Annotated in this window: 36 protein-coding genes and 1 pseudogene (1 of these 37 running past the window's edge); 31 read left to right on the top strand and 6 right to left on the bottom strand. The window is 30.1% G+C overall.

Going from position 1 to position 41,038, the window contains the following annotated elements; all coding sequences use genetic code 11:
- The first annotated feature begins 128 nt into the window (after positions 1-128).
- The 5 genes and pseudogenes from HGI79_RS06275 to HGI79_RS06255 all read left to right on the top strand — a co-directional run bounded on the left by HGI79_RS06275 (position 129) and on the right by HGI79_RS06255 (position 4,553).
- The gene (locus HGI79_RS06275; RefSeq protein ID WP_185649809.1) at positions 129-395 is read left to right on the top strand and encodes a GIY-YIG nuclease family protein; all 267 of its coding nucleotides are present in this window, start codon (positions 129-131) and stop codon (positions 393-395) included.
- Between the two features lie 307 nt (positions 396-702).
- The gene (locus HGI79_RS06270; RefSeq protein WP_185649808.1) at positions 703-870 is read left to right on the top strand and encodes a hypothetical protein; all 168 of its coding nucleotides are present in this window, start codon (positions 703-705) and stop codon (positions 868-870) included.
- 4 nt (positions 871-874) lie between these two features.
- On the top strand, positions 875-2,428 hold the full coding sequence (locus HGI79_RS06265) for a recombinase family protein (RefSeq protein ID WP_185649807.1): 1,554 nt from the start codon (positions 875-877) through the stop codon (positions 2,426-2,428).
- Positions 2,400-3,254 (top strand): annotated as a pseudogene (locus HGI79_RS06260) (mannose-1-phosphate guanylyltransferase); the annotation flags it as partial. The gene HGI79_RS06265 and the pseudogene HGI79_RS06260, both read left to right, overlap by 29 nt.
- A 153-nt stretch (positions 3,255-3,407) precedes the next feature.
- Complete coding sequence (locus tag HGI79_RS06255; protein ID WP_185649806.1) at positions 3,408-4,553, top strand: universal stress protein; 1,146 nt, start codon at positions 3,408-3,410, stop codon at positions 4,551-4,553.
- A gap of 49 nt (positions 4,554-4,602) precedes the next feature.
- Here HGI79_RS06255 and HGI79_RS06250 read toward each other — a convergent pair whose 3' ends face one another.
- A complete protein-coding gene (locus HGI79_RS06250; RefSeq protein WP_185649805.1) occupies positions 4,603-5,046 on the bottom strand; it encodes a hypothetical protein in 444 nt (147 codons plus the stop codon).
- 629 nt (positions 5,047-5,675) lie between these two features.
- Here HGI79_RS06250 and kdpF point away from each other — a divergent pair.
- The 7 genes from kdpF (at position 5,676) to HGI79_RS06215 (ending at position 13,084) form a co-directional block, all read left to right on the top strand.
- Positions 5,676-5,753: a K(+)-transporting ATPase subunit F gene (gene kdpF, locus HGI79_RS23640; RefSeq protein ID WP_185649812.1), complete on the top strand. Its 78-nt coding sequence runs from the start codon at positions 5,676-5,678 to the stop codon at positions 5,751-5,753.
- Between the two features lie 28 nt (positions 5,754-5,781).
- Positions 5,782-7,464 (top strand): potassium-transporting ATPase subunit KdpA, encoded by a 1,683-nt coding sequence (gene kdpA / locus HGI79_RS06240; RefSeq protein WP_185649804.1) that lies wholly within the window; start codon positions 5,782-5,784, stop codon positions 7,462-7,464.
- Positions 7,465-7,501: 37 nt separating this feature from the next.
- Positions 7,502-9,565, top strand: a complete 2,064-nt coding sequence (gene kdpB / locus HGI79_RS06235) for a potassium-transporting ATPase subunit KdpB (RefSeq protein ID WP_185649803.1) — start codon at positions 7,502-7,504, stop codon at positions 9,563-9,565.
- A gap of 80 nt (positions 9,566-9,645) precedes the next feature.
- Complete coding sequence (locus HGI79_RS06230; RefSeq protein WP_185649802.1) at positions 9,646-10,272, top strand: K(+)-transporting ATPase subunit C; 627 nt, start codon at positions 9,646-9,648, stop codon at positions 10,270-10,272.
- A 68-nt stretch (positions 10,273-10,340) separates the two neighbouring features.
- Positions 10,341-12,176 (top strand): ATP-binding protein, encoded by a 1,836-nt coding sequence (locus tag HGI79_RS06225; protein ID WP_185649801.1) that lies wholly within the window; start codon positions 10,341-10,343, stop codon positions 12,174-12,176.
- Positions 12,177-12,267: 91 nt separating this feature from the next.
- Positions 12,268-12,864: a response regulator gene (locus HGI79_RS06220; protein WP_185649800.1), complete on the top strand. Its 597-nt coding sequence runs from the start codon at positions 12,268-12,270 to the stop codon at positions 12,862-12,864.
- A 76-nt stretch (positions 12,865-12,940) separates the two neighbouring features.
- The gene (locus tag HGI79_RS06215; protein WP_185649813.1) at positions 12,941-13,084 is read left to right on the top strand and encodes a hypothetical protein; all 144 of its coding nucleotides are present in this window, start codon (positions 12,941-12,943) and stop codon (positions 13,082-13,084) included.
- 108 nt (positions 13,085-13,192) lie between these two features.
- On the opposite strand, the gene HGI79_RS06210 is transcribed toward HGI79_RS06215, so the two are convergent.
- On the bottom strand, positions 13,193-14,746 hold the full coding sequence (locus tag HGI79_RS06210; protein WP_185649799.1) for a methyl-accepting chemotaxis protein: 1,554 nt from the start codon (positions 14,744-14,746) through the stop codon (positions 13,193-13,195).
- 355 nt (positions 14,747-15,101) lie between these two features.
- Here HGI79_RS06210 and larC point away from each other — a divergent pair, with 355 nt between their 5' ends.
- The 3 genes from larC to HGI79_RS06195 all read left to right on the top strand — a co-directional run bounded on the left by larC (position 15,102) and on the right by HGI79_RS06195 (position 18,505).
- Positions 15,102-16,385 (top strand): nickel pincer cofactor biosynthesis protein LarC, encoded by a 1,284-nt coding sequence (gene larC, locus HGI79_RS06205; protein ID WP_185649798.1) that lies wholly within the window; start codon positions 15,102-15,104, stop codon positions 16,383-16,385.
- Between the two features lie 39 nt (positions 16,386-16,424).
- Positions 16,425-17,171 (top strand): nickel pincer cofactor biosynthesis protein LarB, encoded by a 747-nt coding sequence (gene larB, locus HGI79_RS06200; protein WP_185649797.1) that lies wholly within the window; start codon positions 16,425-16,427, stop codon positions 17,169-17,171.
- Between the two features lie 62 nt (positions 17,172-17,233).
- Positions 17,234-18,505: an ABC transporter substrate-binding protein gene (locus HGI79_RS06195; protein ID WP_185649796.1), complete on the top strand. Its 1,272-nt coding sequence runs from the start codon at positions 17,234-17,236 to the stop codon at positions 18,503-18,505.
- Positions 18,506-18,699: 194 nt separating this feature from the next.
- On the opposite strand, the gene HGI79_RS06190 is transcribed toward HGI79_RS06195, so the two are convergent.
- Positions 18,700-19,821, bottom strand: coding sequence for a glycosyltransferase family 1 protein (locus HGI79_RS06190; protein WP_185649795.1), 1,122 nt, complete (start codon positions 19,819-19,821; stop codon positions 18,700-18,702).
- 188 nt (positions 19,822-20,009) lie between these two features.
- Between HGI79_RS06190 and HGI79_RS06185 the strand changes: the two genes are divergently transcribed.
- From HGI79_RS06185 to HGI79_RS06170, 4 genes are read left to right on the top strand one after another with little or no spacing between them, the layout of a single operon-like run.
- Positions 20,010-21,017 carry a CotS family spore coat protein gene (locus HGI79_RS06185; RefSeq protein ID WP_185649794.1) on the top strand — a complete coding sequence of 336 codons (1,008 nt, stop codon included), beginning with the start codon at positions 20,010-20,012 and terminating at the stop codon, positions 21,015-21,017.
- A gap of 25 nt (positions 21,018-21,042) precedes the next feature.
- Complete coding sequence (locus tag HGI79_RS06180) at positions 21,043-21,240, top strand: hypothetical protein (protein ID WP_185649793.1); 198 nt, start codon at positions 21,043-21,045, stop codon at positions 21,238-21,240.
- 21 nt (positions 21,241-21,261) lie between these two features.
- Positions 21,262-22,023: a spore coat protein gene (locus tag HGI79_RS06175; RefSeq protein WP_185649792.1), complete on the top strand. Its 762-nt coding sequence runs from the start codon at positions 21,262-21,264 to the stop codon at positions 22,021-22,023.
- A 12-nt stretch (positions 22,024-22,035) separates the two neighbouring features.
- Entirely contained in the window at positions 22,036-23,055 is a 1,020-nt protein-coding gene (locus HGI79_RS06170) for a CotS family spore coat protein (RefSeq protein ID WP_185649791.1), read from the top strand.
- Between the two features lie 488 nt (positions 23,056-23,543).
- Here the strand turns inward: HGI79_RS06170 and HGI79_RS06165 are convergent, their stop codons facing one another.
- Together HGI79_RS06165 and HGI79_RS06160 are read right to left on the bottom strand one after the other, a co-directional pair.
- Positions 23,544-24,035 carry a YajQ family cyclic di-GMP-binding protein gene (locus HGI79_RS06165; protein ID WP_185649790.1) on the bottom strand — a complete coding sequence of 164 codons (492 nt, stop codon included), beginning with the start codon at positions 24,033-24,035 and terminating at the stop codon, positions 23,544-23,546.
- Positions 24,036-24,176: 141 nt separating this feature from the next.
- Positions 24,177-25,301: a glycosyltransferase family 1 protein gene (locus HGI79_RS06160; RefSeq protein WP_185649789.1), complete on the bottom strand. Its 1,125-nt coding sequence runs from the start codon at positions 25,299-25,301 to the stop codon at positions 24,177-24,179.
- A gap of 114 nt (positions 25,302-25,415) precedes the next feature.
- On the opposite strand from HGI79_RS06160, the gene HGI79_RS06155 reads away from it, so the two are divergent.
- The 12 genes from HGI79_RS06155 (at position 25,416) to spoIIR (ending at position 39,989) form a co-directional block, all read left to right on the top strand.
- Entirely contained in the window at positions 25,416-26,432 is a 1,017-nt protein-coding gene (locus HGI79_RS06155; RefSeq protein ID WP_185649788.1) for a CotS family spore coat protein, read from the top strand.
- 580 nt (positions 26,433-27,012) lie between these two features.
- Positions 27,013-27,897 carry a sporulation peptidase YabG gene (gene yabG, locus HGI79_RS06150; RefSeq protein WP_185649787.1) on the top strand — a complete coding sequence of 295 codons (885 nt, stop codon included), beginning with the start codon at positions 27,013-27,015 and terminating at the stop codon, positions 27,895-27,897.
- A 199-nt stretch (positions 27,898-28,096) separates the two neighbouring features.
- Complete coding sequence (locus HGI79_RS06145; RefSeq protein ID WP_185649811.1) at positions 28,097-28,333, top strand: Veg family protein; 237 nt, start codon at positions 28,097-28,099, stop codon at positions 28,331-28,333.
- Positions 28,334-28,682: 349 nt separating this feature from the next.
- Complete coding sequence (locus HGI79_RS06140) at positions 28,683-30,245, top strand: SPOCS domain-containing protein (RefSeq protein WP_185649786.1); 1,563 nt, start codon at positions 28,683-28,685, stop codon at positions 30,243-30,245.
- Positions 30,246-30,419: 174 nt separating this feature from the next.
- Positions 30,420-31,274 (top strand): cyanophycinase, encoded by an 855-nt coding sequence (locus HGI79_RS06135; protein ID WP_185649785.1) that lies wholly within the window; start codon positions 30,420-30,422, stop codon positions 31,272-31,274.
- Positions 31,275-31,302: 28 nt separating this feature from the next.
- Positions 31,303-33,933: a cyanophycin synthetase gene (cphA, locus tag HGI79_RS06130; RefSeq protein WP_185649784.1), complete on the top strand. Its 2,631-nt coding sequence runs from the start codon at positions 31,303-31,305 to the stop codon at positions 33,931-33,933.
- 147 nt (positions 33,934-34,080) lie between these two features.
- Complete coding sequence (ispE, locus tag HGI79_RS06125; protein WP_185649783.1) at positions 34,081-34,923, top strand: 4-(cytidine 5'-diphospho)-2-C-methyl-D-erythritol kinase; 843 nt, start codon at positions 34,081-34,083, stop codon at positions 34,921-34,923.
- A 345-nt stretch (positions 34,924-35,268) separates the two neighbouring features.
- Entirely contained in the window at positions 35,269-35,463 is a 195-nt protein-coding gene (locus tag HGI79_RS06120) for a CLC_0170 family protein (RefSeq protein WP_185649782.1), read from the top strand.
- Between the two features lie 42 nt (positions 35,464-35,505).
- Positions 35,506-36,966 (top strand): spore germination protein, encoded by a 1,461-nt coding sequence (locus tag HGI79_RS06115; RefSeq protein ID WP_185649781.1) that lies wholly within the window; start codon positions 35,506-35,508, stop codon positions 36,964-36,966.
- A gap of 16 nt (positions 36,967-36,982) precedes the next feature.
- Positions 36,983-38,089: an endospore germination permease gene (locus HGI79_RS22695; RefSeq protein ID WP_241428154.1), complete on the top strand. Its 1,107-nt coding sequence runs from the start codon at positions 36,983-36,985 to the stop codon at positions 38,087-38,089.
- Positions 38,086-39,261: a Ger(x)C family spore germination protein gene (locus HGI79_RS22690; protein WP_241428153.1), complete on the top strand. Its 1,176-nt coding sequence runs from the start codon at positions 38,086-38,088 to the stop codon at positions 39,259-39,261. Before HGI79_RS22695 ends, HGI79_RS22690 begins: the two co-directional genes overlap by 4 nt.
- An 80-nt stretch (positions 39,262-39,341) precedes the next feature.
- Positions 39,342-39,989, top strand: coding sequence for a stage II sporulation protein R (gene spoIIR / locus HGI79_RS06105; protein WP_185649780.1), 648 nt, complete (start codon positions 39,342-39,344; stop codon positions 39,987-39,989).
- Between the two features lie 11 nt (positions 39,990-40,000).
- Here spoIIR and HGI79_RS06100 read toward each other — a convergent pair whose 3' ends face one another.
- Positions 40,001-41,038, bottom strand: partial view of an MGDG synthase family glycosyltransferase gene (locus HGI79_RS06100; RefSeq protein WP_185649779.1) — the 3' portion only. Its footprint extends 207 nt past the window's final position; the window shows 1,038 of its 1,245 coding nt (coding positions 208-1,245); its start codon lies off the right edge, out of view — the gene reads right to left on this strand; it ends in the stop codon at positions 40,001-40,003.

Genomic DNA, 41,038 nt, shown 5'->3' with positions numbered 1-41,038 from the left:
GATTTTTTATCAAATTTTCGCTAAGACTAATAAAAAATATTTAAATGTGACTTCAGCATTGGTAATATATCCCTACGTATAAGTTAAATTTAAGCTATGGGTTCTACAATAATAGGGATGGGGTAGTAGTGAATTACGTTTATATTGTAAAATGTAGTGATGGAACTTTATATACTGGATATACTAATGATCTAGATAGGAGAATAGCAACTCACAATAATGGAAAAGGTGCTAAATATACTAGGAACAGATTACCAGTAGAATTAGTTTATTATGAGGAATATAGTACCAAAAGTGAAGCTATGAAGAGAGAATATTATATAAAAAAGCTAAGAAGAATGGATAAAATAAAGTTAATTTATTGTAATGAGCTTAGAAAAGAAGTAACCATATAGACAAACATGTCCCAAATTTAACTTATACTACGATATATATCAACATGTTTCGTCACGTTAAATATTTTAATTAGGCTAAAGTTCAAATTTGAGAAAAATCTAAGAACTTTGATAAACTCGTACCTCAAACATATCTAAAGTTCTAAGGTTTTTCTCAAATTTTCACTAAGACTAATAAAAAAATATTTAAATGTGACTTCAACATGGTGATATATACCTACGTATAAGTTAAATTTAAGTTGAGGTTATTTATATATAGGAGGCTTCCAGCATATTAATTAAGTAGATTATTATGTTGGAGGTTTTTATGTTTAGTAAAGAAATAGAGGTAGAATTTCAATATGGTAGTGAGAGCATAGAGGAAATTATAAGGTACTTAGTTGATCTAAAGATTACTGAATGTGAAAGGCAAATAAGAGATTGGTATACTTCTAGTAAAAACATAGAAACATTAATGGAAGAAGGAAGGGATTGATTTAATGTATATATGGAATATTGCTATATATGCAAGAGTCTCAACTGACAAGAAAGATCAACAAGAATCTATACCCGCTCAAATACAAAGCTTAAAACAATGGATAGAAGACAAAAAAGTTCAGGATAAAAACGGTATATATAATTTAATTAATATTTATAAAGATGAAGGAGTCTCAGGATCGAGTTTTGACAGAGAAAGTTTTCTCAGATTAAAAGAGGATATAGAAAAAAAGAAGATAAATATGGTAGTTATAAGGGACTTGTCTAGACTAGGAAGAAACTATATCATTGCAGGCTATTATATTGAGAATTACTTTAAAGCTAATGAAGTGAGGTTGGTATCAATTTTAGATAATGTAGATACCTTAGAGGAAGATAGCGATATAGTTCCGTTTAAAAATATACTAAACGAAATGTATATAAAGGATTGCTCAAAAAAGATAAAAGATGGGTTAAAGCAAAGAATGCTTAGAGGATCCTCTATTGCCAGCAAACCTCCCTATGGCTATAGGTTTCAGGAATTCTATGATAACAACGTTAGACAAATAGGGCTTATTCCAAGAAATGATGAAACTACAGAAATAGTTAAAGAAATATATAATTTATATCTGCAAGGATGGGGAATGGGGCGAATTGCCACATATCTAAACAGTAAAAATATAAAATCTCCAGCTGCTTTGGTCAGAAATTTTTCTAAAATGACCAAGGGACTATGGACTAGTAATACTATAAAAAGTATACTAACTAATCCTAAATATGGAGGTGTAATGCTTCAAGGAAGATGGAGAAAGGTTAGTTATAAGGTTAAAAAAGTAAGAGTTGTGCCTAAAGATCAGTGGATTATGGGAGGAGAGTTTGAAGGAATTATTTCTAAGGAAACTTTTTATAAGGTACAATGCATTATAAAAAGTAGGAGCAAGAGTTTTAGACAAAAGAGAGGAAACATACATCTTTTTTCAGGAATATTAAAGTGTAAGGAATGCGGAGGAAGTCTAGTTTACAGGGCAGAATATAAAGGATATAAATGCTCTAACAGTCAAGTGGGTGGTAAACGCTGCACACCACATTCTATTAAAGAGCAGTACTTAAGAGAGATAATTTCAAAAAGCTTAAAGAAGCATATTGAGGAACATATAGATAAGAATGAAATAGATAAAGTAACTAAGTTTAAATTTTATAATATAATTCAAAATACAGATAAATATGAACAAATTAAAAATCAACTTAGTAATTTAGATATTCATATTGAACAGATTTATATGGATAAATTAAATAAGGTTATAAGCGAAAAAAACTTTCAAAATATATTAGTAAAACTTCAAGATAAACAGCAATATTTACTAAAAATAAAAGAAACAATGGAAGAACAGAAAAAAATAATCAATAATAACCATGAATTATATAAATACTTCAAAAATAAAATAGATGAAGCTGTAAATTTTACGAAGTTAGACAGAACTATGGTTGAGTTCCTAATAGATAAAATTGTAGTAGCTCAAGATAAAAACACCTTAAGGACCAAAGCCCATATCTATTATAAATTTAATAACCAATAAGTTTAATAAAGCAACTGCTACGTGCATAGGGCTTTCGGCAGTAAAACTTTTGAAAAAGGACAATGATGCTACTATGATAGTTTTACCATCGGATCACTATATAGAAAATGAAAAATTATTTATAGATACCTTACTTCAAGCTAAGGAAATTGCAGAAAAAAGAAGAGGACTTGTAACAATAGGAGTAAAGCCTACAAGACCAGAAACAGGTTATGGATATATTGAGATGGGTGAAAGAATAAATGGCGATATTGCCACCTTTAAAGTTGAGAGATTTCTAGAAAAACCAAACTTAGAAGTTGCAAAAGACTTGATTTTAAAAGGAACTTATCTTTGGAATAGCGGTATGTTTGTATGGAGAGCAGATGTATACTTGAGAGAAATGCAGAAATATTTACCTAAAATGTATAAGTGCATGATGAATATATATCTAAGTTTAGGAACAGATCAAGAACAAGAAATAACAAAGCAGCAATATGAGTTAATAGATGGTATATCAGTAGATTTTGGAATAATGCAAAAAACAAGAAAAGCTTATGTTATAAAGTGTGAGTTCTTATGGGATGATATTGGCACTTTTGCGGCCTTGGGTAGATTCTTAAAGTCTTCTCAAGGAAATAACGTAATGGGTAATGTTTTTTTGGAATCAAGTGAAAATTGTATCATATTTGGAAGAGAAAAGTTAATTATTCTTTTTGGTGTTAAGGATTTAATTGTAGTAGACTCGGGCGACGCACTGTTAGTTATGGATAAAAACCGAGATCAGGAAACAAAATATCTTGTAAATTTATTAAGACACCAAGAGAATATGGAGGACTATTTATAATAGAGAAAAACTATTGGTAGGTATTTACCAGTAGTTTTTTGTATTATATACTTTTAATTAGAATGAGAGTATCTTATAATTAAACATGGTTTACTAAATATTTTATATTGGATATAATAAAGTATTATATATATATTTAAGAGGTTAATATAAATGAATAGTGATTATAAAAGAACTACTCCTGAAGAAGCATTAAAAAAGTTAAGATATGAACAAAGAGGACGTTTAAGAATATACATAGGTTATGCACCTGGTGTAGGAAAAACTTATGCTATGCTTAATGATGCTAACAGTAGGTTGGAAAAAGGGGAAGATATAGTAGTTGGTTATTTAGAATCTCATCAAAGAAAAGAAACAGAAGCTCAAATAGGAAAACTTGAAACCGTACCTAGGAATAATATTGAGTATAATGGTGTGGTAATGGAAGAAATGGATACAGAAGCTATTATAGCAAGAAGACCAAGAACTGTTCTTATTGATGAATTAGCACATACAAATGTTCCAGGTTCCAAAAACAAGAAGAGATATGAAGATGTTGAGGAAATCTTGGATCAGGGTATAAATGTTGTATCTACATTAAATATACAGCATTTAGAAAGTCTTAATGATGTGATAAGGCAAATTACAGGAATTACAGTAAGGGAAACTATACCCGATAAAATTGTTGAAGATGCTGATGAGGTTTTGGTAATTGATATTACACCAACTGCTCTTCAAAATAGGCTTGAGGGTGGGTACATATATAAATATGAAAATGTTGGTAGAGCACTAAAGAATTTTTTTAGAAAGGGAAACTTAAATGCACTGAGAGAAATTGCTCTTAGACAAACTGCTGAAGAAGTTGATGAGGAGTTAGAAGAATATAAAAAAGAACATGGAATAAAAGAGCCTTGGCATGTTATGGAGAGGGTAATGGTATGTATTAGTTCTAGTCCATCATCTAAAAAACTAATCAGAAGAGGAGCTAGAATAGCTAGAAGATTTAAATGTGAATGGACCGTTGTTTACATAAATAGTACAAAAATGTTTATGCCTAAAATCACTGACAAAGACCGTCAAAGACTTGAAAGCCACTTTAAGTTGGCAAGACAGCTAGGTGCGGAAGTTGTAACACTCACTGGAAAGAGTATATCTAGAGAGTTAGTTGAGTTAGCAATCCAAAAGAATGCAACACAAATTATTATAGGACATAGTACGAGAACAAAGTTGCAAACTATTTTAGTGGGATCAACTGTAATAAAGCTGCTAAAGCTTGCAAAAAATATAGAGGTTCATATAATACCTAATGATTTGAGTTAAGGAAATATTAAAACCCAGCATCTTTATAGGTACTGGGTTTTAGTCTGTATTAAGATATTCTTGTTTTACTTGAATCAACTATACTAAGCATTCTGCTAATAAATGATTCCTCGTGTTTTTTGGTAATTTTAATTTTAAGCCAATTACTAACAACCTTTGTCCCACTTGTAACTGAACTAAAATCTTTACTTGAATCTTTTATAACAGGTACAGATTCCCCAGTTATAGCAGATTCATCTATAAATGCTAGACCTTCAATAATTTCTCCATCCCTTGGAATAATATCTCCAACTTCTACAAGGATTATGTCACCATTTCTAACATCATTAGCATTTATTCTTCTTATATTTCCATGTCTATCTAAAAGTTTTACTTCAGCATATTCTTCTATGTTATCAAGTCTTTTCATTACTTTTTTTCTTTTATTAATACCTGTATTCACAAAATTTGTAAATATATTTACGAAAAATTCTTTGTTTTTATTTATACTCATTATAATTTCACCTCTTTAAACATCCTACAATAGATGTTTAACAGCCATAATATTTTATTATAAAATAATTATATTATCTTTAGTGTTTTAAGAGAAGTCCTGAAAATATTCTATTTTAAGCTTTTCTTACTTATTAGATGTAATTTAGGCTAATTATTATGTTAATACATAGATATATTTAATATTTCCTTGATTTATATTGGGACCAATCCATTGACAACAATTATTTCTGATTGATGTTAAAGAACAAACATGAGGTTGGCTAAAATTTTATCATTTTTCTTGTCCAGTGTCAATTTAGAATACTAGGAAGAAATAAAGTAAATACTAAAAACTATTAAGAACTATGACGATATTTTAATTAGATTGTCCAAAATAGCTTGGAGTTTTTCAAATTAAGGTTAATACTAAATTTTAATTTTTTCGTCAATGGAAGTATAATCTCAATATGCGTTGACAATGTATTACTTACTATTAATATTCTGGAGTATAAAAGGAAGGGGAACCATATATGTTGGATATTATTTTTATAGTATCACTTTTTGTTGGTTTTATAGCTTTAAAGCTTTTTGCTGACTGGTGTGATAGACAAATTGAAACTAAAAAGGATTAATAGGAGGAAGTGAAAAATGTGGGGATTAATTGTAATTACTGTTTTAATATTTATATATCTTTGTTATGCTCTATTTAACCCAGAAAAATTTTAAGAGATTTATGATTAGGAGGCAAGCTTAAATGGAAATTTTACAAATAATAATACCTTTAGTGATATTTATGCTTCTAGTAGTACCAGTAGGTAAATATCTCTACTATGTAATTACTGGAGAAAAGTCTTCCTTTGATGCATTTTTTAATCCAATAGATAATTTTATTTATAAGATTTGTGGAATAAAACGAGATGAGGATATGACTTGGAAAGAATATGCGTTAACAATTGTTGTAGTAAACGCAGTTATGGCCTTTATAGCATACATAGTATTGAGAACTCAATCTATACATTTCCTTAACCCAAATAAAATTGGAGGAATGGAACCATCACTTACTTTTAATACAGTAATAAGTTTTATTACAAATACAAATCTTCAAGATTATAGCGGTGAGTCTGGAGTCTCTTATTTAAGTCAGATGATTGTAATGACATTTTTTATGTTCACCTCTGCGGCAACTGGTTTTGCTGCTGCCATAGCTTTCATGAGAGGGCTTGTTGGAAAGAAAAAAAACATTGGAAACTTTTTTGTAGATATAACTAGAGTTATAACTCGAGTATTTCTTCCTCTATCAATTATTGTTACGCTGCTTTTAGTGGCTCAAGGAGTACCTCAAACCCTTTCAGCCAATCATACTGTTGCTACATTAGAAGGAAAGCTTCAAGATATAGCGTTGGGACCTGTAGCGTCACTAGAAGCTATTAAACACATTGGTACCAATGGTGGGGGATTCTTTGGAGCTAATTCATCTCACCCTTTTGAAAATCCTACTCCTATATCAAATTTAATTGAATTGTTGTCAATGATGATATTACCAGGAGCTCTTGTTTATACTTTTGGATTGATGTTAAAGAACAAAAAACAAGGATGGACCATATTTGCTGCTATGGGAATATTATTCTTAATTATGTTACCAATTTGTTATTTAGCAGAAAAAGCTGGTAACCCAGCACTTGCACAATTGGGACTTAATCAATTTATGGGAAATATGGAAGGTAAGGAAGTTAGATTTGGTATACCTCAATCAGCATTATTTACTACTGTAACTACAGCCTTTACCACCGGAACAGTAAATAATATGCATGATTCCTTAACTCCCATAGGCGGACTTGTAGCTTTGGTTAACATGATGCTTAATGTTATTTTTGGAGGAAAAGGCGTAGGCTTCATGAATATGACTATGTATGCTATATTAACTGTGTTCTTATGTGGATTAATGGTTGGAAGAACTCCTGAATTCTTAACAAAGAAACTAGAAGGAAAAGAGATTAAACTAATAGCATTAGCTATCATTATACATCCTTTTTTAATACTTATGTTTTCAGCATTAGCATTAGTTACTCCACAAGGATTAGCTGGTATATCAAACCCTGGTTTTCACGGATTAACTCAAATAGTTTATCAATACACTACATCTGCTGCTAATAATGGTTCTGGATTTGAGGGACTGGTAGATAATACAATTTTCTGGAATACCACTACTGGAGTAGTAATATTCTTAGGAAGATATTTATCTATAATAATACTGCTTGCAGTAGTTGGATCCTTAGCTGCAAAAAAGGCCGTACCTGTAACTGTTGGTACCTTTAGAACAGATAATCCTCTTTTTGCAATCATATTAGTATGTATCGTTTTAATCATAGGTGCATTAACATTCTTACCAGCTATTGCACTTGGACCTGTTGCAGAACATTTAACACTACTTCATTAGTGTGGTGATTTTAAATAACTAAGAAGGAGCATTTGTTATGAGTAGGAATGATAAAAAAAATAAATTTATTACCAAAAAAATAGTTAATGAAGCTATAACTGAATCTTTTCGAAAATTAAATCCCAAATATATGATTAAAAATCCAGTTATGTTTGTGGTTGAAATAGGATTCTTTATATCATTAGTACTAACATTTTTTCCAACCATATTCGGAGATACTGATAATAACTTAAGAACATATAATTTAATAGTTACAATAATTCTTTTTATCACTGTTTTATTTGCAAATTTTGCTGAAGCTGTAGCAGAAGGTCGTGGTAAAGCTCAAGCAGAAAGCTTAAAGAAAACACGTAAAGATACTATGGCTAAGCTTTTAGATGATAATGGAAAAGTAAAAGTTATTAGTGCAAGTGAACTAAAAAAAGGTAATATTGTTTTGGTTGAAACGGGAGATTTAATACCTAATGATGGTGAAGTTATAGATGGCCTTGCTTCTGTAGATGAGTCTGCTATAACAGGCGAATCTGCACCAGTTATGAAGGAAGCAGGTGGAGATTTTGCCTCTGTTACTGGTGGAACTAAGGTTGTAAGTGACTGGCTAAAGGTTGAAATAACAGCTACACCTGGTGAATCCTTTCTTGATAAGATGATTGCCCTAGTTGAAGGTGCAGCTAGACAAAAAACCCCTAATGAAATAGCTTTAAATACAATACTGGTAAGCTTAACACTTATATTTTTAATAGTTCTTGTAGCACTTTATCCTATGGCTATATACTCAGGTGTTAGGATATCAATAGCAACACTAATTGCACTACTTGTTTGCCTTATACCTACAACTATAGGAGGTCTTCTATCAGCTATAGGTATTGCTGGTATGGATAGAGTTACAAGATTTAATGTTATTGCAATGTCTGGTAAAGCAGTTGAAGCCTGTGGTGATGTTAATACAATGATACTTGATAAAACTGGTACCATAACTTATGGAAACAGATTAGCAGCAGAATTTATTCCAGTGGGTAACGCAAAAGTTATAGATCTTGTAAATTATTCTGTTATATCATCAGTTAAAGATGATACTCCAGAAGGAAAATCTATAGTTGAACTTGGCAAAAAGGAAGGCACTACAGTAGAAGCAGCTGAATATGAAAACTTAGATTTCATAGAATTTACAGCTCAAACAAGAATGAGTGGAGTAAATCTTTCTGATGGAAAGAAAGTGAGAAAGGGAGCTCAGGATTCAATAAAGAAATTCGTTACTGACGCGGGCGGAGAAATTCCATCAGACTTAGATGAAAAGCTAACTAAAGTTTCAAAATTAGGTGGTACCCCTCTAGTAGTATGTGTAGATAACAAAATATATGGAGTTATATATTTAAAAGACACAGTAAAACCTGGCCTTGTAGAAAGATTTGCAAGGCTTAGAGAAATGGGCATAAAAACTATAATGTGTACAGGAGATAATCCGCTGACTGCTGAAACAATTGCTAAAGAAGCTGGAGTTGACGAATTTATAGCAGAGGCTAAGCCAGAGGATAAAATTGAAGCTATAAAGAAGGAACAAAATGAAGGGAAAATAGTTGCCATGACAGGTGACGGCACTAATGATGCCCCTGCTCTTGCACAAGCAGATGTTGGTCTTGCTATGAATAGTGGTACCACTGCTGCTAAGGAAGCTGCTAACATGGTTGACTTGGATTCAGACCCTACAAAAATACTAGAGGTAGTTGAGATTGGGAAACAGCTTCTTATAACTAGAGGTGCTTTAACAACATTTAGTATTGCAAATGACGTTGCTAAGTACTTTGCTATAATACCTGCTATATTTACCGTAGCAATACCTGAAATGCAGATACTTAATATTATGGGGTTATCATCACCTTCTAGTGCTATAATTTCAGCATTAATATTTAATGCTATAATAATACCTGCGTTAATTCCAATAGCTATGAGAGGCGTAAAATATAAACCAATGAAATCTGAAATGCTTCTACTTAGAAACATGTTAGTATTCGGTGTTGGTGGTATAATAGTACCTTTCGTTGGGATTAAAGTAATAGACTTACTTATAACACCATTACTCAGAATTTTAAACTTAAGCTAATGACTTAATTTTGTATAAGGATGACAGATCCTTTATAAAATTACTAATGTAAATAGATTTGATTAAAGGAGATTGAAACCATGAAAACATTAAAGAGGTCAATTCTTATAAGTATTGTGTTGATGGTATTATGTGGAATTATATATCCTTTAGCTATGACAGGTATAAGCCAACTTGTTTTTAATAAAAAAGCTAATGGAAGTATGATAGTTATTAATGGAAAAGAGGTTGGTTCTGAACTCATAGGTCAAAATTTTACGGATCCAAGGTTTTTCCGAGGAAGAGTATCAGGAATCAACTATAATACCTATACAGAAGCAGACACTAAACCTGACAAGAATGGCAAAGCTGCTTATAGTGGTGTAGCTTCAGGTTCACAAAACCTGGCACCATCAAATAAAGCTTTAACTGATAGAGTACAGAAGGATATTGATGATTTCTTAAAAACTCATCCTGGTGTAAAGAAAGAGGATATACCTACGGATTTACTTACAAGCTCAGGTTCAGGACTTGATCCAAATATAAGCCCTGAGTCAGCAAAGATACAAATTCCTGCTGTTTCAAAAGCTACAGGTATAAGTGAGGCACAACTTCAAAAGCTGGTAGATAACTATACTGAAGGAAGGTCATGGGGGATATTTGGTGAACCAAGAGTGAATGTTCTTAAAGTAAATCTGGAAATAGCATCAGCATTAAAGACAAAATAGCTAAAAAATCTGAAATAAAAATAACTCTATATTAACTAGAGTTATTTTTATTTAAAACGGAGGGATTTATGATAAAAACACTTAGAAGTAAAATTGCACTAGTATATATTTGTCTTGTGTTAATGATTGCAGTGGTAGGTTTTACATCGGTAGTTAGTCTTCACACCTTAAGTAAGTCAATAAATGGGCTGATGATTGATAACTATAAGAGTATAAATGCAGCAAATAATATGTTGGAAATTATTGAAGAGCAGAATATAGCTATTTTAAACTACTTGAATAACAATGAACAAGGTGGGCTTGAATTATTTTATAAAAACAACGATGAGTTTTACAAATGGTATAATACTGAATCTAATAATATTACTGAACCAGGAGAAAGGGATTACATTATAAAAATTAATGAAAATTATGTTAAATATTTAAGTCTGTTTTCCAAGATGCAGGAAATTAGAAACAAGCAGGGAACAAATAAAGCTTTTGATTTTTATAATAATCAGATAATTACTTTATACAATAATTTGAAATATGAATTGAAGAATTTATCATCATTAAATGAAAAAGCCATGTTTACCAGGAAAAATAATGTGAGTAATGATACAGTAGCAACTATGTATATAATTTTGACTCTATCTTTAATAGCTGTAGTTGGTGGATATTTAATTTCAAGATTTTTCATAAACAGATTTCTAAAACCAATTTATATACTTACAGAAAGCATAAAGTCTGTTAAAGAAGGTAATTTATATCATGAGATACCTATAATTTTAAATGATGAAATAGGACTTCTAGCAAATGAGTTTAATAATATGACAAAAAGACTTCAACAGTTCGAGTATAGTACAAAGGGTAAATTTCTAGCAGAAAAGAACAAATCTTTAGCTATTGTAAAAAGTATATCTGATCCTTTAATTGTTTTAGATACGAATTATAAGATTATTTTATTAAATCATGCCTGTGAAGATATTTTTCATATAAAAGAGAATGAGGTTTTAAATAAACACTTTTTAGAAGGCATAAGAAATGGGGAATTATATGAATATATATCTAGTGTTTATAAAAAGAGCCATGAAGAAAAAACAGAAAAAATAGTAAACTTAAATGAAGGTGGAAAAGACTATTATTTTAATATAATTTCTACAGCCATAAAGGATAAAGATTCAAATATGAATGGAATTGTTATTTTATTTCAAAATATTACCAAGATAAAACAACTAGAAAAAATAAAAACAGAGTTTATGGCTACTATATCACATGAGTTAAAAACACCTTTAACTTCTATTATGATGGGATTAAGCTTAATTACAAATAGAAGAATAGGTAATTTAAATGAAAAACAGGAAAGTATTTTAGGCACAATACGAGAAGATGGAGAAAAACTTTCTAGTCTTGTACAGGACTTGCTTCAGCTTTCAAAAATTCAATCCGATAAGGCTATATTTAATATGGAACATTGTTCTGTTATTGGAATTATAGAAAATTGCATTAAAAACTTTTATGATCAAGCAGTAGAAAAGGAAGTAAATCTATATTATGAAGCAGATGAAGAACTTCCCAAAGTACTAGCTGATTCAGAAAAAATATTATGGACTTTAAACAATTTAGTATCAAATGCTTTAAAACATATAAATGCTGGAGATGAAATTTGTATAAGGGCATTTACTAAAGCTAATAAGGTATGGGTAGCTGTTAAAGATACTGGAGTAGGAATACCGCATGAATACCAAGAAAAGATATTTGACAAGTTTGTTCAAGTAAAGGGAGTAGATTCAGAGATGAGGGGCAGCGGACTTGGTTTATCAATTGCAAAAGAAATTGTAGAAGCTCATGGAGGTAAGATTTGGTGTGAGAGTAAACTTGATGTTGGCAGCACTTTTACTTTTACGCTCCCTATGATAAATTAGTAACAATATTAAGAAATCAATTAAGTAGTATTTATTTGAAAATAGATATAATTTTATTAGGTATTAAATACTATATGGGAGGTTATTTTAAATGAAGAAAGCACTGGTGGTGGATGATACAAAAAATATTAGAATTTTACTTACTACATGTCTTGAAATAAATGATTATGAAGTTGTTACGGCTACTAATGGTCAAGAGGCCATTGATTTACTTAAGATTGAAAAATTTGATATAGCTTTTTTAGATATTAAGATGCCTGAGACAAGCGGAACGGCAGTTTTGAGAAAAATGAGAGAAGATATGGGTATTGACATTCCAGTGATAATTATGACTGCATTCGCTACAATAAAAAATGCAGTAGAATGTACTAAGCTTGGAGCAGTGGCTTATCTCCAAAAACCTTTTACAGCTGAAAAGGTAAAATTAGTATTAAGCGAGATTTTCAACTATGATGATACATTGAGAGATTTAGAGGACTTCTTAAAGTACAGCAAAAAATTAATTGAAGAAGGAAAAAATGAAGAAGCTTATGATATCTTAAAAAAAGCGTTATCTATAAATCCTTCCTGTTCGGATATATATCATTTGATTGGAGTAATATACGAGAAAAATGGAGATAAAAGACAAGCTACAAAATTTTACGAAACAGCAAAACGGTTTAATGATAAAGATAATATAAATATTTAGTATAGGAAATATTTAATACCTTGAGACATATACTCTATAGAATTAAATTATTTTATAGGAGGGAAAGGTTTAAAGAATGGTTGGAAAAGATGATTTTGTTCCAGGATTTGTTCTTTTTGAAAATGGACATACCCATTATTATGACTTTTATACTACAGAGGAGAGTGGACATAGGCATCATATAAAAGGCGTTGACCAACCAGCACCTGGAGTTAGATAAGCAAATAGTATAAAAAGTTACAATCTGATAGGAAGCTGCCACATTATAATAGAAAAAAACTACCAGTAAAAATTTACTGGTAGTTTTTTAACTAGAATATTTTAAAGGTTACGATATATCAACTTCAATTTTTAAATCTGCACCAATAACTCCTACTATGTTTCCGTGAGAGTCTAGTATTGGCAGTGAAACAGTAACACAGGGGTTAGACGTTATTGAGGAGATATAAACGGAGGATACAAATTCTGTACCTTTAACACTTTCTTTAAACCATTGTCTAACACTTGCATTTGGTATACCAGCAGTAGGATTAGAATATATAAATTTGCCCTTTGTATCATTTGTCCATACTGCCTCTATATATGAGTGTGTAGATAAAAATTTATCAAGTGTATTCTTATGAACATTTTCTTTTAAACCTACTAGTTCATAGGTAGATAGGAGTTCGTTTTTTATAAGCTTAATTGTTTCATTACATTGACTTTTAATACTGTTCATATTTGAGTCAATAGAAGTAGCATCAACCTTATCTAATAGTACGGACATAATCTTTGATGCATTTGTAAGGAAATCCTTCATATGATCTAAATCTTTTATACTGTCAGTTTGTTTTGTTACAGCTTCATAAACATTATTTACACTAGAATTTACTTCTTCAAAATCTTCTTCCAGATGCGTAAATTCATCATTTATATTATCTATTACCTGTTGTTCGCTATCTATAACATGTACAACGTCTTCTGTTAAAGAAAATACATTTTCAAAGGATTGCTTAATTTGCTTTAAAACATCTTCTATATTTTGTGAATATTGAACACTTTTTTCTACACTTTTTTGATTTGGCTTTACTGTATTTACTACAAGCTCCATGTGATGTTCTATTCTGTTAACTAGTTTAGAGATTTCAGAAACGGAATTTTGACTAATTTCTGCAAGCTTCCTTATTTCATTAGCAACTACACTAAAGCCTTTTCCGTATGTACCAGCACGGGCAGATTCAATAGAAGCATTAAGAGAAAGTAAATTAGTTTGAGATGAAATATTGCTAACGGTATCTAATATAAAGCTAATTTCTTTTGATATGTGTTTTAGTTCTTCTATACTATCTACAGTTTTATCCGTAGCAGATTTTATCTCTTTAATGGTTTCTACAATATCCATTATTTCCTTTAAGCCTCTTGAAACTATAAGCTTTGATTCATGGGAAGTACATGAAATCTTACTGGATGAATTTTTTATATTTTCAAATAAACTTATAATTCCTTTTATATTATTAATAGAATTTTTTACTCTTTTGTAACTTGTATTATTTAACTGAGATAAATCATTTGCTTCGGTGGTAAGCTGTTCAGCGCAACAAGAGGTTTCATCCACCGTTAGGGAAAGCTGCTCTGATACAGAAGTAATTTGACTTGAAACAACTTGAGTTTCAAAACTATTTTTTATTAAGTTTTTTCTTAAGGAATTTAATAGGGTGGCAGTTTCTTTAAGAACACCAACAAAATTCTCCGTTTTAAAATCTTCGTAATAATTACCTTTAATAATCTCATTTATTGAGCTATTTATTTGTGTAATTTTACTACGTAAAAAATAGTTAAAAGATATAAATCCTAGCAGTAAACCTGCTAATAGTGAAAAAATAATTACCAATAAGTTGTTCATGCATAACTACCTTCCTTTCATAAGTTATTAATGAAATAAATATATATTTAATATACTGCTAAAAATTCTATATAATTATATCACTAGTAATATTAAGATTTCTATAGAAAGTTCATACCATTAATTAAATTTTTTATGTATGTATGATAGAATATAAAGTGAAACTAAGCATCACATGCACTATGTACTAAACTTGGTGCTTAGTTAAATAGGTTCAATGCTTAATATTAAGGTTGAGAGTGAGCATATAAATTATAAGTATGAATTAAATATATTTTTATATAACTATAGCAATGGTAAATTATGGATGAAATGTACATTTTAGAAAAATAAAGGAGAGGGGTTGTAAGAGAATATGAGAATACTTTACTATGATTGTTTTTCAGGTATCAGTGGAGATATGAACTTAGGAGCACTAATAGATCTTGGAGTAGATAAAGATTACTTAGTTAGTGAACTTTCAAAATTAAATATTGATGAATATAAAATAGTTATAAAAAAAGATGTGAAAAGGGGAATCGCTGGAACAAAAGTTGATGTAATTTTAAACTCAATTATTGATAATCATAAAAATCATCATCATGAGCATAATCACGAAAATCAGCACAAGCATGCTCTTAACCATCATAAGGAGCATCAGCATAGAAACTTAAAAGACATAGAAAGTTTAATAAACCTGAGCAGTTTAAGCAATAATGTTAAGGATATAAGCTTAAAGATATTTGGAAAAGTCGCTGAAGCAGAAGCAAAAGTACATAATAAAAGCCTAGAAGAAGTGCATTTTCATGAAGTTGGAGCTGTAGATTCCATAATAGACATAGTAGGAGCTGCTATTTGTTTTGATTATTTAGATATACACAAGGTAAAGTGTTCTACAGTAGAAGTAGGCTCAGGATTCGTAAAGTGTGCCCATGGTGTTCTTCCAGTTCCCGCACCTGCAACTTCAGAAATTTTAAAGAATGTACCTCTAAAATCTAATATACCATTTGAAGCAACTACTCCAACAGGAGCTGCAATTTTATCATACTTGGTTGATGAGTTTACTGATAAGAAGAACTTTAAAGTTGAAAAAATAGGTTATGGAATTGGTAATAAAGATGAAGGGGACACCCCTAATGTTTTAAGAGTATTTTTAGCAGAAGAAAATGAAAGCAGTGATAATAAAAGCATAGAAACAGCTATGGGCCTAGATACCGTAGAAGATTTTGTTGAAGATGAGGTATATATTATAGAGTGTAATATAGATGATATGAATCCAGAACTATATGAGTATATAATAGAGATACTTTTGAAACAAGGTGCCTTGGATGTTTATTTAACTCCTATAATTATGAAAAAAGGAAGACCAGGAGTTAAATTAAGTGTACTATATCACAGTGATAAAGAACATATAATTAAAGAATTAATATTAACTGAAACAACTACACTTGGTATTAGAAAATATAAAGCTCAAAGAAGTATGCTTAAAAGAAAATTTGAAAAGGTTACTACTATATACGGTGAATTTACTGTAAAAAGTGCTTACTATAATGGAAAAAGAATAAAGTGTAAGGCTGAATATGATGAATGTAAAAAGGTAGCCTTAGAAAATAACGTTAACATAAATAAAATATATAGGGAAATATGGGATAAGATTTAGTATACTCTTATAGAACTTAAAATAGAAGAGGGTGAGAATATGAATTTGGATGAGACAAGAGCTTTATTAGAGGGAGTCAAAAGTGGGGTTATAGATGTAAATGATGCTTTGAGAGAGTTGGAGGATTTACCATTTAAGGATTTAGGTTACGCAAAGATTGATAATCACAGAGAGCTTAGGGTTGGATATCCTGAAGTTATATATTGTGCAGGTAAAACTCCAGAACAAATTAGGGGTATAATAGAATTTATGCTTACTAAAGATAACAATATACTTGGGACTAGGGCGTCAGAAGAAGCTTATGAAGAGGTTAAAAAAATATGTCCAAGGGCACAATATAGCAAGGATGCAAGAGTAATTACTATAAAGAATAAAGACGTAGATATTACCAGTACATATATTGCTATAGTTACTGCGGGAACTTCGGATATTCCTGTAGCAGAAGAAGCTGCAATAACAGCTGAAATTTTTGGGAATAGAGTGGAAAGAATATATGATGTAGGAGTTGCAGGTATACATAGATTGTTTAATAAGATACAGATAATAAGAGATGCGAAAGCTATAGTGGTTGTTGCAGGCATGGAAGGGGCACTGGGTAGCGTCATTGGTGGGTTAGTAGATAAACCCGTAATAGGAGTTCCTACAAGTGTAGGTTATGGAACTAATTTTGGGGGAATTTCTGCGTTACTATCTATGCTGAATAGCTGTGCTAGCGGATTAAGTGTTGTGAATATAGATAACGGCTTTGGAGCTGGTTATATAGCTAGTATGATAAATAAATTATAGTAACTTTTAATTAGAAAAAGAGTAGGGAAAACAGGATAAAATCCACAGTCAGGAGAGTTTGTATGAATAGAATTTTAAAAAGGTTATCTGTGTTAACTTTAATAAGTATTATGGGAATAATTGTTTCTTGTGGAAAAACAGATAGTATTCCACAGGAGGACATAGTTCAGGGTAAAATTACTATATCAGCAACATCTAAAAGCGTTAACCAATTAAAGCTTGCTTCAGATAATTTTAAAAAGGTTCATCCTAAAGTAGAAATTAATATTAAAGAAAATAATAGCTTATATAACGATCTACAAAAAGGAATAAAAGAAAAGGATATAGATGCATTTTGCATAGAGGATCAATATGTGCAGTTCCTTGTAAATAAGCTACCAGGAAATTTTATGGATGTTACAGATGACGCAAATTTTTATAAGGATAAAGTTTTAAAAAATAAGTTATCTATTTTGACTGTAAAAGATAAGATATACGGGTTTCCGTGGAGTTCTTCTCCAAAGATACTTTTATACAGAAAAGATATATTTGAAAAAGAGCAAATAAATATAAATGATATAAAAACATGGAATGACTTTATAGAAATGGGTAAAAAAATAAAAGTTGATACCAATAAAAAATTTATAGGTAATATAAAAGATGAGACTAACAGCATATACACGATTCTAGCTAATGAATTAGGATTATACTATTTTAGTGCTGACGGTAAAGTGAATTTTAATTCAAAACAGTGGGAAAAAGTCTTAGCTGTATGTAAGGTGCTTTATTCTGAAGGACTAGTATATGATTTTAAATCTACTGAGGATGCAATAAAAGCTGCTGGTAAAGGCGAAGTATTTACTTTTTTAGCAGATCCATGTTTTGTTAATGAATTTATGGTGAAGTTACCTGATAACGAGGGGAACTGGGGGGTAATAAAACTTCCTGCTTTTGAACCTGGTGGAAACAATGATTCAACAGTTGGGGGAGTCAACTTTATGATAAATAAAGATACTAGTAATGCTAAGCTAGTAAAGGAATTTATAAGGTTTGCTATTACTGATGAACATACACAAATAGATGAATTAAAGTACTATGGAAACTTTTCTGTATATACTCATATATATAATCTAGTAGAATTTAATAAGACTACAGATTACTTTGAAGAAAAGGTGTGGTATTTATTTGCTCAGTCAGAAAAAGGAGCATCAATTGTAAACTATGTAAATTATTCTCCAATTATAAATGATGCTATTAAAGCAGAGCTTTCAGAAGATAACTTAAAGAGTAAGGATGTAAAGCTGATATTAGATTCACTTCAAAAAGATTATGAAAATTTATTAAAACAACCTTAATATCTAGTTTATAAAGTATTTATTTATTAAATTGCAAATAGAAATTTAATAAATAAATATTTTTCCTTGAAAAACGTTTACAAGAATACCATTATAATATATAATAAGTTTGTAGGGATTAATCATGGGGATATTAATAATATCAAGAATAAAACCTCCTGACTGGGATCGGAATGCAGTTAGGAGGTTTTATTCTATTCTTTATATAAAATTCTTTCATAGGCTTTAACTGTTGCCAAAGCAGTTTTTTCCCAAGAAAACTCTGAGGCTCTTTGTAAGGCTTTCATGCTTAGGCTCTTTCTCTCATTTTCATGGTTTAATAATTTTTCTAATGATGACACTAGTTCATCCACATCAAAAGGATCTATTAAAATGCCACCATCGCCTACCACCTCTGGTATAGATGAAATGTTAGAAGTAATTACAGGGGTACCACAACTCATAGCTTCTAATGGTGGTAATCCAAAGCCCTCATATAAGGAAGGATAAACAAATACATCACAAGCGTTATAAAATACGGGTAAAAGTTCTTCAGTAACAAATCCAGTAAATTTCACCTTTGATTCTATACCCATATCAACAATTAGCTTTTTTAGGGAGTTTCCATCTTCTTTAGTAGCACCAATTATTACAAGTTCATAATCTTGTTTTATATTTTTGTAAATCTTGGAATATGCTGAAATTAAGGATTTTACATTCTTTCTTGGACTAAATCCCCCAATATATAGTATAAAAGGTTTAGTTATATTATAAAGTTTCTTTACTATGTTCATAGAATCAATTTTATCTAAAGGCTTATATTGCTCATCTGCAGCTAAGGGTGTCACAAATATTTTTGATTCATCTATAGGAAAGAATTTAAGTATATCTCTTTTTGAACATTCTGATACGGTTAGTATTCCACTAGATATATTTATAATTTTAGGTATCTGATCAAGAAATTTAGATAAATAACCTTTGCCAACGGTTTCAGGCAAGATATAAGGTATTAAATCGTGAATAGTTACTACTGTTTTACATAAAATCTTTTCTGATATGCCTATGCCATTCTGTGGGATATGATATATATCTGCATTTTCTTTTGCTAAGTTATTTGGGAAGTAGTTCTGTTCAAAAAATTTATGATGTTTGTTTGATGTCATGATTATTTTAGTATTAGAGTGTTTATAACTATCGTAATCTGGGCCAGACCAATATATATGATATTTATGTTCTCTATGCTTGCTCACCATATATCTTAAAATTTTATCTGTATATGTGCCTATACCGGTGCCTTTATACCAGTTGACTCCTCTTGCGTCAATAGCAATTTTCATAAAAATATCTACCTCCACTTAAGACAAATTATTATCTAAATTTAAAAATGAGTCTTAACTATAATTATTATAAATAAAAATAACTATAGTTATATATTATTAATGTTATGCTAAAAGTGTGTCACTTTGCACACACATATGTAGTTATTCATATAATAAAAATATAGTAAGAACTTGGAGGAAGAGTTTTGGATATATGTGAAGTAATAAGTTCAGTTAACCATGCTTATGGAATTAACGTTAATTATATAGAAAAAATAAAAAATGTATATAAGATCCATGCAGAAGATAATCAGTACTGCCTTAAATTAATAAAGTATGATTTGGGGCATTTCTTATTTATTATATCTGCCATAAAACACCTTCAAAACAATAAATTCAAGCATATACCAAAAATAACAAAGACCAAAAATAACAAGGATTATATAGAGTTAGAAGGTAACTTTGCATACTTAACTGAATGGATTCCATCACGGCAATGTAATTATGATAATCCTGTAGATATATTGATAGCTGCATCAAAGCTAGCTGAATTACACAAAAAAAGTCAGGGATTTAATGTTGGAGAAAATATGAATCCTAGAGTAGGTTGGCTTAAGTGGCTTGAAACTTTTAAGACCAGAGGAAACGAAATATTAGACTTTAGAGACCGTATATATAAAAAAGACAAAAAAACGGAATTTGATTCCCTATATCTTAGTCTTATGGATGAGGAACTTAGTAGAGTAGAAAAGTCAATAGAAAACTTAATTAAAGGTAACTACGTAGAATTAATTAGTAAACATATGAAAAAAAAGGGATTTTGCCACCATGACTATGCAAATCACAATATTCTTATTGGAATTAATGGAGAAGTTAATGTTATTGATTTTGATTACTGTATTTTAGATACTCACTTACATGATTTAGCAAGTCTAATGATAAGACGCATGAAGCATGGAAAATGGAGCATAGATAACGCTTTATTTATTCTTGAAGCATACAATGTTGTAAATACAATAAGTACAGAGGAAATCCCTATAATGGCAGCCTTCATGGAATTTCCTCAGGATTATTGGCAAGTGGGAATACAGTACTATTGGGAAAAACAACCTTGGGAAGAGGAGTTTTTTGTGAAAAAGCTAAAGAATTTTCACGAAGATAGAGAAGATAAACAGGAATTTATAGACGAGTTCAGATTTATAAAATTTAATTGATAGTTTCAAGAAAGGGGATACAGGTATGGGACACAAAAAGGATTCCAGAGAATCTGTTAAAAAAATAGAAAAGAGAGATTTGAGATCCTACGAAAACGAATTAGAAAATCTTAAAGAATCAGTAAAACAATTAAAAAAAATTAAGAAAAGAAAAGAAGAAATTGTTAAACTAGAGAAAAAAAAGAGGAAGATGGTAAAAGAACTTAAAAATAGACATAAGTAAAGATATTAAGGAGGTTTAGATGTGTATTGTGTTAATCCTGTTGAGTGCTTCGTAAAGTATTTAGAATCTAAGGGTATAAAGCAAGTAAAGTGCTTTGAAAGTATAGATGAAAATTTTAATATAGACTATTCAGCTATAAAGAACCAAGTTGAAATTATAAGTGAATTTCACATAAAAACCTTAGGATATACAGGCTATATGAATAAAAGAATTGATAATAATATTTGGAAAGTTATAGAACAATATAAGATCTATATAAAAAGGATTGAAAAACATTTAAGATATATTGAAGATAACGGAGCAAAAAATGAGTTTGAAGAGCTTATGTTAAAGCATGGATATACATGTTTAGAAAGAGCAAAAAAGTGTATCCATAATATATATAAATGTGATTATATGAATTTAATAATGAGAAGCATGAAAAAAGCAGAAATGTGTCTTGGAAACACGTATTTTAATAATTTAAGAAAAACAGAATCTATAGAAGTTATAGATATAAATAATTGTTGTTATGATATGGTGGAAATGGACTTAGCATATTTTTTAAGTAAAATCAAGAGAAAAAAAGCGCAAGTAGATTTTTATAATTTAATAGGGTACTTTTGTAAATTAGAATCCTTAAACAATGACAGTATTGATTTTATTCTATCTATAATGTCATATCCTTATGAGTTTATTAAGTATTGTAATAGATATAGGGAAAAAGCTAAAAATTGGACAGATGAAGAATATGCTTTGAAACTAAAAAAAGCTATTATTGTGGATGGAGAGAGCCTAATTTAAAGAGGTGTTAATATGTTTGAGAGATATAAAGAGAGAAAGCACTTAAATGAGTATGATTTATGTGTAGAGTTATTTAATAGGTTTAACTTGACTGTATATGATGTAGTACCAATGAGAAGCGTGTACATGGCCTCAACTGATAAGGGAGAAAAGATACTAAAAAGGTTAGAGTATACTAAGGAAGAACTGAAATTTATATACAATGTACTAAGTTATGTAAGAGAAAGGTTCCCTAGGATAGTTGATTTTGTAAAAGGAGTAGATGGGGAAATATACACAATATGGAATGGAGATATGTATTGTGTCATGGATATAGTTGAAGGTCAGGAGTGTAACTTTAATAGCCCTATAGATTTAAGCATAGCTGCATGTGGATTAGGAGAACTTCATAGTGCTTCAGAAGGATTTAAAACTAATCTATATACAAAATATAATAATGGAAAGCTTATAGATACATCCAAAAGAAGAATTCAGGAAATGGAATTTTTTAAAAATATAGCTACTATTCATGAGAATAAAACTGAATTCGATGAAATATTTATTAATGGTGTTGACTATCATATAGAACAGATTAAGAAAAGCAATAGGTTACTGGAAGAATCCTTCTACTATAAACTTTGTAGTGAAGAAGATAAAATTACAATATGTCATAATGATTTGGCTTATCACAATATTCTAATTAGGAATGAAGAGGCCTACTTTATTGATTTCGATTATGCTATTATCGATTTGAAGGTACATGATCTTTGTAATTTTATAAATAAAGTCATAAAAAACTTTGCATTTGACATAGAGAAAGCTAATATAATAATAGATAACTATTGTACTAAAAATACTTTAAGCAGCAGAGAACTAGAAGTACTTCATGCCATGTTAACTTTTCCAGAGGACTTCTACACAATAGCAAAGGATTATTATACAAAACGTAAAGATTGGGAAGAGGAAGTTTTTTTAGACAGATTAAAAAAGAAGGTTAGTTATAAGGAAGAAAGAGAAGAATTTTTAAGTGAGTTTAAAAAGAATATAAATTAAAAAAACAAAAATGCTGCTTTAGAATGCATAAAAGCAGCATCTTTTAATGACTAAGCACTAATAAAAATTCTAAGTATATAAAATAATATAGATAACCATGCCCGAAATTTATCTTATACTTCGGAATATGCTGCCAAACTTCGGCACGTTAAAAACTTTTAATCAGTCTAAAGTTCGTGTTTTGAGCAGAGAGCCAAAATCTGTGATTTTGTGCGAATCGCTTACTCCTCTGACGTAAGGAAGAGGAGTTTCATATAAAATCTAAGAATCTTTGATAAACTCGTACCTCAGTCCGGACCAACTTATCAATTACCATTGATAAGTCGCTCGTTGAAAGCCATTTAGGCTTTCAACCATATCAAAGCTCCTAAGATTTTCAAAAAACACTTCACTAAGACTGATAAAAAAGTTTTTAAAAGTGCCATCAGTTTTGGCAGCATATTCCTACGTATAAGTTAAATTTAAGCTGTGGGTATCTATATTAGGATCTAACGATAATTAGTAAATTGAAGATCTAAGTCAAAATCTTTTGCTTTAAGAGCTTGAATAACTTGTTGTAAATCGTCTTTTTTAGAACTAGTTACACGAACCTTATCATCCATAACTTGTGCTTGAACTTTAAGTTTTAAATTCTTTATGTATGCTGTTACTTCTTTGGCCTTATCTTTATTTAGTCCTTTTTTGATTTCTATAGTCTGCTTTAAGGTACCACCAGCAGCACCTTCAATTTTTCCTGGATCAAGAGATTTTATAGACACACCTCTTTTAATCATTTTACCTTTTAAAATGTCCAGCATAGCATTAATTTTGTAATCATCTTCTGCCGTTAGCTTAAGTGAATCCTCTTCAAGGGTTATTTGAGCTTTGCTCCCTTTAAAATCATATCTCTGGCTTATTTCCTTTATTGCTTGGTTAACTGAATTATCCATTTCTTGCATATCTACTTCCGAAACGATGTCGAAAGAACTATCCTTTGCCATGAGTGAACCACCTTTCTTAAAAAATTTTCATATGTTATTATACATGAAATTTTATATTATAGTAAATAATGGCTGAAGCAAAATTATTGGAAATATAAATATACCTCAACCATTAAAGTAACGTTATCTAAATTTTATAAATTAGTTCTCCATTATTTTACTATAAGCAGCTATAGTATCCATCGCGGTTTTAGACCAATTTAATTCAGAGGATTTGGTTATGCCTGATAAAATTAATTTTTTACGCAGTTCATCATCTAGTAAGACAGTAAGCATGGAATAACAGAGTTCATCTATATCTTTAGGGTTAACTAGAAGAGCACTTTCTCCTAGAATCTCGGGTATAGAGGTAACATTAGAAGCTATAACAGGAACTCCACAAGACATAGCTTCAATTGGTGGAAGTCCAAAACCTTCATAAAATGAAGGATAGACAAATAATTTTGAGGCATTATACAAATATGGTAAGTGGTTTATAGAAATAAATCCTGGAAACACTACCTTATCTAAGATATTAAGCTCTCCAGCACGATTCCTATAAGTACTATAAGATTTACCTTTTTGACCTGCGATAACTAGTTTAATATCCTTCTTATAAATAGATATAAGTTTGCTGAAACTTTCTAGAAGACCAATTATATTCTTTCGTGGACTAAAACCTCCAACATAAAGTATAAATTCCCCTTCTATTGAATAATATCTTCTTACAAGGTCACAGCTTGTTTCTTTGTCTAAAGGTTTGTATATATCCTCACTTGCTAAATAGGTTACATATACTTTATCCTTTGGAAAACTAAAAAAATTAACGATATCATTCTTTGAATACTCAGAAACTGTAATTATTCCATCACATTTAGCTACTATATTAGGCATGTTTTCACGAAAGATTTTTAAAAATCTTTCACCAACAGTTTCGGGCATCTTGTGAGGAATTATATCATGTAGAGTAATAACAAAACGACAGTTCTTTTCTTCAGGAAGTCCAACTCCATTTTGAGGGACATGATAAAGTTCTATATTCATATTTTTAAGTATATTAGGAATGTTAACTTCATCCCAAAAGTTATCTTTTTTACCTTCTGTAATATTATTTAATTTAAAGTTATTTTTAAAACATAAATCATGTTTACTTTCTTCGGGCATAAAAAGTGAGTAGTTATTTATATTATCAATTTTATTTAAATAATTTATTAGCTGGTAAGTATAAGTTCCAATTCCCGTTCCCCTATACCATTTAGCTGCACGTCCATCGATTCCTATCTGCATACAACTATCCCTTTCGAACTTATTATAATTTATTATATTAAACTTAATTTAAAAGTGTTAATAATCTTCTAAATTAAATGAATGATTCATATAAATTATATAGGGGTGATTAACATGATGAGAGAATTTGAAATAGAAAGACAATTTGACATCAAAATTGAAAGCATAAAGCCTAATAGAGGAGTATATCTCGTCAAAACAGACAAGGGATTGAAATGTCTAAAAAAAATAAATTATGGTACTCAAAAGCTCTTATTTGTATATGGGGCTAAAGAGCATTTAATAAATAATGGTTTTCCAAGAGTGGATAGGTATTGTATAAATATGGAAGGAAATCCATATGCCCTTGTTAACGAAGATATTTATACTCTTTCTGAATGGATCGAAGGAAGAGAATGTGATTTTAAGAGTAGAGAAGATTTAATAGAAGCATCTAAAAGTTTAGCTTATATGCATTTAGCATCGAAAGGTTATGAACCACCTGATAATAGTAAGTTAAAGACTGATTTAGGAAGATGGCCTAATCTTATGGAGAAAAGAGTTAAATCTCTTGATAAGATGAAAGATATGGGAAGAAAGAAGAGTAATAAAGCTAACTTTGATTTAAACTACACAAAAGTTGTTCAGTTTTATAAAGATATAGGTAAAAGAGCTATTAATGTATTATCAAATTCAAATTATATGGATTTATGTAGGATAACGGAAGAGGAAAAAGGTTTTTGTCACCACGATTATACCTACCATAATATAATAATTGATAACCAGGAAAATGTTAATATAATAGACTTTGATTATTGTAAACGAGAAATAAGAACATACGATATATCAAATTTTATAATAAAGGTATTAAAGAGATCCAATTGGAACATTGAATTTGCCGAGCTAATTATTAATTCCTATAACGAGGTAAGCAAATTAAAAGAAGAAGAGTATAGAATATTATTTGCGTTTCTATTATTTCCACAGCGTTTTTGGAGGCTTGCTAATAGATATTACTATAATGAAACAAATTGGCCTTCAAATACCTTTAATAACAAGATAGAGGAACTAATTTCTGAGCAGGAAAAGTATATAGATTTTATCAATGATTTTAAGAGAGTATATGAACAAAAAGAAGATAGTACAACTTAAATTTAAAATAGGCACATAGTCACAGTTAATACTATGACAGTGCCTATTTTTGTTTTTCACCTGCCTAAATTTAGAGACATAGGCAGGTATAGAGTGCTAGGGTGGAAACTTAACTTACACCACCGAATATGTTGCCAAACTTCAGCACGTTAAAACTTTTAATCAGTCTAAAGTTCGTGTTTAAGCAGAGAGCCAAAATCTGTGATTTTGTGCGAATCGGTTAAGCAGACATACAAAATCTGTGATTTTGATATGGTGGCTTACTCTGTGAGTACTACTCTGACCATAGGAAGAGTAGTTTCATAATAGATTTAAAAGAACCTTATATATGGTGAAAAGCCATTCAGGCTTTTCACCATATATAAGGTTCTAAGATTTTCTAAAACACTTCACTAAGACTGATAAAAAAGTTTTTAAATGTGCTTCAGTTTTGTCAACATATTCCTACGTATAAGTTAAGTTTCAAGTTAGGCCCCCTATAATAATTAAGGGTTAACATCAGATAGGTAATAAACTATTCACTATAACTAGATTAAGGGCATATTATATAATCAGGATTTCTAATTTGGAGATGTATAATATGAAAATAGGTGATGTAGTAGTAAGAAAATCTTATGGAAAAGATATTACTTTTAAAATTATCGATATCAAAGAACAAGGAAATAATATTATATATTCATTAAAAGGAATAAATTTAAGGATAATTGCAGATGCTGTTGAAGATGACTTAGAAACTGTTAAAGATAACTTAGCAACTAGAAGTGAGGAAATGTTTAATAAAAAAGTTAACAATTCAATAAAAAATATATTAATAAAAAGGTCAGGTTATAGAGGAGGAAGTAGTGAGGGATACAGAAGCGAGTTTAGGGTAGTTAAGCCATCTTTGAATAATGAATTAGCTTTTGGAAGACCGGGAAAGATACTCCACGTAGATGGAGATATAGAATATTTAGACGTATGTCTTAAGGTATATAAACAGTTAATGCTTGATGTGGTTGGCCAGCATGTTTCAGAAAAAGAACAACCTAAGGTTATATTGGATCTAGTAAAACAACTTAGACCAGATATAGTCGTAATAACAGGTCATGATTCTATAGCAAAAGGTCTAGTAGATTACACTGATTTAAACAACTATAAAAACTCTAAGTATTTTGTTGAAGCTGTATCAGAGCTTAGGAGTTACGAATCTAATTATGATGACTTGGTTATTTTTGCTGGAGCATGTCAATCATGTTATGAAGCTATATTAGATGCTGGTGCTAATTTTGCCAGTTCTCCAAGTAGGGTACTTATACATTGTCTAGATCCTGTATTTTTATGCGAAAAAATAGCTTATTCTAATATAGAAAAAGTAGTGTCAATAAAAGAGGGGCTTGAAAACACTATTACAGGAATTAAAGGTATTGGAGGTCTTCAAACTAGAGGTAAGTATAGGGAAGGATTTCCTAAGTCTCAGTATATATAATTTTTAAATTTTAAAATATATTGTATATATGAATAACTTAAGGGCACAATACTTAAAGTAGTGACATTATTAATATTTATTTTCGTTAACAAAAAATTAATATTGACAAAACAAATTGTTAACTGATAAAATAATAAGTTTATTTGACATTATATATATTAAGATATATAATATAAAATGTGGAAAGAGGGTGTTCTATGTGGAAAAGATAAATGTATTGGCTTCAATCAGAAAAAATATTGAAGACCATGTTGGCGACAAGGTAACTCTAAAAGCAAATGGTGGCAGAAGAAAGATTTTTGTAAATAAAGGAATAATTGAAAAGGCCTACCCTAGTATATTTGTAATTAGATTAGATAACGACACCCAAAGGAAAGTGACTTATAGCTATTCAGACGTCTTAACTAAGACTGTCCAATTGGTTTTTGCTGTATAAAGTCAGTACTATATTATAGTACTGACTTTTTTTCTATCATAAACATAAATAAAAGAAAGATGGTGGGTTTCCATCTTTCAACTATGGTATAAAAGGGTATTGAGAATTTATGAGAGGTTATATGGTCAACAACCATTTTTAATGTTACGTCAAAATTCTGCAAATGTCAATATTAATAGACATAATAATTGCATTAATTAAATAAGATATTAAAAATAATGAAGAATATTGTAATAAAATACTAGTAGTTTATATGTTAATCTAACTAAATAAACTATTTAAATTTATCATATTTCTCTTATGAAAGTTATATAAATAAATAGTAGGTTTTATGGGAGGGATATGTAATATGGCATTAGATTTAATTAGAGAAAATATAGAATGTGAACAATTACTCGGTGAAAATTTTTCTAATACAGTAGTAAAAGCGGAGTATGTAATACCTGATACTCATCCAGATGTAACTGAAATTTTAATGCTTGATGCTAAGCCAACTATTGTAAGTACCGAGGTTATACAAGATAAGGTTTTTGTAGATGGTCAAATTGAGTATACAGTACTTTATTTAGCTAAAGAAGATGAAGGTACAGGCATTTATAGTACAACTTACGTAGGTAAGTTCTCAAATTATGTAGAAATTACAGGTGCAGAACATAAAATGCTAGGCGATTCTGGTTGCTATATTGAACATATAGAATGCATGATAGTTAACGAAAGAAAAATAGCAGTTGAAGGTATTATAAATTTGAAGGCAGAAGTATATAAAAATTATGAGTTTGAAGTAATTAAAGATGTTACAGGATCTAAGGATGTTCAAATGCTTAAAAACCCAGCAACTATAGATAAAATAGTTGGTACGGTATCAGGAGATTTAGTAGCAAAATCTAATATACAAATACCTGCAGAAAATCCGCAAATAGGTAGTATACTTAAACGTGACATAAATGTTCGTAGAAAAGATGTTAGAATATTAGAAGGAAAGATTGAAGTAGAGGCTTCAGCGCTTATAACTTTATTATATAGAGGCAAGGATACCAAAGATATAATTTATGTGGAAGATGATGTAACTATAAGTAAAGAACTAGACTTAGAAGGTGTAAATCCAACTATGGATAGCTACACAGATTTTAGGGTTGATGCAATAGAGTTTAATATTAAAGAGGATGATTTAGGAGAAAATAGGATAGTTGATATAGAGGCTTTAATAAAATCTAATACTAAAGTTATATACAAAGAAGAGATGGATATTATAGAAGATGCCTATTCTCCATCATCCTTGATGAATATGAATAAAAAGGATTATGAGCTAAATGTAATGCATGGACACGCAACTAATCAGGCTATAGTAAAAGCTAGTATAGAACTAGATAATAATGCACCTAAGGTATCCGAAATTATTATGAGTTGTGGCAAGGTATGTATAACAGATAAGAAGTTGGTTGAGGATAAGCTTATAATGGATGGAGTATTAAATACTCAAGTATTATATAAAACTAATGATGAAAAAAAGCCTGTATATACAGTCAGTGAAGAAATACCATTTAGTTCTTCGGTAGAGATACCAGGATGTAAAATTGATATGCAAAGCGTTGCTAAAGTATTTTTAGAGAACTTAGAAGCATCCATAGAAGCTAATACTATAGCTATAAAGGCTCTAGTTAATGTATATGGAAGAGTAAACTACGTTACGCATAAGGAGTTTTTAGTAGATGTAGTACCTGTAGAAGGAGAATTGCCTAAAAAGAAAGCCAGTCTTACAATTTATGTAGTACAACATGGGGATACAGTTTGGAAGATTTCTAAGAAGTACTACACAACTATAGATGACTTAGTAAAATTAAATTCTATAGAAGATCCAGATGTAATAAAAGCTGGAGATAAACTTATTATACCTGGAAGAGCTATAATATAAGATATCTAATTTAAATTATATATCTTTAGCTTTCAAAACTTATTGAATTTGTATAAAAAAACCTATATAAGATAAACATAAACTTCGGTAGCCCAACTACTGAAGTTTTATTTATGTATAACAATTTAAAATATGGAAAAAATATAAAATATCCATTAGAAGGGGTGTATGCTATTGGAAGAAAAACTACAAGGTAATTTAATAATAATAGGAGGAGCAGAAGATAAAAAAGGTGATAAATTTATACTAAAAGAAGTGTGTAGTAAGTTAGATAAAGAAAATGATAACCTTGTTATAGCAACAGTTGCATCTGAATTACCTGAAGAGTTAGGTCATGAATACAAAGATATATTTCAAGGTCTTGGAGTTAAAAATATAAATATATTAAATATTATAGAAAGAGAAGATGCTTATGATAAAAATAATATTGGAATTATAGATGATGCTTCTTTAATTTTTTTCACAGGTGGAGATCAGCTTAGAATAACGAGTTTGATAGGTGGTACACCGCTTTATACTAAAATGAAGGAGTTATATAAATCTGGGTGTGTTTTTGTGGGTACTTCTGCTGGTGCATCTGTTATGAGTGATACTATGGTAGTTACTGGACCAAGTGATGATTCGCCTAAGAAGTGCACATTAAAAATGGCTCCAGGACTAGGTTTGATTAAAGATGTAATTATAGATCAACATTTTGCACAAAGGGGGAGAATAGGAAGATTATTAGTTGGAATAGCTGAAAATCCTCAAAGCTTAGGTATAGGAATAGATGAGGATACGGCTATTGTAGTTAGTGATGATGCCGAATTCAAAGTTATAGGGTCAGGAGCAGTATATGTTATAGACGGAAGCAATATAACACATAGTAATGTATCTGAACAGTATCCAGATGAGAACTTATCTATTTTTAATTTAAGATTATCTGTTCTGAAATCTGGAGATAAGTTTGATTTAAGTAAAAAAGAAGCTCAGTGTGGAGAAAGATTTCAACAATTAAAATATAAAAATGTAGAACAACAGAGCCGATGAGAAAAAGAGGAGGACAATTTGCGCAAAGATGAAAATTGATGAATTTAGAATTTTTGAAGGTAGAAATATATATTCTCATAGAAAATGTATAAAAATGTGCGTAGATTTAGATGGATATAGAGATATTCCTACTAAGGATATAGAAGGATTTAATGAAAAATTACTAGAAATAATGCCTCAATTAAATAAGCATAGATGTGGTATAGATGAAGACCATGGTTTTAGGAAAAGATTAGAAGAAGGTACTTATCTTTCACATGTGTGTGAACACATTATACTAGGTATTCAAAATATTCTGGATTTAGATGTAGCATATGGTAAATCTAGAGAAATAGAAGGTGATAAATACTACATAATATATGAATATATTTACAAAGATACAGCAGTAGAAATAGGTAAGATGGCAGTAAAGTTAGTTAACTGCTTAATAGATAAAAAAGAATTTGATTTTAATATTGAATTAGAAGCAATAAAAAGTATATTAAGAAACGAAGAATTAGGATCTAGTTCTGCTGCTATAATCGAAGAAGCTAAAAAAAGAAAAATACCTGTTATGAGATTAGCGGAGGGAAGCATATTTCAATTAGGGTATGGAAAATATAGTAAAATTATTGAGGCTACTATTTCACATAATACGAGGTCAATATCTGTAGATATTTCCTGTGATAAATTACTGACTAAAGAAATACTTTATAATCAATGCTTACCTGTGGCTTACGGATGTATAGTAAGAAACAGTTTAGAACTTATGTTTAAAGCAGAAAAAATAGGCTATCCCATAGTATTAAAGCCGAGATTTGGTAATCAAGGCAAAGGTGTATTTGTAAATATAAAAAATGAAAAAGAGGCACTAAATGCATACAGGATACTGTCTAAGAATTTTAGTGAGGTAATACTTGAACAATATATATCAGGTAGGGATTACAGAGTTTGCTTAGTAGACGGTAAAGTTGTTGCTGTTGCAGAAAGAATTCCTCCTTATATCATAGGCGACGGAATAAGTACCATTAAAGAACTTATAAGTAAAATAAATGAAGATACTAGAAGGGGAGAAGATCATGAAAAAAACCTGACTAAAATAAAAGTAAATGATGAACTTAAAGAATATATATCAAAAAGCGGATATAGTTTAGAATCTATTCTGCCAGATAAAGAAAAAGTAGTTTTAAGAGAAAATGCAAATTTATCAACAGGTGGAGAAGCTATAGATTGCACTGATACAATTTGTAAAGAAAATATAGATATATGTGAAAGAGCTGCAAGGACATTGGAAATTGATATATGTGGAATAGATATTTGTTGCCCAGATATAAGTAAACCTCTAAATAAAGAGGGAGTAATAATAGAAATAAATGCTGCTCCAGGAATAAGAATGCATCAATATCCAAGCTATGGTAAAAGCAGAAACGTGGCAGGTACTATTGTGGATATGATGTTTAAAAATGATTCTAAGAGCATACCTGTAGTATCTATTACTGGAACTAATGGTAAAACCACTACTACAAGATTAATTGGCCACGTTTTAAGTAAAGCCGGTTACAATGTTGGAATGACAACTACTGGAGGAATATATATAAATAATAAATGTATAAGTAAAGGGGATACTACAGGATATTATAGTGCTAAAACAGTTCTCACAAATAGAGAAATAGATGCAGCAGTATTAGAGACGGCCAGAGGTGGAATAATAAGAAAAGGTTTAGCCTATGACTTGGCAGATGTAGGGGTCATAACTAATATTACAGAGGATCATTTAGGAATAGATAATGTGGAAACCATTGAAGATTTAGCTTATGTTAAATCACTTGTGGGAGAAGCCGTAAAGGAAGATGGGTATGTGGTTTTAAATGCAGATGATGCTGTTAGTGCAAGTATAATAAAAAGAGTGAAGAGTAATATAATTATGTTTTCTAAGGATAAGCTTAATTCTATGCTTAAAGAGAATATAAATAAGGGTGGATATGGTATATATACTGAAGAAGGTATTATATATTTAGAGAAAGATGGAGAAGTACATTCTATAGTAAGAGTAAAAGATATAAAAATTACAGTAGGCGGAAAACTTATTCATAATATAGAAAATGCAATGGCAGCTTGCGCTGCATTGATTGGTTTAAATATAGATTATGCTACTATAAAAGAAGGGTTAACAGACTTTTATGGTAATGCAGAATTCAATCCTGGTAGATTCAATATGTATAATGTAAATGGAGCTACAGTAGTTCTAGATTACGGACATAATATAGAAGGATATAAAGCTGTACTTAAGGGAGCTAAAGATATAAAGCATAATAGATTGGTAGGTATAATAGGTGTTCCAGGAGATAGAAGTGACAGTAGTGTAGAAGAACTAGGAAAAATATCAGGAGATAACTTTGATTATATATATATTAAAGAAGATAAAGATAAAAGAGGTAGGAAAACAGGAGAAATAGCTGCAATGCTAGAAAAGGGAGTTTTAAAATCTAGTTTTGATAATAAAAAAATAAAAGTAATACTTGATGAAAAAGAAGCCTTAGAAGAAGCTATAAATAGTGCTAGAATAGGAGATTTAATTATAATATTTTTTGAAGACTTAGAACCTCTAGTAGATTTAGTTAAAGCTAAAATTGAAGAGAGTACTATTAAATCTAGTATTAAGTCTGCAGCAATGGTATAAACAACATGTTATATTAAAGCTATATTTTTGAGTAAGTAACTTATAAACTTTATTTATAAGGATTACAAACTTAAAAGTATAGCTTTAATTTTAATCATGTATTATACTATTTTTTAGTGGTATTAAATTATTTCTTGGAGGATTAAAATGTTAGTGAAAGCCTATGCTAAAATTAATTTATCATTAGATGTTGTAGGAAAAAGAGAAGATGGTTATCATTTACTAAGAATGATAATGCAAACAATAGATCTATATGATATTTTAAATATTACAAGAGTGCAAAGTGGGATAAACATTACCTGTAATAAAGAGTATGTTCCCACTGATGAAAGAAACTTAGCATATAAAGCGGCTAGTCTTTTTATGGATACATATAAAATTGATACAGGGGTAGATATTTACTTAAAAAAATATATCCCTATATCAGCGGGACTTGCTGGTGGAAGTACTGATGCTGCAGCGGTTTTAAAGACTATGAGGGATATTTTCAAGCCGGAAATACAAGATAAAGAATTAATGGAGCTTGGTGTTAAAATTGGGGCAGATGTTCCGTATTGTATATTAGGAGGAACAGCTCTTTGTGAGGGGATAGGAGAAAAAATAACTATACTAAAACCTTTTAAAAATCACATTTTAGTAGTTGTTAAGCCTTCTTTTGGGGTATCCACTAAGGATGTTTATAAAAGTTTAATATTAGAGAGAATTAGAAGGCATCCGGATACAGATTTTTTAATAGAACTTATTGAGGAAAATGACCTATTTAAAGTTAATAAAAATATGAAAAACGTTCTAGAAAATGTCACCCTTAGAAAGCATCCTATACTAAAAAGTATAAAGCATGAAATGATTAATTTAGGGGCAATAGGATCATTAATGAGTGGAAGTGGTCCTACAATATTTGGTTTTTTTGAGGATATGTTAAAGGCTCAAAATTGTTATGATAAAATGAAAAGAAAGTACAAAGAAGTTTTTATAACAAGAACAATTTAACAAAATGGATTTTAGTTGAACCAATCCATGGACGTAGCCGCTCTTTACTCCCAGTTAAGCAGAGAGCCAAAATCTGTGATTTTGTGCGAATCGGTTAAGCAGACATACAAAATCTGTGATTTTCATATGGTCGCTTACTCTGTGAGTACTCATCTGACGTAAGGAAGATGAGTTTCCTATAAAGATGGGAGTATTAGAGCGGGTAGTCATCGGATAAAACGGAAAAAGAGATGATTTGTAGGTTTTTACCTATAAATCATCTCTTTTGTTTAGGTTATATGAATAAATGAGATTTAAAAAGATAAAAATAACCTATGGTTACCTATAGAGTTAGGAGTGGATAGATTGAGATTGATAAGATTATTTGATAAGTACTTTTTAATACTTATGGTTATACAAGGATTTGTAGTAGGGTTTATTGATTCAAGAAGATTTAAGAATTTTAAGATAAATCATATGGCTAGAAAAGCAAAGATTATAGGTAGAGCTTCTATTGTAGTTGCTCTAACATTATATTTGATAACAAAATATATCGCGTAAAATATTTATAAATTAAACATAATAAAAAGGAAGTGGTGACTGTTGAAAGAAGATATAAGAGACTCCATATCCTTAAAAACTGAGGAAAATTTTCAATACATAAAAGAATTATTAAAGGATAACTCTGATGTAGTATTCAGAAACTTTTATTCAGGCAATCTTAAATCTGCACTAATATACATAGATGGAATGGCAGATAAACTATTACTAAATAACTTTGTTCTTGAAACTCTTATGGTTATAGGTTCTAGTGTAACTGAAGTAGATGAAATAAAGGATAGAATTTTAACGGTTTCAGATATAAGAGAAGTTGAGAAGCTTAGTGAGGGTATAAATGCAATGCTCTCAGGAGATACGCTTATGTTTATTGAAGGATTAGATGTATGCTATGTTATAGCTTCTCGTGCTTGGCCTGTTAGGGGCGTATCTGAACCATCGGGAGAAACTGTAATAAGAGGGGCTAGAGAAGGTTTTACTGAGACAATAAGATTTAATACAGCTTTAGTTAGAAGAAGAATAAGAGATACAAGGCTTAAGGTAGTACCTAAGTCCCTAGGAGTAAGATCTAAAACTGACATTGCTGTAATGTATATTGATGATATTGTAAATAAAGATATGCTAGAAGAAGTATTTAAAAGACTAGAAAAAATAAAAATAGATGCAGTACTTGATAGTGGATATATAGAACAGCTCATAGAGGATAGCAAGTGGTCTCTGTTTCCACAAGTTCAGAGTACTGAACGACCTGATGTAACTGCTGCAGCTTTATATGAGGGAAGAATAGCTATACTAGTGGATAACTCACCATTTGTTATAATTGTACCAGTGACCATGCCAAATCTGTTTCAGTCACCTGATGACTATTACCAGAGATGGATTTATGGATCAGTGTTACGATTAATAAGATTTTTTTCAATTCTAGTCTCTTTGACACTTCCAGCCCTTTATGTAGCAGTCACATCCTTCCATACAGCTATAATTCCTACTAAAATGGCATACTTTATAGCTGCATCTAGAGAAGGGGTTCCTTTTCCGGCCTTTATTGAAGCTATAGTTATGGAGGTTAGTCTTGCATTTTTATTAGAGTCTATAGCAAGGTTACCTAAAGCCATAGGTGCTACTATTGGTATAGTAGGCGGATTAATCATTGGGCAGGCAGCAGTTACTGCAGGAATAGTAAGCCCTATAATGATAATAATAGTTTCAGTAACTGCTATTACTAGCTTTACTTCACCAAGCTATGAAATGACTTTAGCTTTTAGAATACTGAGATTTATGCTGATTATTTCAGCTGCAATTGCTGGATTGTACGGAATAATGATTGCATTAATTATATTACTTATACACCTAGTACGGCTAAAAAGTTTTGGAGTTTCTTATCTAGCTCCAGTAGTAAATCCAGATATAAATGATTTTAAAGACATGTATATAAGACTTCCTATAGGCTTTTTTAGGAAGAGACCAGAATATATGGATACGGGAGATAAAGTAAGACAGAAATAGAGGTGATTTATCTTTTATGAATAATAAAGAATTTGTCACGCCTTATGGATTATTTGCAAGCATTGTTGTAACTGTGATTGGTGTAGGGATTTTCTCTTATCCAAGAAATATGGCGGAAGCGGTTGGTACTGGTGGATGGATTGTAACTATAATAGGTGGATTTCTAAGTTATATATTGATACATATTTCATATAAAGCTATAAAGATTAATAACTTTAAAAAGTTTTATGAAATTGTAGATGATAACTTTGGAAGGCTTATAGGCATAGTTTTATCTTTAATTTTTGTAGCATCTATCTTGGCATCAGTATCATTAGGCATGAGAGTATTTGTAGAAGTCATTAAGATGTATTTGCTGGAAAAAACACCAACAGAGTTTATATTAATTATAACCATACTTACAGGGGTTTACCTTATAAGAGGAGAAATAGATGCTTTAATAAAATTTAATGAAATTAGTTTTTGGATAATGTTTATTCCTATAATTATAGTGCTTATTCTTACTTTAAATAAAACAGATCTTACAAACATATTTCCCATATTAGCCAACAAACCTGTTGAATATTTAAAAAGCTTAAAAGGTACTGTTTATAGTTTTGGAGGACTTGAAATTATTTATATGTTAACTCCATTTATGAAAGATAGAAAGAAGGTTCCAAGAGCTGCACTAAAGGCTGTAGGTTTTATAACTGCTTTTTATATTGTTATAGTATTGTTTACATTAGCAATATTTTCAAAAGAACAAAGTAAAGTGCTATTATGGCCTACTATTACTATGATTCAATCAATATATATACCTGGAGCATTCATAGAAAGGTGGGAAGGGGTAGTAATGGCATTGTGGGTAGTATTCTACTTTACTACCTTCTCCAATTCTTATTATTTATGTACTGATATAGTCAAAGACATGTTTAGGTTGCAAGATATAAAAGTTGCATCTGTTTTAGTGGCTCCATTTGTATATGCTATAGCCATGTACCCAGAGAATATAGCCGAAATTTATAATGCAAATGATAATATAATGCCTTTATTTTCATTATTTATTTTAGTTATACTTCCTTTAATGCTTATTTTAGTTACTCCTTTAAGAAAGGGAATTAAAAGGGGGGGAAGTAGGAAATGAGATTAAAAAAACTTTTATCCTTAATTTTGATGTGTATAATACTAAGTGGATGTTGGGATAAAATTGAAATAGATAGAAAAAGTCTTATATCTGCTGCTGCAATAGATGTAGGTGAACAGATTGATAAAGAGAAAGAAATGAAAGATTTGAGACCTGATGAACCTTTCACTGGCATGGATTTAAAGAAGCTCCATGTTACTTTTGGAGCACCTGATATAAGTAAACTAGGGCCTGAAAAAGGAGTAAGTGCAGAAGATATATACATAAACTCTGATGGATACTCTATGGTAGATGTAATAAATAATGCAGGGCTAAGGAGTAGTAGGGATTTAAAATTTAGTCATATAAAGCTACTAATATTAAGTAAAGATTTAATGACTCATACTGAGGTTGTAAAAGAAGTTGCTGATTATTTACAAAGAGAACCATCATTAAATAAAATGATGTATATAGTTTTATCAGAAGGTCATGCAGAAGATCTCATAAAGTTTAAACCAAGCATGGAAAAGAATATCGAAAGTTATATAAGTGGTTTAGTAGAGAATAGTCAAAGAAACGTATCTATTTTACCAGTAACTCTAACTGAATTTCTTGTACTGTTAAATCAAAATGGTAATGCTATGCTTCCTAAGCTTGAAATAGAAAAGGATAAAAAAGAAGTTAAGGTATCAGGAGTAAGCTTAATTAAAAATTATAAGCTAGTTGGAGATTTAAATCCAATAGAAACTGCGAATTTGCAGATGTTAAGAGGAACAGCTAGAGGAGTAAGAAAGGTAATATACAAAGAAAATCACCCTATAGACGTTTCTATTGATAATCTAAAGAGAAAGATAACTATGAGCAGTGAAAATGGTAAAATTGCATTTAATGTAAATTTAGAACTTGAAGGTCAAGTAAAAGACTATTATATTAATAAAGATATTTTTTCGGAGAATATGTTAAGTTACCTTGAGGAAAATCTTAGCATAGCTACAAGCAAAGAATGCGAAGAAGTAATAGAGATTACGCAAAAACAGTTAAATGTTGATCCTGTAGGATTTAGAGAATATGTGGAAAAGTACTATCCTAACACGTGGAACAGAATTAAGGATAAGTGGGATGAAATTTATAAGAATGCAGTTATACATGTGAAGGTTCGTTCAAATATAAGAAGAATAGGTGTATCAAAATAAAGTGAAATTAGAGTGAATACAATAAAAATAGCTGTCAATAATATGAGTAAATGGTTAAAAAATGATTGGGGGATTTTAAAATGAAAAAGTTATTAATAATTGCAATATGTATTTTATTTGTATTTGCTCTAAGTACAAACAATAATTTGGTGAAAAGCAGAAGTAACCAAGAAAATATAGCATCAAAAATAATTAGATTTCATGTTATAGCTAATAGTGATTCAAAAAATGACCAAGCTTTAAAATTAAAGGTAAGAGATAAAGTTTTAGAATATATACAACCAAAGCTTAATAATTCGAAAAGTATAGAAGAATCAAGAAAAATTCTTAAAGATAATAATGACCAAATAATTAATATTGCTAACAAAGTTATAAAAGAAAATGGATATAATTATTCTGTAAAGTCTATGTTATCACATGAAAATTTTCCAGTAAAAACTTATGGAAACATAACGCTGCCTCAAGGAAACTACGAAGCATATAGAATAATCATAGGAAGTGGTAAAGGCCAAAATTGGTGGTGTGTTATGTTCCCTCCACTATGTTTTGTAGATATTACAAAGGGAGAAGTTTCATATAAACAGACGGAAAAAGAAATGAAACAAGTGTTATCGCCAGATGAATATAAAGTTATAGATAACAGTTTAACAGATGTAGAATCGAAAAATAATATTAAAGTTGAATTTAAGGTGTTAAATGTATTAAAGAAATTGAAGCCAGCGCATTAAGTGCTGGACTTTTAGTTTCCCGCAAAAAGTTTACTCGCAGTTTTAGCAAAATACCTTTCAACAGACTTAAATAAAGTTTTACTAGGGTTATTTTTATGAAGAACTTTATTGTTATTATTAATGGAACAATTTGCTTTATTTTTTTGTATAAGATTATCAATAAGATTAAATATATCATTACCCGAATATGGTTTAGAAAACTTAGAGCAGTTCTCTCTCATGGCATTTAACTTTTCTTTGGATTCAAGAAGATCTTCTATTATCATTGTACAGTTATTTATATCTGATAAGTTAACTGCAAGATTGTGTCTCAACAAAAATTGAGCGTTCTTTTCTTCTTGTCCGGGGATTGGCGAAAAAATTCCAAGAGGAATTTCACATATCAAAGCTTCTGTAATTGTTAAGCCGCCAGGTTTTGTTAAAAGCAAATCACTGCACTGCATGTATTTATTTACCTCATTGGTAAAACCTATAACTCGAGTTTCCTTAGGAGAACTTTTAGTTAACTCTAGTATTTCAGAATAAAGTTTTTTGTTATTACCTGTAATAACTATTATTTGTATATCTTTACCAATCATATTTAGATTCTTATAGATATTTGTAATACTTCCCATACCAAGACTTCCACCCATAATTAATATAGTTGGCTTATGTACTGATAAGTTTAGCTCTTCTAGTGTATTAAATTTATCATATGTTTTTAGAAAACTAGGCCTAACAGGTATTCCTAAATTGTATATAGCACTTCGAGAAACTCCTTTTGATATCATATCCTCAATCATATCATGATTTGAAGCTACATACGCATCTATGCAGGGATGAAGCCAAGTACTATGGGAGTAGTAATCGGTAATTATACAAATAGATGGAATATTTACATTGTACTTTGATTTCATTACAGATACCATTTCTGTGGAAAATGAATGAGTACATACTAGAATATCGGGATTAAATTCGTCTATTAAAGGTAGCAGCTTGTGCGTCATAATCTTAATAAGCTTAGAACTTATTATAGTTGCTAATTTATAATTACCTTCAGAATGAGTATA

This window comes from Clostridium sp. DJ247 (assembly GCF_014231265.1).
This window is presented reverse-complemented; position numbering and strand designations above follow the sequence as displayed.

Excerpts from the sequence above, each read along its gene's own strand:
- HGI79_RS06265 (WP_185649807.1), top strand. The coding sequence starts at position 875 with ATGTATATATGGAATATTGCTATATATGCAAGAGTCTCAACTGACAAG.
- HGI79_RS06255 (WP_185649806.1), top strand. The coding sequence starts at position 3,408 with ATGAATAGTGATTATAAAAGAACTACTCCTGAAGAAGCATTAAAAAAG.
- HGI79_RS06210 (WP_185649799.1), bottom strand. The coding sequence starts at position 14,746 with ATGAACAACTTATTGGTAATTATTTTTTCACTATTAGCAGGTTTACTG.
- HGI79_RS06165 (WP_185649790.1), bottom strand. The coding sequence starts at position 24,035 with ATGGCAAAGGATAGTTCTTTCGACATCGTTTCGGAAGTAGATATGCAA.
- larC (WP_185649798.1), top strand. The coding sequence starts at position 15,102 with ATGAGAATACTTTACTATGATTGTTTTTCAGGTATCAGTGGAGATATG.
- HGI79_RS06180 (WP_185649793.1), top strand. The coding sequence starts at position 21,043 with ATGGGACACAAAAAGGATTCCAGAGAATCTGTTAAAAAAATAGAAAAG.
- ispE (WP_185649783.1), top strand. The coding sequence starts at position 34,081 with ATGTTAGTGAAAGCCTATGCTAAAATTAATTTATCATTAGATGTTGTA.
- HGI79_RS22690 (WP_241428153.1), top strand. The coding sequence starts at position 38,086 with ATGAGATTAAAAAAACTTTTATCCTTAATTTTGATGTGTATAATACTA.
- HGI79_RS06270 (WP_185649808.1), top strand. The coding sequence starts at position 703 with ATGTTTAGTAAAGAAATAGAGGTAGAATTTCAATATGGTAGTGAGAGC.
- kdpB (WP_185649803.1), top strand. The coding sequence starts at position 7,502 with ATGAGTAGGAATGATAAAAAAAATAAATTTATTACCAAAAAAATAGTT.
- HGI79_RS06160 (WP_185649789.1), bottom strand. The coding sequence starts at position 25,301 with ATGCAGATAGGAATCGATGGACGTGCAGCTAAATGGTATAGGGGAACG.
- HGI79_RS06170 (WP_185649791.1), top strand. The coding sequence starts at position 22,036 with ATGTTTGAGAGATATAAAGAGAGAAAGCACTTAAATGAGTATGATTTA.
- spoIIR (WP_185649780.1), top strand. The coding sequence starts at position 39,342 with ATGAAAAAGTTATTAATAATTGCAATATGTATTTTATTTGTATTTGCT.
- larB (WP_185649797.1), top strand. The coding sequence starts at position 16,425 with ATGAATTTGGATGAGACAAGAGCTTTATTAGAGGGAGTCAAAAGTGGG.
- HGI79_RS06230 (WP_185649802.1), top strand. The coding sequence starts at position 9,646 with ATGAAAACATTAAAGAGGTCAATTCTTATAAGTATTGTGTTGATGGTA.
- HGI79_RS06155 (WP_185649788.1), top strand. The coding sequence starts at position 25,416 with ATGATGAGAGAATTTGAAATAGAAAGACAATTTGACATCAAAATTGAA.
- HGI79_RS06215 (WP_185649813.1), top strand. The coding sequence starts at position 12,941 with ATGGTTGGAAAAGATGATTTTGTTCCAGGATTTGTTCTTTTTGAAAAT.
- yabG (WP_185649787.1), top strand. The coding sequence starts at position 27,013 with ATGAAAATAGGTGATGTAGTAGTAAGAAAATCTTATGGAAAAGATATT.
- HGI79_RS06190 (WP_185649795.1), bottom strand. The coding sequence starts at position 19,821 with ATGAAAATTGCTATTGACGCAAGAGGAGTCAACTGGTATAAAGGCACC.
- cphA (WP_185649784.1), top strand. The coding sequence starts at position 31,303 with ATGAAAATTGATGAATTTAGAATTTTTGAAGGTAGAAATATATATTCT.
- HGI79_RS06140 (WP_185649786.1), top strand. The coding sequence starts at position 28,683 with ATGGCATTAGATTTAATTAGAGAAAATATAGAATGTGAACAATTACTC.
- kdpF (WP_185649812.1), top strand. The coding sequence starts at position 5,676 with ATGTGGGGATTAATTGTAATTACTGTTTTAATATTTATATATCTTTGT.
- HGI79_RS06250 (WP_185649805.1), bottom strand. The coding sequence starts at position 5,046 with ATGAGTATAAATAAAAACAAAGAATTTTTCGTAAATATATTTACAAAT.
- HGI79_RS06195 (WP_185649796.1), top strand. The coding sequence starts at position 17,234 with ATGAATAGAATTTTAAAAAGGTTATCTGTGTTAACTTTAATAAGTATT.
- kdpA (WP_185649804.1), top strand. The coding sequence starts at position 5,782 with ATGGAAATTTTACAAATAATAATACCTTTAGTGATATTTATGCTTCTA.
- HGI79_RS06220 (WP_185649800.1), top strand. The coding sequence starts at position 12,268 with ATGAAGAAAGCACTGGTGGTGGATGATACAAAAAATATTAGAATTTTA.
- HGI79_RS22695 (WP_241428154.1), top strand. The coding sequence starts at position 36,983 with ATGAATAATAAAGAATTTGTCACGCCTTATGGATTATTTGCAAGCATT.
- HGI79_RS06225 (WP_185649801.1), top strand. The coding sequence starts at position 10,341 with ATGATAAAAACACTTAGAAGTAAAATTGCACTAGTATATATTTGTCTT.